Annotated in this window: 36 protein-coding genes and 1 pseudogene; 13 read left to right on the top strand and 24 right to left on the bottom strand. The window is 66.0% G+C overall.

All coding sequences use genetic code 11. The features are described from left to right. Together VAE54_RS08645 and VAE54_RS08640 are read right to left on the bottom strand one after the other, a co-directional pair. On the bottom strand, nucleotides 1–909 hold a 909-nt coding region (locus VAE54_RS08645; RefSeq protein ID WP_322801555.1), incomplete at its 3' end, for an NAD-dependent epimerase/dehydratase family protein. 11 nt (nucleotides 910–920) lie between these two features. After that, nucleotides 921–1970, bottom strand: coding sequence for a PHP domain-containing protein (locus tag VAE54_RS08640; protein ID WP_322801554.1), 1050 nt, complete (start codon nucleotides 1968–1970; stop codon nucleotides 921–923). A gap of 279 nt (nucleotides 1971–2249) precedes the next feature. Here VAE54_RS08640 and VAE54_RS08635 point away from each other — a divergent pair, with 279 nt between their 5' ends. The 11 genes from VAE54_RS08635 (at nucleotide 2250) to VAE54_RS08585 (ending at nucleotide 17401) form a co-directional block, all read left to right on the top strand. Next, nucleotides 2250–3020 carry a slipin family protein gene (locus tag VAE54_RS08635; protein ID WP_322801553.1) on the top strand — a complete coding sequence of 257 codons (771 nt, stop codon included), beginning with the start codon at nucleotides 2250–2252 and terminating at the stop codon, nucleotides 3018–3020. A gap of 166 nt (nucleotides 3021–3186) precedes the next feature. Next, nucleotides 3187–4629 carry a cation diffusion facilitator family transporter gene (locus VAE54_RS08630; protein WP_322801552.1) on the top strand — a complete coding sequence of 481 codons (1443 nt, stop codon included), beginning with the start codon at nucleotides 3187–3189 and terminating at the stop codon, nucleotides 4627–4629. Continuing rightward, nucleotides 4595–5266 carry a cupin domain-containing protein gene (locus tag VAE54_RS08625; protein WP_322801551.1) on the top strand — a complete coding sequence of 224 codons (672 nt, stop codon included), beginning with the start codon at nucleotides 4595–4597 and terminating at the stop codon, nucleotides 5264–5266. Before VAE54_RS08630 ends, VAE54_RS08625 begins: the two co-directional genes overlap by 35 nt. Nucleotides 5267–5423: 157 nt before the next feature. Then, a complete protein-coding gene (locus VAE54_RS08620) occupies nucleotides 5424–7514 on the top strand; it encodes an HDIG domain-containing metalloprotein (RefSeq protein WP_322801550.1) in 2091 nt (696 codons plus the stop codon). 113 nt (nucleotides 7515–7627) lie between these two features. Further along, nucleotides 7628–8152, top strand: a complete 525-nt coding sequence (gene ybeY / locus VAE54_RS08615; RefSeq protein WP_322801549.1) for an rRNA maturation RNase YbeY — start codon at nucleotides 7628–7630, stop codon at nucleotides 8150–8152. Nucleotides 8153–8352: 200 nt separating this feature from the next. After that, nucleotides 8353–9447: a rod shape-determining protein gene (locus tag VAE54_RS08610; RefSeq protein ID WP_322801548.1), complete on the top strand. Its 1095-nt coding sequence runs from the start codon at nucleotides 8353–8355 to the stop codon at nucleotides 9445–9447. Between the two features lie 36 nt (nucleotides 9448–9483). Beyond that, nucleotides 9484–10311: a rod shape-determining protein MreC gene (gene mreC / locus VAE54_RS08605; RefSeq protein WP_322801547.1), complete on the top strand. Its 828-nt coding sequence runs from the start codon at nucleotides 9484–9486 to the stop codon at nucleotides 10309–10311. A 179-nt stretch (nucleotides 10312–10490) separates the two neighbouring features. After that, nucleotides 10491–10997, top strand: coding sequence for a rod shape-determining protein MreD (gene mreD, locus VAE54_RS08600; protein WP_322801546.1), 507 nt, complete (start codon nucleotides 10491–10493; stop codon nucleotides 10995–10997). Nucleotides 10998–11125: 128 nt separating this feature from the next. Further along, nucleotides 11126–13135 carry a penicillin-binding protein 2 gene (gene mrdA / locus VAE54_RS08595; protein WP_322801545.1) on the top strand — a complete coding sequence of 670 codons (2010 nt, stop codon included), beginning with the start codon at nucleotides 11126–11128 and terminating at the stop codon, nucleotides 13133–13135. Between the two features lie 42 nt (nucleotides 13136–13177). Further along, nucleotides 13178–14107, top strand: coding sequence for a proline dehydrogenase family protein (locus VAE54_RS08590; RefSeq protein ID WP_322801544.1), 930 nt, complete (start codon nucleotides 13178–13180; stop codon nucleotides 14105–14107). 129 nt (nucleotides 14108–14236) lie between these two features. Beyond that, nucleotides 14237–17401, top strand: a complete 3165-nt coding sequence (locus VAE54_RS08585; RefSeq protein WP_322801543.1) for an O-antigen ligase family protein — start codon at nucleotides 14237–14239, stop codon at nucleotides 17399–17401. Nucleotides 17402–17436: 35 nt separating this feature from the next. Here VAE54_RS08585 and VAE54_RS08580 read toward each other — a convergent pair whose 3' ends face one another. The 12 genes from VAE54_RS08580 to VAE54_RS08525 form a co-directional block, all read right to left on the bottom strand. Next, nucleotides 17437–19416, bottom strand: coding sequence for a twin-arginine translocation signal domain-containing protein (locus tag VAE54_RS08580; RefSeq protein WP_322801542.1), 1980 nt, complete (start codon nucleotides 19414–19416; stop codon nucleotides 17437–17439). Between the two features lie 153 nt (nucleotides 19417–19569). Then, a complete protein-coding gene (locus tag VAE54_RS08575) occupies nucleotides 19570–22893 on the bottom strand; it encodes a hypothetical protein (RefSeq protein ID WP_322801541.1) in 3324 nt (1107 codons plus the stop codon). Then, entirely contained in the window at nucleotides 22890–24128 is a 1239-nt protein-coding gene (locus VAE54_RS08570; protein ID WP_322801540.1) for an acyltransferase, read from the bottom strand. Before VAE54_RS08570 ends, VAE54_RS08575 begins: the two co-directional genes overlap by 4 nt. A 19-nt stretch (nucleotides 24129–24147) precedes the next feature. Then, nucleotides 24148–25806 (bottom strand): B12-binding domain-containing radical SAM protein, encoded by a 1659-nt coding sequence (locus tag VAE54_RS08565; protein WP_322801539.1) that lies wholly within the window; start codon nucleotides 25804–25806, stop codon nucleotides 24148–24150. A 51-nt stretch (nucleotides 25807–25857) separates the two neighbouring features. Further along, a complete protein-coding gene (locus VAE54_RS08560; RefSeq protein ID WP_322801538.1) occupies nucleotides 25858–26265 on the bottom strand; it encodes a hypothetical protein in 408 nt (135 codons plus the stop codon). A gap of 303 nt (nucleotides 26266–26568) precedes the next feature. Beyond that, nucleotides 26569–27876: an alpha/beta hydrolase gene (locus VAE54_RS08555; RefSeq protein ID WP_322801537.1), complete on the bottom strand. Its 1308-nt coding sequence runs from the start codon at nucleotides 27874–27876 to the stop codon at nucleotides 26569–26571. A 73-nt stretch (nucleotides 27877–27949) separates the two neighbouring features. Then, nucleotides 27950–29155, bottom strand: a complete 1206-nt coding sequence (locus VAE54_RS08550) for a LamG domain-containing protein (RefSeq protein WP_322801536.1) — start codon at nucleotides 29153–29155, stop codon at nucleotides 27950–27952. A gap of 16 nt (nucleotides 29156–29171) precedes the next feature. Further along, complete coding sequence (locus VAE54_RS08545; RefSeq protein WP_322801535.1) at nucleotides 29172–30416, bottom strand: glycosyltransferase family 2 protein; 1245 nt, start codon at nucleotides 30414–30416, stop codon at nucleotides 29172–29174. After that, nucleotides 30413–31210, bottom strand: a complete 798-nt coding sequence (locus VAE54_RS08540; protein ID WP_322801534.1) for an acyltransferase — start codon at nucleotides 31208–31210, stop codon at nucleotides 30413–30415. The genes VAE54_RS08545 and VAE54_RS08540 overlap by 4 nt, the downstream gene beginning before the upstream one ends. Continuing rightward, complete coding sequence (locus tag VAE54_RS08535; RefSeq protein ID WP_322801533.1) at nucleotides 31182–31787, bottom strand: HAD-IIIA family hydrolase; 606 nt, start codon at nucleotides 31785–31787, stop codon at nucleotides 31182–31184. The genes VAE54_RS08540 and VAE54_RS08535 overlap by 29 nt, the downstream gene beginning before the upstream one ends. Further along, on the bottom strand, nucleotides 31762–32394 hold the full coding sequence (locus VAE54_RS08530; protein WP_322801532.1) for an SIS domain-containing protein: 633 nt from the start codon (nucleotides 32392–32394) through the stop codon (nucleotides 31762–31764). Before VAE54_RS08530 ends, VAE54_RS08535 begins: the two co-directional genes overlap by 26 nt. Before the next feature lie 3 nt (nucleotides 32395–32397). Continuing rightward, nucleotides 32398–33402 (bottom strand): hypothetical protein, encoded by a 1005-nt coding sequence (locus tag VAE54_RS08525; RefSeq protein ID WP_322801531.1) that lies wholly within the window; start codon nucleotides 33400–33402, stop codon nucleotides 32398–32400. A gap of 219 nt (nucleotides 33403–33621) precedes the next feature. On the opposite strand from VAE54_RS08525, the gene VAE54_RS14615 reads away from it, so the two are divergent. Together VAE54_RS14615 and VAE54_RS08515 are read left to right on the top strand one after the other, a co-directional pair. Then, a complete protein-coding gene (locus tag VAE54_RS14615; RefSeq protein ID WP_416223790.1) occupies nucleotides 33622–34029 on the top strand; it encodes a HEPN domain-containing protein in 408 nt (135 codons plus the stop codon). After that, nucleotides 33965–34357, top strand: a complete 393-nt coding sequence (locus VAE54_RS08515; RefSeq protein ID WP_322801529.1) for a nucleotidyltransferase domain-containing protein — start codon at nucleotides 33965–33967, stop codon at nucleotides 34355–34357. The genes VAE54_RS14615 and VAE54_RS08515 overlap by 65 nt, the downstream gene beginning before the upstream one ends. Nucleotides 34358–34508: 151 nt before the next feature. On the opposite strand, the gene VAE54_RS08510 is transcribed toward VAE54_RS08515, so the two are convergent. From VAE54_RS08510 to VAE54_RS08470, 10 genes and pseudogenes are all read right to left on the bottom strand, one after another. Next, nucleotides 34509–35954 (bottom strand): DNRLRE domain-containing protein, encoded by a 1446-nt coding sequence (locus VAE54_RS08510; protein ID WP_322801528.1) that lies wholly within the window; start codon nucleotides 35952–35954, stop codon nucleotides 34509–34511. Nucleotides 35955–36342: 388 nt separating this feature from the next. Next, nucleotides 36343–42288: an Ig-like domain-containing protein gene (locus VAE54_RS08505; protein WP_322801527.1), complete on the bottom strand. Its 5946-nt coding sequence runs from the start codon at nucleotides 42286–42288 to the stop codon at nucleotides 36343–36345. 196 nt (nucleotides 42289–42484) lie between these two features. Next, a complete protein-coding gene (locus VAE54_RS08500) occupies nucleotides 42485–43201 on the bottom strand; it encodes a hypothetical protein (RefSeq protein WP_322801526.1) in 717 nt (238 codons plus the stop codon). Nucleotides 43202–43265: 64 nt separating this feature from the next. After that, nucleotides 43266–44054 (bottom strand): mechanosensitive ion channel family protein, encoded by a 789-nt coding sequence (locus VAE54_RS08495; protein WP_322801525.1) that lies wholly within the window; start codon nucleotides 44052–44054, stop codon nucleotides 43266–43268. A 3-nt stretch (nucleotides 44055–44057) separates the two neighbouring features. After that, on the bottom strand, nucleotides 44058–44888 hold the full coding sequence (locus VAE54_RS08490; protein ID WP_322801524.1) for a hypothetical protein: 831 nt from the start codon (nucleotides 44886–44888) through the stop codon (nucleotides 44058–44060). Between the two features lie 149 nt (nucleotides 44889–45037). Then, nucleotides 45038–45295 (bottom strand): annotated as a pseudogene (locus VAE54_RS14610) (HepT-like ribonuclease domain-containing protein); the annotation flags it as partial. Nucleotides 45296–45377: 82 nt separating this feature from the next. Then, nucleotides 45378–45758: a nucleotidyltransferase domain-containing protein gene (locus VAE54_RS08485; protein WP_322801523.1), complete on the bottom strand. Its 381-nt coding sequence runs from the start codon at nucleotides 45756–45758 to the stop codon at nucleotides 45378–45380. 3 nt (nucleotides 45759–45761) lie between these two features. Continuing rightward, the gene (smpB, locus tag VAE54_RS08480) at nucleotides 45762–46232 is read right to left on the bottom strand and encodes an SsrA-binding protein SmpB (protein WP_322801522.1); all 471 of its coding nucleotides are present in this window, start codon (nucleotides 46230–46232) and stop codon (nucleotides 45762–45764) included. 47 nt (nucleotides 46233–46279) lie between these two features. After that, complete coding sequence (locus VAE54_RS08475) at nucleotides 46280–46693, bottom strand: HEPN domain-containing protein (protein WP_322801521.1); 414 nt, start codon at nucleotides 46691–46693, stop codon at nucleotides 46280–46282. Beyond that, a complete protein-coding gene (locus VAE54_RS08470; protein WP_322801520.1) occupies nucleotides 46653–47048 on the bottom strand; it encodes a nucleotidyltransferase domain-containing protein in 396 nt (131 codons plus the stop codon). The genes VAE54_RS08475 and VAE54_RS08470 overlap by 41 nt, the downstream gene beginning before the upstream one ends. Nucleotides 47049–47134 lie beyond the last annotated feature (86 nt).

Here is a 47134-nt window from a genome sequence, read left to right as displayed (position 1 = left end):
ACGGGCCTCAAAACCCAGCAAGGCACGAGCCTTCGAGACATCCGGAACCCGATGGGGAACCTCCTCAAAATCCGGCCCATAGACCTCGGAGAAGGGGAGAAAGCGGATCGGCGCCCGGGAGCCCGAAATCGACCGGATCTTCTCCGCCAGGGCGAGGATGGAGATCTCCTCGGGATGCCCGATGTTGAAAACATGGCCGAAGGCCGCGGGCAACCATCCGGCCCGCAACGTTCCCTCCACCGCATCCTCCACATAAATAAACGAACGGGTCTGCCGCCCATCTCCATAAACGGTCAGCGGCTCCCCCCGAAGGGCCTGATCCATAAATCGGGCGACAACATAGCCGTAGCCATGGGGATCCGCCCGCGGGCCGTAGACGTTAAAATAGCGAACCACGCTGACCTGAAGGCCCCGGCGTGCCCAGGCCACCGCCAGGTGCTCATCCAGCAGCTTACTCACCGCATAGGCCCAGCGCGAAACCGTCGGCGGGCCCAGCCGCAGATCATCCGCCTCCCCCGCCGGCCAGCGCACCCCCTTCCCGTAAACCTCCGAGGAGGAAGCCACGCAAACCGGAATCCCGCGCTCAGCACACGCCTCCAAAACCCGCTCCGTTCCCTCCACATTCACCTGGATCGTCCGCAGGGGATCCGCCAGCACCCGGGGAACTCCCACCACCGCCGCCAGATGAAAAACCATCTCCACCTCTTCCAGAGCCGCCTGAAGCGCGGCTCGATCCCGCACATCCCCGATAATCACCTGGAGCCCCGGATGATCGCGCACACCATCCAGGTTCTCCAATCGACCTCCACTGAGATCATCCAGAACGGTGACGGAATATCCCTCCGCCAGCAAGCGCTCCACCAGATGCGAACCGATGAAACCCGCCCCGCCCGTCACCAGCGCCCGCATGGGCCCTTCCCTCAAATCACCCGAATCGGATTGGTCAGAATCCAGAGGCGACCCCCGCGATACACTTCAATTCGATAAATCCCCGGTTCCGCCGTGAGATAATGCAATCCCCGCCCGCGGGCCCGGGCCACCACTCCCTTCCCAAAACGGATCAGCCGGAACTCCCCGGGAGCCGGGGCAACCGCCTCGATATGAACAGCCCCCGCCCGACGCAGCGTTTCCCCCATGGTCGCCCGCCGGTGCCCACTACGGGCCTCAAATCGAAAACCCCGCGAGGACCCCAGCAGATCGTTGGCCACCCAGACACGGCCTGCCTGCAAGGCATCGCGGATCACCAACCAGTCCGCCTCAGGACGACGCTGGAGGGGACGATCCACCAGGACATGGGTGTTCACCGCACGGAACAACCATTCGTAGGGGAAAAGCACGCGCCGCCACGGCCCCAGCGTGTAGGCATGTCCGTGCGCATCCGCCCCACCGATGGCCACCGCCGGGACCTCGGAGAGCCATAACTGCTCCCACCAGCGGATCGCCTCGGGGAACGGGCCCCTGAGAAAACGCGGAGGGAAGAAGGCGTAATACAACGCGTGGAGGGGAGTCCTCAGCCGGGCCTTGAACTCGCTCATCGTGTTCCAGATCTCCAGGCCCGTAAACCCCACCACCGCTCGATCCACCCAGGGGAGAGCTGGCTCCCCCAGCCAATCCTGCAGCCAGCGCGGCGTATACTCCACCGGATGAGCCAGGAAGACCAGGGCCCCCTGCTCCCGGGCCGCATCGATCAGAGCCTGAGGAGAAGCCGCCCACATGGACAGCTCCCGCCCGGCCCCCAGGATGAGGGCATGATTCGCCTGAGGCTGCCGGCATGGGTCATGGATCTCCTCGCCCACCAGCAGGAGGACCCGATCATAGTAGCCCTGCACTCCTCCAACCCACACGTTATGATCTGTCACCCCCACCACATCCAGGCCGGCCCGGGCCGCGGCCGCTACAACATCCCGATGAAAGCCGACCCCATCCGAGAAGCGCGTATGGCTATGCAGATTACACACCAATTCGATCATGGGCCCCCCGCTATCGAGAACAGAGATTGGACCCTTGGAGCCATAGAGGCCAGGAAACAACCAGGTCTGAAGCGCTCCCAGTTTAATTAATTAAAGGGAAAAAGCAAACAGTTCGGAATTGGCCGGGCGGAGCGAATCCTCCGGTTCATCGGCCATGCCTGTCCCACCCCTATTCGCTCCGGCCAATTGAGTTACAATGAGAGCGGAAACAGATCGATCGGCGGCCGCCGGAACAGGGGATCAAAGCTTCACCTGCTGGGGCGAAAGGAGAATGTTCCAATGGAATGGATCGTGTGGGGCATTCCTGTTGCTGTGGCCATCCTGGTCCTGCTTTCGTCGGCCATCCGGATCCTGCCGGAGTGGGAACGGGGTGTGGTATTACGGCTGGGCCGATATCACGCCACCAAGGGCCCTGGCCTTTTCCTCGTCATCCCGATCATCGATCGGGTGATTCGGGTCAACCTGCGGCTGATGACCTTCGATGTGCCTCCCCAGGAGGCCATCACCCGGGATAACGTCACGGTGAAGGTGAACGCCGTCGTCTTCTATCGCGTGATCGATCCGGCGAAGGCCATCACCCAGGTAGAGGATTTCAAGGCCGCGACCTGGAATCTGGCCCAGACGACCCTCCGCAGCGTTTTGGGCCAGTCGGAACTGGACGAGCTGCTCGCCCATCGGGACAAGGTCAATGCGCACCTGCGGCAGATCCTGGATGAGGCAACGGATTCCTGGGGGATCAAGGTGGTGATGGTGGAGGTGAAGGACGTGGAGCTGCCGCAGGGAATGCAGCGGGCGATGGCCCGGCAGGCGGAGGCAGAGCGGGAGAAGCGGGCCAAAATCATCCATGCAGAGGGCGAATACCAGGCGGCGAAGACCCTAGTGGAGGCTGCCCGGATGATCGCCTCCGAACCCGCCGCCCTTCAGCTGCGCTACCTGCAAACACTGACCGAGATCTCGATGGAAAAGAACTCCACCATCATCTTTCCGGTGCCTGTGGACACGCTTCAGGTCTTCCTGGGCAACATGCATCGACCCAGCACCGGATCCTGATCAGGAGACCCTATGCCAGCCCGGCCCCTAAATCCCCGGGGAGGCGAGAGCGGGGCAGGCCACCTCGCCCGATGCGTCGTCCCGCAAAACCGGCCAGCGGGAATGATCGCCCACGGGGCGGGCACACTGGGGACTCATGGCCCTCTCACCCAAAGGGGAACATGGGATGTATCAGCGCCAGGTGCAGCGAGTGCTGTGGATTGTCCTGGGGACCAATCTCGCAGTGACTCTGATCAAGCTCCTCGTCGGCCTGCAAGCAGGAGCGCTGAGCGCACTGGCCGACGCGTTCCACAGCGGGCTGGACGCCTCGGCCAACGTCATCGGGCTGGTGGGGATCGCCCTCGCCTCCCGGCCGCCGGATCGTAACCATCCCTACGGCCATCGCAAGTATGAGGCCATCGCCACCCTCATCCTGGGGATCTTCCTGCTGATGGCCTCCCTGGAGGTCATCCGGGGGGTGATCGAACGGCTGCTCCTGGGCGGGCAACCGGAGGTGAGCGGGCCGCTGTTCCTGCTGATGCTGCTCACCTTGCCGATGAATTTCGCGATCTCCCATTATGAGGCCCGCCAGGGGGCACGGTTGCGCAGCAGCATCCTGATGGCCGACGCCCTCCACACCCGCACCGACGTCTTCGTCACGCTGTCCGTCCTGGCCAGCCTGGCCGCCGCCCGCCTGGGGCTCCCCTGGCTGGATCCGGTGGTGGCACTGGGCGTGGTGGGCGTGATCCTCTCCGCTGGCCTGCGGATCCTTCGATCCACCGCCATGGTGCTCACCGATAGCGCCGCCGTGGATCCCGCCGAGGTGGAACGAGTGGCCCTGTCGGTGCCCGGGGTGCGCGCCATCCACCGGGTGCGCAGCCGGGGAACGCCCGATGAGACCTACGTGGATCTTCACCTCAAAGTGGATCCAGCCATGAGCACCGAGCAGGCCCATGCCATCGCCACGGAAGTTGAAGAGCGATTGAAAGCGGAGATCCCAGGCGTGGTGGATGCCGTGGTCCATATCGAGCCCGGCCGTCTGCCTCCTTCCTCGGAATGGGAAGCCATGACCATTCGCCTGCGAAACCTGGCCGACCGGCTCGGGCTGGGCGTGCATGAGCTCCACGGGGTCCAGACACCGGAAGGCTATCATATCGGCCTCCATGTGGAGGTCGATGAAGCACTATCCGTGGAGGAGGCCCATGCCCGGGTTACGGAGCTGGAACGAAGGGTCCGGGAACACTTCCCGCAGATCCTCACGGTGACCACCCACATGGAGCCCCGAGCCCATGGGCCACGGGCGGCCGGCATGGAGGCCCCAGAAGACCTGGCGATCGCCGCCCGGGAGGCCGTCGAGCGGATCTTCGGCCCCGGATCATGCCGGGAGGTCCGCCTCTACCCCCACGAAGCGGGCTACGATGCGGCGCTGATCTGCCAGGTGGCCGGTCAGACGCCCCTGGAGGAAGCCCACCGACAAGCGGAGGCTGTGGAGCAGGAACTGCGACAACGCTATCCTCAGCTTCAGCATATCATTGTCCATGTAGAGCCGGCAGAGATGTCCCCCCACACGCTTCTGGTCAGCGGAGCAGACCGGAATGATCTTTCGGGCCTCGATCCCGGAAATCCGTGAGAGCTTGGTGGAGCCGTTTCAGGTTTACCCGATCGCCCGGTTCGGAACGGTTCACGTTTACGCCTATCGCTCCTTTGGCGAGGTCACCCGGCACCGCCACCCGGAGTTCGATGAGGTGTTTCTGGTCTACGAGGGGCTGGTCACCTTCTGGACGGATCGCCAGGAGGTGACCCTGAAGCCCGATGAGCTGATCCGGATCCCTCGGGGGATGGCGCATCGCTCCGGATCCCGGGTGCCCTCCCTGGTATTATTGTTTCGAAAGGATCTGATGCCCGAGCGCCGGAACGGCGATTTTCGGATCAGCGAACCGGCAGCAGGCCCTCTGATCACCATCCGCATTCATGATCACCTTCGAAGCTATCCGGATTTCACGCCCGCCCTGCTGCTGGAAGCCCATGCCGTCCGCTACCAGGGGATTCGAGGGAGCGGATCTTCCCCCGAGTGGGAAACTCAGGGGCCGGCGTTCGTGCTGCTGCTGCGGGGGGAAATCGCCATGGAGGCCCACCGGCCGGAGTGGCCGGAGCCAGTCCGCGGGATCCTGGGCCCCGGAGAGCTGGCGGTCCTCCCCCCTCGCACCCGCTGGCACTGGGAAAGTCGGGAACGATCCGTGCTGCTCTGGGTGGAGGATCGGGAATGAGCGGGACAATCGACTCCCCAACTGGAAACGCCAGGAGGTTAATCCTGCTCCAGGCCGATGGGTACCTTTCCAATGTGCCCACCCATCCCATGCCGTCGGGGCCACGAAGCCAAAGGGCGGAGGGCATGCGGACATGCCGGGTTGGATGAGCCGCGGGATGGGAGGGAAACCGCTGATCCACCTCGTCCGAGCCATCCCATGGCGTCGGGTCCTGTGGACGATCGGCTGGGTCAGCTGGTCGCTGACCCTGGGGTTGCTGATGGTTGCCCTGGTGGCCTGGCCGATCGACGATGGGGCCAGCCAGGCATGGCAGATCGGACAGGCCGCCCCACAGACCATCTTCGCCCCCTATGAACTCCACTATCCCAGCGCCGTCCTGACCGAGCAGGCTCGCGAAGCAGCGGCGGCCCGGGTCGCGCCCATCTACACCGGCCCGGATCCTCGCATCGCCCGGCAGCAGGTGGAGAAGCTCCGCCAGAGCCTGGAGGCAATCGGGCAGCTCCGGGGGGAAACCCTTCCGCTGGAGGAAAAAGCCCGCCGGCTGGAGCAGATGATCCGGGATCCCCGTCTCTCCCCGGAGCAGCGCCTTCGTTTGCTGACCGTGGATTCCTCCCGATGGGAGCTGATCACCAGCGAGGCCCTGAGGCTGCTGGATCAAATCATGCGGGAGCCCATTCGGGAGGATGAAATCTTCGCCGTGCTCCGGGGGCTTCCCCGTCAGGTCACCGCTCGCCTGACCGAGGAGGAGGCCAGCCTGGTGGTCCGCCTGGTGACCCCCCTGATCGTCCCGAACAGCGTGCTGGATGCGGAGGCGACGGAGGCGGCCCGCCGGCGGGCCCGGGAGGCTGTCCCGCCTCAGATCCGGCACATCCGCGCCGGCGAGGCCATCATCCGCCAGGGGGATATCCTGGACGCACTGGCACTGGAGGCCCTTCAACAATACGGTCTGATCGCCCCGGCGACCCCCGGGCATCTCCCCATCGCCCGGGGCACCATCGCGGGGCTCGGGGTGATCGGACTCCTGCTGGTCCTCCAGCGTCTTGTCCCGGAGGTTCAGGAGCGCCCGCGACGCCCGCTGGCCCTGCTGGGGCTCTTTTTGCTCTTCACGCTGAGCGCGCGCCTGATCACCGTTTTCGCGCCTGAATGGATCTGGGCCTTCCCCACCGCCGCGCTGGGCATGCTGATGGCCACCGGCCTGGGCACCGTGCCGGCGCTGCTGCTCAGCGCGATCTGGTCGCTGTGGTTCGGGCTGATCGCCGACCGAACGCCTGCCTTCCTTGCCGCTTCCCTCCTGGCTAACTGGTTAACCATTCTGATGCTCCACCGGCTGGAGCGCTTTCAGACCCTGTTGGTGGCCGGATTGAGCGCAGGCACAGTCACCGGACTGATCGGCATCGCGGCCACCGTAGAGAGCGGATCGTTCTCCCCGCTGAGGATGCTGATCACCGGCGGAATGGGATTGCTGGCGGGCGCCCTTTCGGTTACGATCACCCTGATCGGGTTCATCATGCTGGGCACTCTCTTCGATGTCACCACACCCCTTCACCTGCTGGAACTGGCCCGCCCGACCCACCCCCTCCTGCGGCAGCTGATGGTGCGGGCTCCGGGAACCTATCACCACACCCTGATGGTCGCTAACCTGGCGGAACAGGCAGCCCTGCGGATCGGCGCGGATCCCCTTCTGGCCCGGGTGGGCGCCCTGTATCACGATATCGGGAAAATGGTCCGCCCCTATTTATTCGTGGAGAATCAGACGAACGGGGATAACCCTCATGAGCAGATGGATCCCTATGCCAGCGCGCAGGCGATCCTTCGCCATGTGGAAGACGGCCTGGCGCTGGCCCGACGCTACCACCTGCCCCGCCGGGTCCGGGCTTTCATCCAGGAGCATCATGGGACGCTGTGTGTGACGATCCCTTATCATCGTGCTGTCCAGGAAGCTGGGGATCCGGAGAAAGTCGATCGGGCGGCCTTCTGCTACCGGGGGCCACGGCCCCGGAGCAAGGAAACGGCGATTGTGATGCTCGCCGATGGCTGCGAGGCCGCAGTTCGGGCGGCGCGGCCGAAGGACCCCCAGGAGCTGGCCCAGATCCTGGAGCGAGTGTTCCAGGAGCGCATCCGGTCGGGCCAGCTGGATGAGGCGCCACTGACCATGCAGGATCTCCAGGGAATCCGCGAGGCGTTCCTGCAGGTCTTCCAAGGGATGTTCCATCCTCGCCTGATGTATCCGGAGACCTCCTCTCATTGAAGCGTTGAAGGAGACAGAGGGGCGGGAAGCAGATGGTTGTGCCGTCCGATCCGCACCCCAAACCCAATCGCCCAGGGGCCGGCTGGTGGGCTCCTGGATCCGGGAGGGTTCCAATGGGGGGAAAGCGATCCCCGCGCGTTCGAATTGAAATCCGGGCGCCCCGGGCGTATCATGCGCCCGGGCGCATCGCCGGGCTGCGGCGGGCCGCCCGCGTGGTCCTTCAACGCCACGGCCTGGAAAACCGCGCCACGCTGACGGTGGCGCTGGTGGATGAGGAAACCATCCGCCAGCTGAACCGGACCTATCGGGGGATCGATGCGCCCACGGATGTGCTGTCCTTCCCCACCCAGGTAGAAATCCCCCCCGGCATCCGATATCTGGGCGATGTGGTGATCGCTTTCCCCTATGCGGTTCGTCAGGCCCAGCGGGAAGGCCACCCGCTGGACGGGGAACTGGCATTGCTGACCGTGCATGGGGTTCTGCACCTGTTAGGTTATGATCACGAAGCCGAAGCAGAGCGGCACCGGATGTGGGCCGTCCAGCGGGAGATCCTCTATCAGCTGGGCTTTCCCGAGGTCGCCCCCGCTGACGAAGGAGGAGACGCCGCATCGTTCCGCCCCGAAGAAGAGGTCACCTGACCGCAGAGCGCTCGTCCGCCCTCTCTGGAACCCGGAGAGAGAAGCCCGGGGAGAGCGGTTGCTGAATGGGCAGGCCCCCCGTATAATCCAGCCCGGACTCCGTAGAAACGGTGGCATGGCCCCGGCCATTCCCTGGGATGGCTTTCCCGTGGGGCATCCAATGGCAAAGGGTATCATCCTGGCTCTGGAGCGAAGAACCGGTGTGGAATCCGATCGACGCGTTGTTCGGATGGCTCTCCCTGGATATCGGGATCGACCTGGGAACTGCAACCACGCTGGTGTGCGTTCGGGGAAAAGGGATTGTGATCCATGAGCCCTCCTGGGTAGCGATTGACCGGCGCTCCCGGCAGGTGCTGGCGGTGGGGGAGGCAGCCAAGGAGATGGTCGGCCGGACCCCCGCGCACATTGTGGCCATCCGCCCGTTGCGGGACGGCGTGATCTCGGAGTTCGAAGTGACCCGGGAGATGATCGGCGAGTTCATCCGCAAAGCCCACCAGCAGGTCCCGGTTCCGATCCCCCGCCCGCGGGTGGTGGTGGGGATCCCCAGCGGGGTGACGGAAGTCGAGCGCCGCGCCGTGCATGATGCCTGCCTCGCCGCCGGTGCCCGGGCCGCCTTCTTGATTGAGGAACCCCTGGCGGCAGCGATCGGGATCGGCCTCCCTGTCGCCGAGGCCCGGGGGAGCATGGTGGTGGATATCGGGGGTGGAACCACGGAGGTGGCGGTCTTCGCCCTCGGCGGGATCGTCGTCGGACGCTCCGTCCGGGTGGCTGGGGACGAGATGGACGAGGCGATCATTCACTACATGCGTCAGCGCTACAATCTGCTCATCGGCGAGCGGATGGCCGAGCGGGTGAAGATCGAGATCGGGTCCGCCTATCCCCTGCCCGAGGAGCGAACCATGGTGGTCCGGGGCCGGAACCTGATCACCGGGTTGCCGGATGCCATCGAGGTTTCCAGCATTGAGATCCGCGAAGCGCTACGGGAGGCAGTGGGCATCATCGTGGACACGGTGAAATCGGTCCTGGATGAGACGCCACCGGAGCTGGTCGCCGACATCATGGAGATCGGCATTGCGCTGGTTGGCGGCGGGGCCCAGCTCAAAGGCCTGGCCCAGCGCCTGACCGAGGAGACCCGGATCCGATGCTGGGTGCCCCCGAATCCGGTCACGGCAGTCGCCCTGGGGGCCGCGAAGGTCCTGGAGAACCTGGACACCTGGCACCGGGTGCTGAGCTCGCTGGATCGCGGCCGGCCGCCCCGATCACCGGTGCGCATCGGCCAGCCGATCGCCCGCTAAGGGAACGCAACTCGGAGATAAGGAGGAGAATGGGCCTTGCCTCCAGGAGATCGACGTCCATGGGGGACGGCTGGGTGGTGGGTGGGCCTGGCTATTGTGCTTCTGTTCCTCCACGGCCTGGGATGGCTTCAACCTGTGGAGTCCCTCCTGACGATTCCTCTGACCCCCCTTCAGCGGCTTATCGCGGATCTGGGGCGGAACGCCATGGACGCTGTGGGATTCCTCCGGGAGATCCGCGATCTCCGGGAGGAAGTGACGCGCTTGCGGGTCCAGGTGGAGGATCTGCAGACGGAGAACCTACGCCTGCGGGAGCTGGCCGCTGAGAACGCTGAATTGAAAGCGCTGCTGGGGATCGTTCGGGAGAACCCCCAGACCACCTTCGTGACCGCCACGGTGATCGGTTACGAGACGGATCCCTATCTTCGGTTTCTCATTCTGGATGTGGGGATCCGCCAGGGAGTTCGAGAAGGGATGGCCGTGATCACTCAGGGTTCGGCCCTGGTCGGCCGGGTCGCCTCTGCGAGCCTCAATCGATCCCGGGTGCGCCTGCTGAACGACGGCGGAAGTCAGGTAGGGGCACTCTTGCAGACCACCCGGGCAACCGGAATCGTCATCGGCCAGCCGGACGGAAGCCTGGTGCTGGATTTCGTGCGGCCCGATGAGCAGATCCTTCCGGGGGATGTGGTGCTGACCTCCGGGGTGGGCGGCCAGATCCCCCGGGCGCTGGTCATCGGCCAGGTTGCCGAAGTGCTGCAGGGCCGCGAGCCCTTCCAGCGCGCCCGCATCCAGCCCGCCGTCGATCCCCGGCGTTTAAGCTATGTGCTGGTGATCACCAGCTTCCCCGGGATGGAGGCTCTGCCTTGAGGGAAGGGGCTGACTCCTGCGAAATGATCATCCGCAGGTAGGCGACCGCCCGATTTCCCCTCCCCGAAACGGGGAGGGGGGATTTTTAGGCGCCCCCTTCCCTCATAGGAAAGGGGGCCAGGGGGTTAGGTCCGAGGGCCCCCTCCCCAGAGAAAGAGAACGAGGAAAGGAAACCCAGGATGCGCAGGAAGTGGCTGCGAACGCTCGGCGTTCTGGGGTTGGCGGCTTTGCTTCAGGCCACCTGGATCCCGATGGGGATCCCGCATCCCGGGCGACCGAACCTGGTGTTCCTGGCGGTCGCCACGGTGGCCTTTCTCGCACCCCTGGAGGAAGGATGGGGATGGGCGCTGGCTGGGGGACTGTGGCTGGATCTCTTCTCCGGAGGGCCGTTGGGCCTCAGCGCCCTGGCTCTGATGGCTGTTGTTCCGCTCGCCCATGGGCTCAGCCGACCGGTTTTCCGGGGGCGGTTGATCATGCCGACGCTGGTGGCCACCACGGGCACCTTCCTGATGGAGGGGGTTCGAGGATTCCTCCTGATGGCCTTACAATATCCGATGGACTGGAACGCGGCGTTCCGGCAGATCATGCTGCCGGAGGCGCTCTGGAATACGATCGGGATGCTGCTGCTTTATCCGCTGTTCCGGGCGCTCCGCCCACGCCCGGAACGTCCCGTGTTACATCGATGAGGAAACGGCCGCAAGGCCATCGGGAAGGGGGGGCTATCCCCCTTTCCCTGCGCGCGATGGAGCGACCCATAGAGTAGGTTGAGGCTTTGAGCAGTTTTCCAACCCTGAGGGGTCAACGGGAACCCGCGATGTCGGAACCTTACCCACCTCGTGAGGCGGAGGCCCTGGATAGCGTGGCGGTGTTCCGTTCCCCTCCACCGCCACCTCCTTCTCCGCATCTTCGCTTGATCCTCTGGGCACTGGTCATCGCCCTCGGATTCGCCGGTCTGGGCTATCGCCTCTACCGGCTCCAGATCGTGGAAGGACCCGGGTATCGGGCGCTGGGGGAGCGGAATCGCCTCCGGGTGATCCCACTGGAGGCCCCCCGGGGGATTCTCCTGGACCGCCAGGGTCGCCCGCTGGTTCAGAACGACCCGGCTTTCCGGGTCCTGGTAACCCCGGGAGATCTGCCAGAGGACCCCGCCCAGCGGGAGGCGATCTTCCAGCAGCTCAGCCGATGGCTGGGCATACCGGTGGAAAGCGGCGGGGCCTCGGCGCAGGGGCAAGGCGGCCCGGGGATCCGGGAGCGGATCCAGGCCGCCGCCCGGGAGGCCCCCTTCCGGCCGCTGGTCCTGAAGGAGCCGGTGGATCGGGAGATTGCCTTCCGTCTGATGGAAGAAAGCAGCCGTCTCCCTGGCGTTCAGGTGGAGCTTGTTTTGCAACGGCGATATCCGACTGGCCCGTTGACCGCCCATGTGGTGGGCTTCGTGGGGCGTATCCCCGCGGAGCAGGCCGCTCGTTATCAGGCCCAGGGTTATGATCCGGCGGTGGATCGGGTGGGTCTCAGTGGCCTGGAATATGCTCTGGAGCCATGGCTGCGAGGGACCAAAGGGGCTCGTTATGTGGAGGAGGATGCGCGGGGGCGGCCGGTGCGGGTGCTGGCGGAGATCCCTCCCCAGGCTGGGGCGCGGATCACGCTCACGCTGGATCTGGAGCTGCAGGCGGCTGCGCGGGCGGCCCTGCAGGCCAAGTTGGAAGAGCTGAACCGCATCGCCGGCCGGGAGATCACGCGGCGGGGGGTGGTCCTCGCGATGCGGCCGACGACCGGGGAGATCCTGGCCATGGTCAGCCTCCCGGATTACGATAACAACTGGTTCGTCAGCCCCGATCTCCCTCAGGCATACAGCCGCCTGGTGGAGGATCCCTTTGCGCCGCTGCTCAACCACGCGATCGCCTCTCAATTTGCGCCGGGCTCCTCCTTCAAGCCTATCGTGGCGGCCGCCGCGCTCCAGGAAGGGGTGATCACGCCCCGAACCCGGCTGTTCGATCCGGGAGAGATCGTGATCCCCAACCGGTATTTCCCCAACGATCCGGGGCTGGCCCAGCATTTCTTCTGCTGGTTGCGCTCCGGCCATGGCTGGCAGGATGTGGTGGATGCCCTGGCCAACTCCTGCAATGTGTTCTTCTACAAGGTCGCTGGGGGGTATGATGTGCCGGGGGAGCCCGTGTTCGAGGGGCTGGGGATCGAGCGCCTGGTGCGCTATATGCATGCCTTCGGCCTGGGGCGCCCGACCGGGATCGAGCTGCCCGGGGAGGCGGCCGGGCAGGTGCCAGATCCGGAGTGGAAGCGGAAAACCTTCGGGGAGACCTGGTCCACCGGCGATACCTACAACCTGGGGATCGGGCAGGGGTACCTGCTGGTGACACCCCTGCAACTCCTCAACGCCATCAGCGCCATCGCCAATGGGGGAACCCTTTACCGGCCCACCCTGGTTCGTGAGATCGCGGGCCCGGATGGCAATCTCCTGAAGGCCTTCCAGCCGGAGGTCATGGGGCGGCTCCCGATTGCGCCGGAGCATCTAACGGTGGTTCGTGATGGAATGGTGGCCGCCGTGGAGCGGGGGACCGCTGTCCGGGCCCAGATCCCAGGGATTCGGATCGCCGGCAAGACCGGCACGGCGGAGTTCTGTGACGATCTGGCCCTCCGCATGGGGCTGTGCTCCGGACGGCGGCTGCCCAGCCACGCTTGGTTCGTGGCCTTCGCGCCCGCAGAGGCGCCGGAGATCGCCATCCTGGTTTTCATCTGGAATGGGGGGGAGGGTTCTCAGAACGCAGCGCCAGTGGCCCGGGAGGTTCTGGAAGCCTATTTCCGGCGGTGAGCGGCGTGGCCCAGGCCTCATCCTCGACATCAGGGGGATCCTATGTGGCGCGCGCTCTTCGTCTCGCTTTCCCGGAACCGGACGATGAAGGAGCGGGTGATGCGCTGGGGGTTCGTCTGGCGAGCCGCCTCGCGCTTTGTGGCCGGCGAGAGGCTGGAGGACGGCCTGCGGGCCATCCGGGAGCTGGAGGCCATGGGGATCGGGGGGATCCTGGACCATCTGGGGGAAAACGTGGAATCCGCCGCCGATGCGATGCGGGCCACTGAGGATTACTTGCTCGCCCTGGACCACCTGACCGCGCTGGGGATGCGGCCACATCTCGCGGTGAAGCTGACCCACCTGGGCCTGGATATTGGGGAGGAGATCTGCGAGGGGAACCTGCGGCGGGTGATCGAGCGGGCGGCCCAGGTCGGGACGGTGGTGGAGATCGATATGGAGAGCAGCGTTTACACGGAGCGCACCCTGAGGCTGTATCGGCGGCTCGCCCCGCAGTATCCCAATACCCGGGTTGCGATCCAGGCCTACCTGTATCGAAGCCGGGAGGACGTGGAGCGCCTGATCGAAGAGGGGATCGCCCGGATCCGTTTGTGCAAGGGGGCCTATCAGGAGCCGCCGCACATCGCCTATCCCCGCAAACGGGATGTGGATGCGAGTTATGTGCGGTTGATGGAGCGATTGCTCTCCGCGGAGGCGCGGCAGCGAGGCGCTTACGTGGCGATCGCCACCCATGATGAGCGGATCATCCAGCACGCGCTGCGCCGGATCGCGGAGTGGGAAGTCCCCCGCGACGCCTTCGAGTTCCAGATGCTCTATGGGATCCGCCGGGATCTCCAGATCTCCCTGGCGCGCCAGGGATACACAGTCCGGGTATACGTGCCCTACGGGACGGAGTGGTATCCATATTTTATGCGGCGCCTGGGAGAACGCCCCGCGAACGTCTGGTTCGTGGTGCGGAACCTCCTCCGGGCGTGATCGTTGACGCGGCACGGGATAGCCGGAATGGGATCCATGACGCTCCATGTTTCCACGCCTCCTCGGAACCTCCGGTAGCCGCTTCGGAGGGCCCATTTCGTGAAGTTCCGGCTCAGGGAAGCAAGTCCTATGACGGTGCTCCAGGATCGATGGCAAGGTTCATTTCGGATTGGGCTGGGTCTGTTGCTGATCAGCCTCGGGCTGCTCGGGCTGGGAGCGACCGGGCAGCTGTTGCGCGCCCGCTGGCAGGGGACGATCGCCGGCTTCCCTCCCCCCATCCCGTGGTCCGGCGAGCCGCGGGTGGGCTTGAATGTCCCGCTGTTTGGACGGAGGCCCGAAGAGCGGAGGCGCGATCTGGAGCAGATCCAGGCCCTGGGCATCCCGCGGATCCGCGTTTTCTTCCCCTGGTCGGCGATCCAGCCGGAGAAAGACCGCTGGGACTGGACGGAGGCCGATCAGGTGATGGCCGAGGTCCGGGCGGCTGGCCTGGAGCTGGTAGCCGTTCTGGGGGATAGCCCTGGATGGGCAGCCCGGCGAAGGGGGCCCATGGCCCCGCCGCTGGATCCCGCCGACTTCGCCCGGTTTGCGGGCGCTTTCGCGGCGCGCTATGGGCGATGGGTGCGTTTTTACCAGATCTGGGATGAACCCAACCTCACCCTCGGATGGGGCGGTGGGCTCCCGGATCCCCCGGCTTACGTAGCCATGCTACAACAGGCGGCCGTCGCGATCCGCGCGGCGGATCCGGATGCCGTGATCGTGCTGGCCGGTCTGGCCCCCACCGTGGAGCGCGGCCCGTGGAACCTGGCGGACTGGTTATTCCTGGAGCAGCTCTATCAGCTGGGCGCCCGGGAATTCTTTGATATTGTCGCCGCCAAGCCTTATGGCTTCGACACCGGGCCGGACGATCGGCGGGTGGACCCGGAGGTGTTGAACTTCTCCCGGGCCATCTTGCTGCGCGAGGTGATGGTCCGCTATGGGGATGAGGGGAAACCGATCTGGGCCAGCCACTGGGGATGGAACGCCCTGCCGCCCGGATGGAGCGGCCGCCCCTCGATCTGGGGGCAGGTGGATGAGGCCACGCAGGCCCGCTACATCCAGGAGGCCATCGCGCGGGTCCGCCGGGAATGGCCCTGGATGGGGACGATGTTTCTGGAAACGTGGCGGCCGGAGACGTCGCCGGATGATCCGCGTTGGGGATTTGCGCTGGTGGATCCCTCCGGTCGGCTGCGCCCGGCCGCGGAGGCGTTGCGCGCCGCCGTGTCATCGGCGCCTTTCACCCCGGGTTACTATCCCGCCTCGGTTCCCCAGGAGGGAGCCGAGGGCCGCGCCTACGGCCCGCCGCCGGGAGCGATCTACGAGGGCGCATGGCGTTTCTCGGCGCTGGGCGCAGATATCGGGCGCGAGGAGGGAGACCGCTTGAGCTTTGTTTTCGAGGGCACCGGGCTCGCCCTAAGGGTCCGACGGGGCGGGTATCGCGCCCATCTCTACGTATGGGTGGATGGGCAGCCGGCGAACCGCCTTCCCCGGGATGCGCGCGGCGCCTACCTGATCCTGACCTCCCCGGATTACGCGACCCCGGAAGTGGTCACCGTCCCGGTGGCGGAGGACCTGCCCTATGGGCCGCATACCGTGCGGATGGAAGCCGAGCGGGGCTGGGGGCAATGGGCGCTGGTGGGCTGGAGCGTGGCCGGGGTGCAGCCGGATCTCTTCCGATATCGCCTGGCGCTGGGCTTGTGTTTGCTCGGGATCGGCGTGGGAGGATGGCTGGTGATCGCTGGAACGCTCCAGGCCCGCCGGTCCGCCGCCCGCTCGATCCGGGAGCTCACGGGGTCCATGGCCCATCGGTTGGGGCTGTGGGGCGCCTGGGGGCTCTCCGGGCTGGTCTACGCCGGGATGTGGTGGATCTCCTGGGAGCCATGGGAGCTCCAGCGTGGGGGCGAACTGCGATGGCTGGGCCTGGGCCTGGCCCTGAGCGGGTTCTTCTATCTGGCTCCCCGGGTGGCCCTCACGGCCCTGGCCGCGTTGCTGCTGCTGGCCGTGCTGATCCGGCGGCCCTCCCTCGGCCTGGCCCTCACCGCCTTCTGGGCCCCTTTCTATCTGTATCCGAAGCCTTTCTTCCAGAAGGCCTTCCCGATGAACGAGCTGATGCTCCTGCTCACCGCCGCGGCATGGCTTCTCCATTCGGGGATCCGCTGGGGGAAGGAAAGGAGGAATACCTGGGCCTGGGAGCCGGCGGATCGCTGGATGCTGGTCTTTTTCGGGGCAGCGACTCTCAGCACGGCCCTGGCCGTGTTCCAGCGGGTGGCGTGGCGGGAGTGGCGCATGGTGATCCTGGAGCCTCTTCTGTTCTACGCCCTGGCCCGGGCGATGCGGCCCCCGCGCGCAGAGTGGGAAGGGGTATTGCAGGCCTTCCTGCTGGGCGGGATCGGAGCGGCCGGCGTCGGGCTGATGCAGGGAATCACAGGGGTAGGGCTGATCACCGGGGAGGCCGGCGCGCGCTGTATGCGAGGGCCCTTCGGCTCACCCAACAACCTGGCGCTTTACCTGGGAAGGGTCTTCCCGTTCCTCCTGGCCCTGACGCTGGCCGGGCGCTCCCGGCGAGGGCGGCTTCTCGCCGGGCTGGGCCTCCTGATGGTGGGGATCCCAGGCATGGGAACATGTTCGGAAGGGGCCGCGTTCCTGGGGATCCCGGCGGCGCTGATCACGATGGGCGGGTTGTGGCTGCGCGATCGGTGGGGAAGGCTGCCACGAAGGGTTCGGTGGGGGCTTGGGATCCTCGCCCTCGGCGCAGCGATGGGGCTGGGAGGGCTTCTTGGGCCGCGCGTGGGGGAAGCGCTGGCCCGGCGCGCATCCACCCCGGGCAGCACCGTCTTCTTCCGCCTCCGCCTGTGGGCCAGCACCATGGATCTGATCCGGGAGCATCCCCTCTTTGGAGTCGGCCCGGACAACTTCCTTTACTGGTATCGCAGCCGTTACATCCGGCCGGATGCGTGGCAGGAGCCGAATCTCTCCCACCCGCACAACATCTTCCTGGACTTCTGGGCCCGCACCGGCCTGCTGGGGCTGATCGCCGGGCTGGCCTGGCAGGTCCTGTTCTGGCGGAGAATCCTCCGCTCAGGGGCTTCCCGGGATCCCTGGCGCTGGGGGGCAGCGGGGGCGATGGCGGATACCCTCGCCCACGGGATGGTGGACAACGGGTTCTTCCTGGTGGATCTGGCATTCGCGTTCATGGTCGTCTTCTATACCGGCCTCCGATCCCCGGAGGCGCCGACCGATCTCGAACAAGGGTCGTAGCGGATCGGCAGCATCGGATGACGTGAGTCGCTGTCCTACGCGTAACGAACCGAGATCTGCAAGATGCCGCTGGGAAGAGGGATCCAGGCATAAGGGAACCCCTGCCAGCTCCATTCGGAATGCGGCACGGAGGCTCCGTGGATCTGCACTTCCGAGAGACGGCCGCCGGGGACCTCCAGCGGGAGGGCCATGGTGAGGCGGGAGGGAACGGGCGGAGCCGTCACCCGCAGGTGGAGCGTCCGGCTCTCGGGATCCCAGCGCAGCGCCTCCAGTTCGGTCCGCTCGCGCGCTTCCACGAACTCCAGCCAGCGCTGCGCTGACCAGATGGGGATCCCCCGCCCGGCCGCCTCATCCAGAACCCCCTCCAGCCAGCGCGCCTGGGTCTCCGCGGCCTCTCCGCCGATGGCGAACGGATCCACATGAGCTTGCAACGCCAGGGCTTCGCTCTGCTCTACCGCGTTCCGGATCAGAGCGCGGGAGATGTCCAGCGCGGTGGAAACAGGGAAACGGGGCGCCTGGGGCCACGTCCACCCGATCAGCTGTTCATCCACCAGCGCCGTCAGCTGCTGGTAGATGTCCAGGACGCGGCCTTCCTCATCGACGAAACGCATGGGAAGCCCGCTGCCGGTGAAATAACCGAAGACCCATTCCCCATCCGCCTTCCGGAACATCGGGCCGACGTGGTAGAAGTCCAGGTTCATCCGGATCCCATACGTCGCCTGGACCCGCGCCGTCTCCACCCATCCGCTCCAGAGGACCCGGTGGGTGCGCACGGTCGGGGGAACCGGACCGTAGCCCATCCCGGTGAACACCTCCCAGTAGCGCCGCCATCCGGCTTCCAGCCCCTCCTCGACATACGGATGGATTCCGAACTCATGGCCGCGGGCCCGCCAGCTTCGAACGTGCTCAGGAAGGACGACGTGTCCGGCGGGTCGATCGATCCAGTCCAGCAGGCGATGCCAGGCCCGCTGAAGGCGATCCCGCGACAGGGGCGCATAATACACGCTGAACGTCCCACCGCGTTTCTCCACCCGGCGAAGGACTTCTTCTACGGCTGGCGGAGGGGTGTTATGGGCGTCTCCGGTCGCCACCAGGATCGCCGGCGCCCCCTCAGGGAAATACCAGAGGCGGGGAAGGGGAAGCCGATCCAGGAGCATCCCGGTGATCATCCGGCTCAGCAACCGCATCAGCACGTCGGCCTGAGGGATCCCGAGGCGGTCCAGATCGATCCAGCCGTCGAAGAGCTCATGCGCCCGCAGCCCGTGGAGCCCATCCCGTTCCTGATGGCTCATCGCCGGGTTGCCCTGACGGGTTCGGACGATGCTCCCGACGAGATCGAACGCCCACAGCCCGGCTTTCCCTTCGCCGAACCGGTGCAGCGTCACCGCCGGGAAGGGCAGATCCCCGGTTTTCCCAGCCAGAGAGGCGATGGCCTCCGCCCCTGATAGCCGGTAATGATCGGCCACGCCGTGGAACTGCAAGGTCTCCCGTGGAAAGCCCCGGCCCAGTGGATGATCCTCCCGGATCCGCACATATCCCTCTGCGGTCTCGCCTGCCACCGGCTCCAGCCCGAAGAGATCCGCCAGATGTCGGGGCGGCCGTATGGCCACCAGACAGCCGCCCTGAGCGACGTAGCGGCGCAGGACCTCTCCTTCCACGGTATCCAGTGCCCCAGTGCTGAGCACCACCATGGGGAAGCGCTCCAGGATCTCCGGGCGCATGGCGGCCCGGGAGGCCGACTGGAAGGCGTTGAGGCCCTCCGTTCTCAGGATCTCTGCGAGGAAAGCTCCGCCGGGGGGCGAGCCCCGCTCGTTCAGGATCAGGAGGATCGGTGCCTCCCCATCCGAGAGAGGCCAGCGCCGATCAGGCGGCTCCGCGAAAGGAGAACGGAGAGGTGGCGGCCTCCCACCCGTATCCTCCCACAGGCGGTAGCCGCCGAAGGCTCCCGCCATCGCCACCGTGAGCCCTGCCGCGCCGCTCATTTTCAGAAATTGCCGCCGTGTGAAGGAACCCATCCCTTGCCTTAACTGGAGCTCGAAGTGGGAGGGAGGAGGGACAGCGTTTCTCCCTCCTCCCCACGGTCCCGAAATCCCCCAGCACCTCTTGACTTGAAAAGACAGACCTCCCCGGAGGCTTCGGGGCAGGCTGGATCACGGCAAGCCGCTGTCCTACGATCCGCCCCGCATGATCAGCGGCAGGAACAGCCGGAAGCGAACCTGAGTGCGGATCTCCGCGGAGGCCGGCGTGGGATCGACTGCCCGCGAGGTCGCCTCGGCCCGCACGCGGATCTCCGGGCCTATCCACTGCCCGATCCGCACGCGCAGATCGACACGGGCGCTCTCCCCCACCAGGAGATCCCCAAGGTTGCAAGTGGCCGCCGCGCAAGAACCCCGGGAAGGCGCGGCCTCCAGGACCTGCACACCCGCGGGCAGGGTGAACGTGACCTGGACTCCCGGCGCCAGGGAGGGACCGGTGTTGGTCAGGATGAGGGTGTAGGTGACCACATCGCCGACGAAGACGAGATCCGGTTCCCCACGGAAGAGGAGCTGCAGGTCCGCTTCCCCGCGCACTTCGGTGGAGGCGGTCGCCTGATTGTTTGCGCCATTCGGATCTGGAGTCTCCATACGGGCTTCGGCCCGGGCAATCAGTATGGCGCCCTCAGGGACGTCGGGGTTTACAGTTCCCGTGACGAGGAGCGTCTGAATGGTTCCGGCAGGCATCATCCCCCGATTGCAAACGATACGGCTCCCGTCCACTGTGCATCCATCCGTGGGCATGAAACTGATCTGCCGCAATTCCGCCGGGAGGGTCAGGGTGAAGATCACCCCCCGGGCATCCGAGGGACCCGCGTTCGTCAAGGTCAGGGTGTAGGTGAGGGGAGTCCCTGCCACCACCGGGTCGGGAGCATCATTCATTGTCAGAACCAGATCCGCCTGGGTCTGGACCGTGGTGGTCTCGCTGGTGGTGTTGTTCCCCGGGTTGGGGTCAGGGGTGCTGGCCGCCGCCTGGGCGGAGAGGACCAGGCTCCCCGCCGGGGTGCTGGTGTTCACCCGGGCTCGCAGAACCAGGGTGACCACCCCGCCGGCCGCCACATCCCCCGGGTTGCAGCTTGAGGCCCCACACGATCCCTGGGAGGCCGAAAGGCCCAGGATCGTCAGCCCGCCGGGCACGGTGAGGGTCACCCCCACCCCCCGAGCATCCGAGGGACCCGCGTTCGTCAGGGTCAGGGTGTAGGTAAGGGGAGTCCCTGCCACCACCGGGTCAGGCTCATCCCGAATGGACAGCCCCAGATCCGCCTGGGTCTGCACCGTGGTGGAAGTCGTGGCCGTGTTGTTCGCGGGCACCGGATCCGTGGTGGGGGAACTCGCCTGGGCCAGCGCCGAGAGAACTGTATTCGTCGGGATGGCGCTGTTCACCCGGGTGGTCGCTGTGATGCGAGCCGTAGCCCCGGCTGGGAGAACACCCAGGTTGCATGTGGTGCCGCCGCAGGTTCCCTGGGAAGGAGTGAGGGTGATGGGTGTCACGCCGTCCGGCAGTGTAAGCGCAACCGCAACATCCTGCGCATCTGAAGGCCCCATATTAGCCAGGGTCAGGGTGTAGGTGAGGGGAGCTCCCGCCACCACCGGATCAGGCACATCATTCAGCGTCAGAACCAGATCCGCCCGGGTCTGAACAGCCGTGGTTTCACTCCTGGTGTTGTCGCCCGGATTGGGATCCGGAGTGCTGGCCGCCGCCTGAGCCGAGAGGATCAGGCTCCCCGCCGGAACACTGGCATCCACCCGGGTCCGCAGGATCACCGTCACCACCCCGCCCGACGGAACATCCCCCAGATTGCAGGTCGCCCCTCCACACGATCCCTGGGAGGCGGAGAAGCCGAGAACCGTCAGCCCGCTGGGGAGCGTCAGGGTCACCCCCACCCCCCGGGCATCCGAGGGACCCGCGTTCGTCAGGGTCAGGGTGTAAGTCAGCAGTGCCCCCGCCACCACCGGATCGGGATCATCCCGAACCGCCAGGCTCAGATTCGCCATGGTCTGCACCACGGTGGAGACGGCCGCCGTGTTATTGACGGGATCATCCGGGGTGTCGGTGCCAGCCACGACCTGGTTCACCAGCGTCCCGGCCGGCGTGCTGCTGTTCACCCGGACGCGGAAGGCGACCATGGCAACACCACCCGGGTTCATGGTTCCCAAGGTGCAGATCGATCCGGAGCATCCGCCCTGGGAAGGTGTGGCCGCTATCAGCGTCACCCCGCCGGGCAGCGTATCCGTCACGCGGACGGCTTGAGCGGGAAGTGGGCCGTTGTTCGTGATCCAGATGGTGTAAGTGAGTTCGTTCCCGGCGAGGACCGTGCCGGAGGATGCCTCCTTGCGCGCAGCCAGATCGGCGAGCTCCGAATACGAGAGCACCACCTCCCGCACCTCCGGGGACCACATGGGATTGGTGGTGCTCATCTCCACCCGGTATTGCAAATAGCGGGCGAAGGCCAGCGCAGGAGGAATGTTATTCGGGCCTGGCGGGAGGGGATCGGACCAGGCCGACCAGTTTGCGCCGTCCATTGAGGTGCGAACGCGGAAGGCGAGGGTAGTGGTGGTCGGCACGGTGGCATCCCATGCAAGGGTGTCCCAGCGGACCCTCTGGCCGGCGTCCTGGGGGCACGATGTATAGGTCCCGGTTCCGGCATACTGGCCCGCGCGCACCCAGTCGATGTCCATGGGCGTCGAGCCATAAAAGGAGGGGGTTTGGTGATATAGAAACACCCAGGAGGTGATCACCAGGGTCGGGGAAGGGATGGTCGTCTGCAGCACCCCGTCGATGAAATAACGGGTGGCGTTGGGCTCCCACTCGATGCGGAAGATATGGAACTGGGTTTTGTCGGGATCCGGGATGTCCACATCCACGAGCGGTCCAGCCCCATCCCGCGCCCGCACGATCAGGTTGTTGGCATCGCCGTTTCCCAGGATGAACAATCGGATGGAGCTGGCGGGGGTAAATGGGTTGTATGCGGGGCCGACCTCCCGGTAGAAGCCCAGATCCGGCTCGCCAGAGGTGTTGGGCGCTTGCATCAGCCGGGCTCGGGCCTCGAAGAAACGAGGGAGCTGGGTCATGGTGAGGACTGAGCGCAGGTAGACCCCATTCAGCGTGATGAGCCCATTGCCCATAATCAGGCTTTGATAGGACCCTGCATTAGGGTTGGAAATGTTGGTGATCCATCGGGTGAGATCGACGGTAGCTCCGTCGAAGTCATCCTCCACGCTGGCCCTCAGATGCAGCTCGCCGCCCCCCGTGTTCCCCACCGAGATGCCGGAGGAGATGGCGCATCCGGCGGCGAAATCCACCACCCGGGTATGGGTGATCACGCCGCTCCCCTGGGCCCAGGCCACCGGCACGGAGGCACCGCTCAGGATCCCCATGGCCACGATCAGGAGAGCCAGGAGAATCCCGGCCAGGGTCAGGGCCAGCCCACCTCGATGCAGCCGTTGTGTTGTTCTCATAGCGCTTCCTCCATGGATCGAGGAATAGAGAGGGAGGGGTTTTGGACCGGAACGCGGACGTAGGGCCCGAGGGGTGGGAAGATCCGATTGAAAGGCCAGTGGCGCAGCAACCGGTTTGTTCCGGTTTCCGCCGCCGCTGAGAAAAGAAGGATGAGGACGGTGGCGGCCCCGATGAGGCTCATGCGGAGCGCCAGTGGCATGGGGAACGGCCACAGCCAGATGATCAGCGCCCAGAGGAGGGGCTGGTGGAAGACCATCACCCCGTAAGAGAATTCGCCGACCTGCGAGAGAACCCGATTCACGCGCGGCCAGCGAGGCAGGAGATCCCGGGCCAGCAGCATCAGGAAACCCGTGGCGGCCGGAGTGATGAAGAGGGGCGCGATCACCGCTCCGGGCCGCGTGAAAGAGAGCCCCATCCCCCATCCATACAGGATCGCCAGGGCCAGCCATGCGCGCGGCGACCGCAACCACCCCTGAACCCGCCCCGGATCCCCAGCCGCCTGCCAGGCCAGGACCATCCCCAGGGCGAACTCCCCCAGCCGGGAGGTGAACAGCAGCCCCCGGGACCACATCTCCGGATCCACTGGCAGGAGGAAGAAACCGATCGCCCGGGTGAGCGCCGTGAGGAGCACGGCCGCGATCCCGAACCGGACCGCCCCGAGGCGTTTCAGCGCTTCCCAGAGAAGCGGGAAAACGGCATAGAGCTGCATGATCAGCACGATAAACCACCATGCAGGGGAGATGAAATGAAAGACCCCGGGCAGGAACCGGAGCCCGACCAAGCTGAGCATGAAACGGGGGTCCAGTGGGGAGAACGGCCGCCAGCCCACCAGGTTGTTGAAGGCCAGAAAGAACAGATGCCCGACCCAGTAGAGGGGGAACAGGCGCAGGAAACGCCGCATGTAGAACGCCCGGCGATCCAGGAGGGCCTCCCGGGAGCGGCTGACCAGCGCCCAGGTGAGACCGAACCCGCTGATCACCAGAAACACCCCCGTGCCCTGATACCCCAGCCAGCCTCCATAGCGGAACAGGTTGGCCAGAAGGAAAGCCACCAGGTTCTCCTGAGGGAGGGGCTGGAGCTGCGCGATGCGAACGATTAGCTCTGGCCAGTCGCTCCGGGGGTGGGCAAACCATGGCACCCCATAGATGGCGATGGTGATGTGATAGAAGACAATCATAAGGATAGCCAGGCCTCGCATCGCGGAGAGCCAGGCCAGTCGGGGGGCTCCCATCATGGGAGCCGCCTCCAGTGATCTACTCCATCCCCAGGAGCCATCGCGCATGGCGGATGGCCACCTCCATCGCGGACCCCACCACCGCCGGGTCCAGGGCGCCCTTCAGGAAGGTGAGGATCGGCCCAGGGCGCATGGCCCATTCCCGGAACGCCCGCTTCTGCCAGTATTCCAGCCGCTCCGCGGGCAACCCCGGATAATCCAGAACGGTGGAACGGTCCATGTCCACTTCCTCCCAGGCCGTGCCCGGGCGGAACCAGTTGTTCTCCACCACCTGGAAGAAGAAGGGAGTGCCCGGATAAGGGGCCGCGATGTGGAAGAGGGCGAGGTCCAGCGGGAGGGACTTGGCGAACTCAATGGTCTGCCGGATGGTCTCTTCTGTCTCCCCGGGCAGGCCGATGATGAAGTAGCCCCAGTTCTTGATCCCCGCCTCCTTCGCCCAGCGAAGGGCCTGGGGCGCCTGCTCCAGGCGGTACCCCTTGCGCACGCCCTTCAGGATCTGTTCGTTGGCCGATTCGATGCCCCAGGAGATCAGCCAGCAGCCCGCCTGGGCCATCCGGTGCAGCATCTCCCGATCCACATAATCCACCCGACTGTTGCAGGTCCAGCGGATCCGGATTCCTTCGCGGATCAGCAGGTCGCACATCCCCATCACCTGATCCCGGCTGATGGTGAAGAGATCGGCATACATGTGGATGTTCCGGATCCCCAGGTCCACGAGGTGGCGGACCTCCTCCACGATGCTCTCGGGGGAGCGGAGGCGGATGGAGTATTGATAGCTCACGTGCTTGATGCAGTAGGTGCACCCGGCGGTGCAGCCCCGGCTGGTCACGATGAAGGTGTAGGGGCCCCGGATCATCGGCGCCCGGTAGTGATAGAGGGGCAGCAGATGATGCAGAGGAAGCGGCATGTCATCCAGGTTGCGGATGAAGGGGCGGTCGACGTTCACCCGGATCTCGCCGTTCCGGCGCCAGACCAGCCCCTTGATGCGAGCCAGCTTCTCCTCCGGAGGCCACTCCCTCGCCTCCCCCTCGTTCAGGGGGAACCATTCGGGGTCGCTGTCTTCGAACAGCCGCCGGAGGCGGCCCTCGGGAACCCGGCCTTCGAGGGTGTCGATCAGCTCCCGCAGGGTGAGCTCCGGCTCCCCGCGCAGCACGAAATCCAGCGCGGGGTAGGCCTCCATCGTCGGGATCGGCATGGGGGTCACGTGGGTCCCGAAGGCGATGGTCTTCGCGCCCAGGCTGCGGGCCAGGAAGGCGCCATACATGTCGTTGGTCAGAGTGGGGGCGGTGACCTGAGTGATGTAATACTTCGGCTGCTTGCGGCGGAGCAGATCTTCGAACTCCTTCCAGTCCATCCGCAGCGCGATGGCATCCACGATCTCCACGCTGTAATCGGGGTGGAGCATGGCGGCCATCTGGGCCAGGCTTACCTGGGGCCAGATCATGTTCTCCCGGGAGCGGCGGCCTACCCGGTGCTGGCTGCGGATCCAGACCGCCCCGTCCGGGGAAGGCGGGTTCACCAAGAGCACATCCACGGCCTCGGGCGAACGGGGCGGCCGCAGCCGCCGGATCACCGGGCTGGCGTCCGGGAATTTGGGGGCCGGCAGCGGAGGGATCCGCCGCGTCCCCAAGTTGCGCCGTAGCTCCTCCTCTCCCACCACGGGTATCTGTGTCGCCATCCTTCGCTCCTTTCCATAAGAACCGTCCTTCATCCCGCATGCCCAGCCCGCTTACGGAGATCCAGCACGCAGGATCACGGGCATGAACACACGGTAGCGGAAACGGGTTAGGACCTGGAGGGCAAATTGTTGGGAATTCGTATGGGGGTCGATCTCCACCGGGGCGGAGCGTGCCTGGACCTTCACCGAAGCGATCCCGGTGAAATCCGGATCCACGCGGAGCCGGATCTGGAACCACGCCGGCTCACGCAGGGAAAGGAGGTCCAGATCCCAGCGAGCCCATGGCGTGTTCGTGCATGGGGGAATGCAGGCTTCCAGGGTGAGGCTGGGCGGCCACGAAGCCTCGAGCTGCACCGCTCGCGCCGCGCTGGGCCCTGCGTTCATCAGGACCATGGTGAGGGTTACCGGCTGACCAGCGATTTTCGACGTAGTCCCGCAGGATCCCGGCCTGCGTCCCATTCAGGGGGACTTCCGCCAGCAAGACGACCGGATAGGGCTGAAGGAGCGAGGGCGAGATGGAGGAGAGAGAGATCACATCGTGGGCGGCCCAGCCCTCCGCTCGCAGGATTTCCCCCAGGTAAAGCCCGAACGGGTTCGGCGCGCCGGGATCCACAACCAGGGCGATGGGGGCGGACGCCACCGCCTGAGCGCGGCGCCCCCCCCGAGAGGAACAGCCGGCCCAGAAGCGGACCAGCCAGCAGAAAAAGGGCCAGGGCGAAACGAGCGATTCGGCCTCTGATCATCGGGGAATCCTCTCCAGGATCAGCGGAGCATGTAGCAGATGACGTCTTCCTCCAGGCATCCCGGTTTACGGACGAAGATCCCGTCCATCCCTGCCATCGGAGCCATGCGCTTCGGTGTGGAGGGCGGGAGGCGAAGCGGCTGAAGCCGGATCAACCAGTGCCCGGCCGGGAGCTCCAGCCGCACGCGGCCGTTCAGGGCCGGACGTTCCTGTTGCTGCGCCAGAGCGCCCGTCTCGCGATTCCACACCTGAATTCGCACCCGGGCGCCCCGGGCATACACCGGCGGGGTGATGAGAAGGAGCGGATCGTCGGTCTGGATTTCCAGTTCTTCCGCGGAGATCATTTGCACCTCCGACCATGCGGCCGGATCGCTCTTGATCATGGTCATCCGGTAAACGGTTCGCACCGTCGCGACCGCGAAGCGATAGCGCCAGGAGGAAGGAACGGCGCGCGGGCGTTCGAAGGCCTCGCGCAATACCGCGAAGGCCCGCTCGATCGCATAAGGGCTGAGCTCATGGCCCATGCCCGGGATCTCCTCCCAGACATGGGGGTAGCCCAGGGCCTGAAGGATCTCATGCATCCGCCGGCTGTGAACTGGGCTGACCTCCGGATCGGCCGCGCCGTGGAGGATCAGCAGCGATAATCCCTTTAAATTCGGAGCCAGTTCCACCGGGTTGTCCGCCGCATAGCGGAACGGGTTCGCGCCCGGGGGCCCGTAGACCGCCCGAAGGGCCTCGGAATGGTGAAGGGTGAGATCCAGCACCCCACCGATGGATACGGCCGCGGCAAACTGATCCGGCCGGTGGGCGGCCAGGGAGAACGCCCCCTTTCCGCCCATAGAGAAGCCCACCAGCGCCCGCCCGCCCGCATCCCGTCGCACCGGATAGCGGCGTTCCACCCAGGGAAGGACCCCCTGGAAGAACCAGTCATAGAACGATGCCTGCCAGGCGGATCCTCCGGGCCATGGGAGGCCTGAATAGATCGAGTAATACGAAGGAACCCCATCCTCCTCCCCCTGCAGCGCCACCAGCAGGACATGGGCGGCATCGGCGGCCTGCTGGAGATCTGGTCGTTCCCACATGCCTAACCCCATCGCCCAGCCGGAGAGCAGATAAACCACCGGGTAGGGTCGATGGGCCGGGAAACCGACCGGGCGGTAGACCCGCACCTCATGGGCCTCCCCCCGCCACTCGACGGTCCAGCTCTCCCAGCTCCCCGCCGACAGCCCCTGGGCCTCCACCATCGTCAGGGGCCTTCCCAGAAGCCCGCCGATCCCCACCATCAGTCCCAGCCCGATCAGGCCAGCCCGAACCCCACGCTTTCCCATGCCATCCGCTCCGCTTGCCGGTAATGGGAATGCGGTGCCTAAGCACCGTATTCCCATCCCACTCCCTCCACGCTCACTTCTGGATCAGCGGGAGGTAGATCCGAAACTCCACGGCGCGGGTGGTGAAGGACAGACCCCCCGCCGGCGTCCACGGTGTGCTGCCCCCCGCGTTGGCGGATCGAACCTGAACGCAATAGCTGGCGCTGGGGCTCAGCCCGTCGAGGACGATGGCATGCAAGCGGGCAGGCGTGGGATCCTGACGTTCCTGGCTCCATGCTCCGCAGGAAGCCCCCCATCGCACCTCGCTGCTGGCCTGCACGTCGGTGGTCCAGGTCACCCCAGCCTTCGTGGCGAGCGCGGTGACCATCGGCCCGGAGAGGATCACAGGCGGGGCGATCGTCCCAAAAGGCGTGTCGGCGCTGTAAACCGGGCCGGCCGGCCGATCCACGGATCCATACCGGCATCCCCCCGGATTGGCGCCGGTGGCATCCACGATCCCCCCCGTGCAGGGCCCCGCAGGCCCTTCGTCGAAGGGATACAGCGCGACCGTATCCGCATCCGGCGTGAAAGGTGTCGTGGGGGGTGAGAACGGCCCGTTGTAACGCACGATCCGGGAGATCCGCACCTCGTCGATCCATCCGCTATAGGAGGGGTAGGTGTTGCGATCGATGTCGTGCTTCTCCGCACCGATTACCAGGTAGGGGTCGTTGGGATAGGAAGTGCTCCGGCCATCCCGATACCGGATGTCTCCCGGCGGCCCAAAGCCGCTGGCATCCAGCTGCCCGTCCACGAAGATCTGCATCCGCCCATCGCTCTGACGACGGGTGACCGCGATGTGATGCCAGTTCCCATCGGCTACCGGGATGGATCCGCACAGGGTGAACCCGCTTCCCTCCCGGTTGACCCCGAAGGCGATCCGCCCGCCGGCCAGAGAGATCCCGTAATCCCCGTAGTCGCCCGACCCGTAGACGTCCCGATCGAAGAGGATGTTGCCGAAGATCCAGAGATCTCCAGGTGCGGACATGCATGTCGAGCTGGGGTTTTCCGACAGCTGGGCCTTCATCCACCACTCGATGGTGAAATCCCCGCCGACGTTGATGGATCGCCCCTCCACGAGGATCTTGACCCGGTCGATATCCCCTCCTCCGTTCCCGTAAAAGCGCAGGGAGAAGTCTCCCGCCGCCCTCACCCGCAAGGCCGGCGAGGCCGCGGAGAGGAAGAACAAAAGGAGAAGCAAACCGCCAGCCGCCCGAAAGGCCGGAAGGACCGGATGGCTCATCGGCGATCGCGACGGACTACGCTGGATGGGAGATCGATGCCGGTTGAGGGATGGGCTCCGTCGGCGCAACCCGGGCGAGCCCGCCTTCCAGATCCTGACGGGCCCGGAGCTCCCGCTGGTGGAGCTCCGCCAGGGCGCGGACCAGGATCCCGGCGGTGAGGAGGTCCACCCCCATGATCACCGCGAGGGCGCTGACCGCGGGGACAAACCATGGGGCGGGGAAGGGGGGCGCGGTCAGCCGCGCGATCACCGCCCACCCGTATAGGCCTATGCCGAGAAGGATGCTGAGGAGGCCCATCGGCAGGAAGCGCTGCTCCAGAGGGCGGCGGAACAGGGGCCAGCCGAATACCCCCTGACGGATCGGGCGCTTGTGGAACAGCGAGACGATGTAATTGAACAGCGTCCCCACGGCGAAGAGATGCAGCCCGAGGGCGGCCAGCACCACCGCGGCAAACAGGCGCGGGAAGGGCCATCCGCCTGGGCCCGGCCACAGGATGGCGCTCCCTCCCAGGGCCAGGCCGATCAGCCCGAGCCCGAACCCCGCTATCCCAAACACCCGCACCGGATTGTAGGTGAACACGGTCCAGACGATCGCATGGAGGAACCGCACGCCATCCCGCAGCGGATGCAGTTTCGACTGGCCCAGGCGCTCGCGATAGGGGATCGGCACCTCCACCATCCGGATGTTCTCATAGATCGCGCGGGCGCTCATCGCTGGGGTGAAATTCAGGCCATCCGGCAGCGGATACAGGCGCTCCAGGATTTCCCGCCGCAGCAGCCGCATGCCGCTGGCGCTGTCGCGGACCGCTGTCCCCCCCAGCAGCCGGAGCAGGAAGGCGAACCCCCAGTTGCCGATCCGACGGACCCGTGGCATCTCCGAATCCGGGCGATCCATGCGGGATCCCACGACCAGATCGGCTCCACTCGCCCGGGCGACGCGGTAGAGCTCTGGAAGCGCTTCAGGTGGATACGTAGCATCCGCATCCAGGAAGGCCAGCCACTCCCCCCGGGCGTGGGCGAAACCGGTTTTGAGCGCCGCTCCATATCCCCGGTTGACCGGGTGACGGATCAGTCGGACCTCTGGATAGGCGGCCACGATCTCGGCCGTGCGATCCCGGGATCCATCATCCACCACCAGGATCTCCCATTCGCTCAAGCCGGCCTCTCGAAGCGCCGGCCCGATCCTCCGGATCCGATCCAGCACCGCCTGGATGGCACCCTCCTCGTTGTAAGCGGGGATCACGATGGACAGCGTGCTCATACGGATTCCTCCTGAGCAAGAACCGTCGTTTGAACCGCCGGGAGGCCGCCGTGGAAGACAGGGCCCTCGATCGAGCGGGGGCGATCCAGCCGGCTGCCCACCACCCGTGCCGGGACGCCGACGGCGATCGCGTAGGGGGGCAGATCCTCCGTCACCACCGCCCCCGCGCCCACCACCGCGCCCCGCCCAATGCGCACCCCATCGAGGATCACCGCCCCGCCCCCCAACCAGACATCGTCTTCAATGACGATCCCCCGGGCCGTGATCCCCTGTTCCGCGATCAGTCGATGGGGGTCCTGGAAGACATGGTTGACGGCCAGGATCTGAACCAGCGGGCCGGTGTAGACGAAATCCCCGATGGTCACGCCGCCCTGGCCCCGGATGACGTTGTATTCCCCGATGAAGCACCGCCGCCCGATGGTAATGCCCGCGTGCGGCAGGCCCCGGAAGTTGTAGACATGCAGCACCGACCCGTGCATGATCACCGTCCCATCGCCGATGATGATGCCGTTCGGGCAGGCATGGAGGTAAACGCCCTCATCCAGGTAGACCCCCCGCCCCAGGGTGATCCGCCGGGGCTGAGCGAGGCGCACCCCCCGGGCGATGTAGGGGAAGCCCCGGGCGTTCAGAAGCAAGCGATAGGCCAGCCCTCGCAGCCCGATCCCCGCCAGTCCAGGGAGATCCCGGAGCAGCCCCATCACCAGCTGTTCCAGGAAATAGGACGCCCAACCGGTGGATTGGGTCTGGATATAGAGGTCCAGCCCTTCAACCCAGCGGCGCGGCCAGCGGGACATCCCTCATCCTCGGTGGGCGATGGATCGGGATCAACGCTTCGCAGCGCAGGATCCACAGCGCCGCTTCCAGGAGATCCCGTAAGATCGGAACCCCGGGATAGCGCTGGAGCACGAGTTCCGCATGGAGCGCGCCCCGGCCGGTTCGAACCAGCAACGGCTGGCACCCGGCGGCCAGGGCGGCCTCCACGTCCGTGAGGGCATCCCCGATCAGATACGAGCCCTCCAGCTGGATCCCCAGGTCCCGGGCGGCCTGGAGCAGAAGCCCGGGCTTCGGCTTGCGGCAGAAGCAGCCTTCCTCCGGCCGGTGCGGACAGTAGTAAACCGCGTCCAACCGGCCCCCGAACCGATGGACGTGCTGGATCATCCGGGTGTGGATCTCATCCACCACGTCCGCCGGAACCATCCCTCGATGGACGATCGCCTGATTGGTCACCACGATGATGGGGAACGGCATATCCGCCAGGCGGCGCAGGGCGGAGAGCGCGCTGGGCAGGAAACGGAACTCCGCCCAGGACTTCACATGGTCCGGGCGGTTCTCACAGATCACGCCATCACGGTCCAGGAACACGGCTCGCATCGAGCAGGGGCTCCTCCCGCAGGATCGGCGCCGCGGCGAAAGCGCCCTCCCATGTCCGCCGCAGCACGGTGGTGATGGTGTGGTGCAGGATCAGATGGACATCCTCGATCTGCTCCATGCAGTCGCTGGGGACGATCAGGCACAGATCCGCCAGATCGCGCAGCTTCCCTCCCTGAAAGCCGGTGAGGCCGATGGTGAACGCGCCGGCCTCCCGGGCGACCCGCACGGCCTCCAGGACGTTGGGGGAGTTCCCGCTGCCGCTGATGGCGATCAGCAGATCCCCCGGTCGGATCAGGGGGCGCAGCTGCTCGGCGAACACCCGGCGATATTCGGTGTCGTTGGCCCACGCGGTAAGCAGGGGGACGTTGTCGGTGAGGGCCATCGCGCGGACCATCGGCCCGTTGGACTGGCGGGTGCCTTTGGCGAGGTCGCAGGCGAAATGAGAGGCGGTAGCCGCGCTTCCCCCGTTCCCACAGAGGAAGATCATGCGCCCGTCCCGGGCGGCCGCCTCGATCTGCGCGATGATCTGCAGCAGGATCTCGCGGGGCAGCGCCTCGAGCGCCCGATGAATCCCATTGAAATACTCTTCGATCCACTGGACCCACATCGCTCACTCCACCCGGAAGACCTGCACGCCCTGATCGTCGAAGGCCACATCCATCGGCTTCAATCCCATATCGGTCATCACCTTCGTCACCGGTTCAATGGCGGGCTCGGGGCAGTAAAGCAGGAGGAACCCCCCTCCACCGGCCCCGGTGATCTTTCCGCCCAGCGCGCCTGCCTCGCGGGCGGCAGCGTAGCAGCGATCGATGAAGTCATTGGATATCGAAGAGGCCAGCCCCCGCTTGAGTGTCCAGGCCTCATGGAGCAGGCGGCCGAAGCCATCCAGATCGCCCATTGTCAGACGCTCTTCCATTTCCTCCGCCAGAGCCTTCAGAAGGTGGAGCCGCCGCAGCACCTGAGGATCTTCCTCCGCGGTGGCCTGCTGTTGCCTTTTCAGGATCGTCGAGGAGGGGCGGGCCTGGCCGGTATAGAACAGCCGCAGCCGCCGCTCCAGGGCTTGCCGGACCTCCGGGGCCAGGGGGACGCGCTCCACCGTGACCCCATGGGCGTCAAAGCGGATCCGGTTCAGGCCGCCGAAGGCCGCCGCGTATTGATCCTGCTTGCCCACCGGCATTCCCAACCGTTCGATCTCGATCTGACAGGCTAGCTCCGCTATCTCCGCTCGAGAAAGAGGCCAGCCGCTCCATGCCGCCAGGGCGGCGATCATCGAGACCGCCAGGCTCCCGGAAGAACCCAGCCCGGTGCCCGGCGGGACCTGGGCGGCGATAAAGAGGTCAATCCCGCCCGGGCTTCCGAAGGCCTCCAGGATGGCGCGGGGGAGGGAGAGGTTCCCATCCCACATGGCATCCCGGTCCGGCGCATACTGATGAAACAGGCTGTAGTTCGCCGAGATCAGATGGGCCGCCCGGGGCGCCGGGGAGAGGATCGTGTAGACATAGCGATTCAGGGTGACGCTCAGGACCTGGCCGCCATATCGGGTGAAATAAGCGGGAAGATCCGTTCCCCCGCCAGCGAAACTGATCCGGACCGGCGCGCGGGCGATAAGCAGCATGGATCAGGGGTCTCCGGAAAGCGATCTCTTACGGCTTTCACGATAAGGGGTAGGGGTTAGGTGGGGATAAACAGAAGGTTAGGAAAACGTTCCTCCGGGGAGGAAAGCAGGCTGGGAAACAAGTATCTGTTGCGCTAACATGGAAACGAAATAAGGAGAAGCGGACAATCTTTCAGGGCTGGCCCCAGAGTTGTGGGAAGGGGGGATAGGGGGATCGAAATGGCAAACCGTGCTCTCGACCGGCTGGCGCAGGCCTTTCATGATCTGAACCATGCCCGACACGCCCTGGAAGACGGGGATTATGACTGGGCTTGCTTTGCAGCCCATCAGGCGGCCGAAAAGGCGATCAAAGGATTGCTTCTCGCCATGGGAGGAGAGGGGTGGGGACATTCCATCACCCATTTGTTGAAGGATGCCGGGCATCGGATCCCGGTTCCAGAGGATCTGATCCAAATGGCTCAGCGTCTGGATAAGCATTACATTCCCTCCCGCTATCCGAATGGATTCGACATAGGGGCGCCGCGGGACTATTACACAGCGTCGGAGGCTCAGGAGGCCATTCATGACGCGCAGCGTATTTGTGAATTTTGCCAGCAGCATGTTCATCGATCGGGAGGCCGTTCTTGAAGCCTTGCGCCACTGTGCTCAACAGCTGAAAGATCAGTGTGATGAAGTGGTAGCCGTGTATTTATTCGGATCCTTCGCAACGGGTCAGGCCACCCCGCGGAGCGATGCGGATATTGTGATAGAGATCGCTTCCGATGACCCAGAGCTTCGGGAGGAAGTTCGGCATCAGGCGCTGGGAGCCTTCCTGGAGGCACCGGTTCCGGTGGAGATCTTCGTGCAATCCACCCGGCCGCTGGAGGAGGGCAGGCGAAGCGGGCGCGGTGTTGCCGGCGCCGTTGCTCGGGAAGGCATCCGCTGGCGGATGCGCCGATGGAAATCGGCCTGGTGAGGCGCTCCGCGCCGGGCGTCGGCCTGCGCCGACGCAAAAGCCTTTTTCGGCCGGCCGGTGGCCGGAGGCCTTTTGAGGTCGAATTCATTCGACGCCCTCATGCGGGCCGAAGGCCGAATCCATCCGATATGCCCTGCAGCCGGGTGTCCCTTTATGGATCGCCCCACACGATGGTAAGGGTCGGGCGGCCCTCGGCGTTCCAGTCCTCCGTATCCGAGGAGACGAAGTATTTCCCGCTGTGGTAGGCGGCATCGGCGGAGTAAAGGGCCAGGCGGAGAGGCTGGCCAGCCGCATACGCCTCCGCCACCGCCCGGGTGACGTCCCACGTATAGGGGATCCCCGGCCAGTTCGGTAGACTCCGCACCGGATCCACCCACGCTCCCCCGATGTTCTCCCAGGCCAGCGGCGCACGGTTCCAGGTCAGGGACCGCTCCTCCCAGTCCTCCCGCACGGTCAGGACCTGGATCCAGGAGGGGAGGGGGGCGGGTCCGGCGTTCCCCATCTGGTGCAGCGTGAGGGTGGCCGAGAGGATCACCTTGCCCGGCGGGATGGCGTTCAGGGGGAAGATGACGTAATACTTTGAGAAACAGGGCCAGTCTGCGATATCGATCTGATTCTGGATGTTGAAGTCCGGACGACCGGGATCGGACGCTTCGCCCCACTGGGTCCAGTAGTCCAGTCCATCCCCGCAGTTCGTGTATCCCCCGACGCCGGCATCCGGGACTACGGCGCCGTTCAGGCCGTGGCGGATGATCACAGTGCCCCCGGGCCGGGCCGGAGGCGGCGCGTAGGCCGGCATCCCGAAGCGGAGCCATCCCCACGTGGCCGGCACGTCCGGGCGCATCGACTCCGGCCAGACAGTTACGGGAATTGGGGTGCCGGCGGCGTCGTCCCGGTCGTGCACCATCACCCCCAGGCCCCAGATGGTTCCCTCGGGCGGCGGGCCGGAGCGGCCCAGGCTGGCGAAAGGGATCCGGAAAGTCATCGCCCATCCCCGATCGTCCCCATCGTCGTTCAGACGTTCCCCTCGCCAGCCGGCGAGGGCGGTAAATGGAAGTGATACCGGTGTCCAGCCGGAGCTGGTGCCCCGATAGGCTGCCTGATAGCGGCCGGAGGCATCACCATTGCTCAACCCACCGATGAAGCGATAGGCAGAAGGGGAAGGCGCATCCCCGACGTTGCCGTCCACATGGAGGAGGAGCGTGACCGCATCCCATGCCGTGAGGTTCTCCGGGGAAGGGGACGGGGTGAACCACAGGCGACGATCGATGATCGCCACGTAGACCACCAGCTCGGCGTCCGTATATGCGACGCGGACATCCGCATAATTCGCCGTGGGCGTGATCTTCCCGAACCAGAAAATGGCCATGCGAGGGAAGTCCGCCCCCAGAGGGTCTGCGAGGCGCGGCGCGTTGACCTGCCGGCTCGTCCAAAGCCCCCTGCTCCGGAGGACCAGGGGGAGATAAACCCGGAAGGAGCCCCCCGAGGTGGAAGAAGCCGTCGGGGGAGCTTCGGAAGCGGCCGGGGCCGGCATGCCACCCCCGGAAACGCTCAGGATCCAGCCCAGCAGAAACAGACCGGTTAGGGATCTCCGCATGGGGGCCTCTTTCAAACCGTAATCAAACTAACTGTATTCTAACTATGGAGGGAAAATCGCGCAAGCAAGGTGGGGAACCAGGGGACATCGGGGAACCGCTTCGAGGCACCGGACATCCTGCGGATGCGCCGATTGGAAATCGGCCTTCTGAGGCGCTTCGCGCCGGGCGTCGGCCGGCGCCGACGCAAAAGCCTTTCGGCCGGCGGAGGCCGGCCACTGGCCGAAGGCCTTTTGAGGTCGAATGCATTCGACGCCCTAAGGCCGGCCATCGGCTGAAGGCCTCACATGCCGAATACATCCGACACGTCCATCGTATAATGACAGCGGCGCGGATTCCCGGAGGAATCCACGCCGCTCGAAGGGGAGTTCCTTCGTTTACCCAACTCGCTCACCGGGTGATCTCGAACCGCATGCCTTCGCTCTGCCCGTAGATCTCCGGGAAGTAGAAGGCATAGGCCCGCGCGGGGCGCGTCTGGAACTGCCCGGCCCAGCCCGCCCGGATCATATAGGTGTATTCATAGGTGCCCGGTGGGAGGTATTCGGCGAACAGGGCGGCTCGATCGTCATAGAGCGCCGTGTGCCCGAACCACCACCAGCCCCACCATCCATATCCTCCAAAGGGATCCCGCGGATCGACCCGCTGCAGCTCCGGCGGCCGCCCTGCCATCGGCGAGGTCTTCAGCGAGGGATCGATGGCCTCCATCCCCGCCGGGTACGGATCCTCCAGCACCAGATGGTGCACCGTCCGCGGAACCACCAGGGTCAGGCGCACCATCAGGAGGTCCCCCACCCGGGCCGAGGTCACCGGGGCGCATGGCTGCCGCCGATCCTTCAGGCACGGATCGTCCGGCCGCAGATACTGACGGCTCAGGGTCAGACCCCGGGAGCGCGGGGCGATCCGCTCCACCGGCTCCTCCATAGCGAGATGGACGGTGTAATACAGCACGCCAGGCCCGGCGCTCCGGGAAAGCTCCAGGGCGTTCCCGGCCTCCCGCAGCAGCCCGGCGATGTCCTGCTGCAGGGTCACGGTCTCCTGGAGGTGCGCCGGATCCACGGAACCCGACCCCATGACCTGATCGTTCAGGCGAACGGTCCACGTGTAGTTCCCCTCCAGCTCCCCGCTCTGCGCCATCCACTCCGTGAGGGCCATGAGCGCCCATGCGGTCTCCTGGGTGGTCTCCCAGCGATCGGCGCGTCGTGCGGCCATCAAGCCCCGCACCGCCTGGAAGGCCAGCGGGTTCTTCGGATCCAGGCGCAGGAGGCTGAGCAGGGCGATGGCCGAGGTGCGCGTGTCCGTGTTCCAGTTGAAATCGTCCAGGCCTTTCTCCTCCCAGAACGCGCCGGTTGCGGTGGTGTGAGCCTGCTCCACGACGCTGTTCAGGAGCGTGGGGATCAGCGGATGATCCGCCTGGGTGCGGCCGAGGGCCATCGCCAGGAAGGCGCGGGCATACAGCGCGAGATGCTCCTTCTGGGCCTCCCACAGCGCGACGATCCGGCCGGCATCCCCGGCGCCGGCCTCGGCCATGGCGAAGAGCATGAACGCCTGCCGGTTGGCCTTCCAGGGGGAGAGATCCGCCGGCGCTTCCAGGGATCGGCGCAGGAATGCCAGCCCGCGCTCGATCACGCCGTCGGCCACCGCGAATCCGCTGGCCCGCGCCTGGGCCAGGGCGAAGACCGCATAGGCGGTGGTCAGGGGATCGCTTTCCATGGACGGGAACCATCCCCATCCACCGTCGGCATGCTGGCCCGCATACAGCTTCTGCAGACCGACGGCGACCTGCTGCCGGAGACGCTCCTCCAGATCCGGGCGGGCCAGGTTCAGACGAAGGAGGGTTTGATAGGTGACGATGTTCGGCAGGAAGCGGCTGATGGTCTGCTCCGTGCACTCATATTCGAAGTGCTGAAGCCATGTCAGGCTATCCAGGGCCGTCGCGGCCAGGGACGGAGAGAGCCGGAGGGTGAGGGTCCCTCCAGTGACTTCCGGCTCCGGCGGGATGGCCACGATCTCCTGCCGGGGCTCCGGGGTTTCCAGCATCCCGGCGGTCGCCACGGTCTCCAGGCTCACATAGCGCAGCACCGGAATGGTGCCATCCGGCCGGGCCAGGGTCGGTTTCGTGGCATCCCGAAAGCCGCCGCCCTCGGCATAGAACGTGAGATCCACTGCCTTCCCGCGCTCCACCACCCCGGTCCACTCGAAGCGGGCCACGCCGCCTGGCGGGATCGTCCCCTCCTGAGCGGCCGGGCTTTCCAGCGTGAAGCCCTTCGCTTCCAGGCGCACCGTAACGGTGAGGGGTCGGGAAATGTGATTATGGACCGCCGCGCCCAGGGTCGCGCGATCGCCGGCCACGAAGAACCGCGGGACGCTGGGACGGATCAGGAGATCTTTGGTGCTGAGGACGTCCAGCGTGGCCTCGCCAACCCGGGTGTCCAGGGTTACCCCCTTCGCGGTGATGCGCCAGGTGGTGAGGTTATCCGGGAGGCGCACCGAGAAGGTGGCGGTTCCGCTGGCGTCGGTCCGCAGGACCGCGTTCCAGTAGGCGGTGTCCGGGAATTCCCGCCGGATCTCCCCGAAGGCCTCGGCGACGCCCCCGCCGCCGCCTTTGCGTTCCCGGGCGATGCGCGCCGTCACCCGGTTCAGGTTGTAGATCAGGGAGACCCCGGTGAGGACGGAGAGGTTGCGCCGGCCGTAGAATCCCTCCACGATAGGTGGGGCGTTCGGATCCACCAGGGCCAGCACGGAGGCGTCCACCACGGCCACAGCCACCTCCGCCGGGACCGGCCGACCATCCGCGTCGGTGGTGCGAACCGTGACGGTCATGATCTCCCGGGGTCCGTAATGGGCCCCGGCGGTCACAGCCCGATCGGGGATCAGCTCCATGCGGAGGGTCTGCCGCGTTGGCTTCACCGGGAGGTTCACCATCCCCATCTTGAAGCCCGGCGCCGGGTTCTCCCGGCTCACCCCCTGGATCAGGATGACCGAGACGAAGATGTTGGGCGCGTCCTCCTCCGAGAGCGGGATGGATAACGTGGGCGCGTTGCCCTGTAAGGTGCGCACCTCCGCCCGTCGGATCCGCCCGCGCTCCACGGTGATCAGGGCGGTCACCGTCCCGGTGAAGGGGGAAGGAACCAGGATCGTCGCCGTATCGCCCGGCGCGTATTCCCGGCGATCGGCGACCAGCTCGATCCGATCGTTGTTCTCCTGGCGCCATGCCACCGCTCCCCGTCCGGACACCCAGATGAATTCCGCGCTCCGGACCCGGTGACCTTCGACATCCGTTCCTTCCGCTTTCACAACATAGGTCCCCGGATCCGGCGGGATGAACGCAAAGCGCCCCATGCCTTCCGCATCGGTCTGGAGCGTGCCGCTCACCACCGCGGTATCGCTGTAGGCCCATGTCCACATCGGCCCGCGGTCCGTCTCCCGCATCACGCTGAACCACTCGCGGCGATATGCGGTCCAGGCCAGGGCGACGCTGCCCACCGGCCGGCTCTCCCAATCCACCGTTTTCGCCGTCATCGTGAGCGGGCGGCCGGCCTCCCCAACATAACGCTCCGCCTGCAGCCCGATGTAAAAGCGCCCGGCGTGGACCACCACCTCCGTTCGCCCGGCCACCAGGTTATCGTTGGGATCGGTCACGCTGGCTTCCAGGATCACCCGCTGGCTCCCATGGGGCATCCCCAGCCCGGTGGGCAACTCGATCCAGAACCGTCCCTGCGCATCGGTGGTCCCGCTCCCGCTGGCGATCTCCTTCTCGGCTTCCCCTTCGTAGGCGCTGTAAGGATCGAAGTCGGACCAGGAGTAATACCCCGGCCCGGCGGATTCGAAGAAATACGGCTGGGCGCGGGCGGTCCATTCCACCTTCGCCCCCGCCACCGGCCCTCCGAAATAGTAGGTGGCCTGGAGCGCCGCCCGGATGCGCTCGCCGGCCACATACGCCGGGCGCTCCGGCGTGAGGGTCACCTGGAACTCCGGGCGGCGGTAGGCGGCCACCAGGAAGGAAATCGAATGGTAGTGGGGGCCGGGCGGGAGATCGGCCATCAAGGTGTAGCGGCCGAGCATGGCATCCTCCGCCAGCGGGAACGCCCCCTCCGCTGTCCCGAACTCGTTCAACGTCAGAGTGGTGGAGTAAACCTCCCGGCCCTCCGGATCTTCGATCCGAACCGGGAAGGTCCGATTGGCTGGCGGGGCATAGCGGGCGTCGTCATCGGAGCGCACAATGGCCTTGAAATGCACCGTCTGACCCGGGCGGTAGATGGGCTTGTCGGTCTGCCAGTAAACCCGGAAGCGAGGGGGCTCATAGTCCGCTGGAAGATGGAAAGCCCAGGGTTCGATCCCATCGGACCAGGCGCTGGCACCGACCCCGAAGCGGCCGCCGGGGGTCCCGGCCACCGCCACCCGCATCCGCCACAGGGGGACAGGGTCCGACCACTCAAAGCGAGCGATCCCGTTTGCATCCGTGGCGCGGACGCCCGAGATCTCCACGTGTTCCTCGGTGGCTTCGAACAGCTGAACGGGAATCCCCGGAGCCGGGCGGCCGGTGGCCATATCGGTGACCCAGACCAGGGCCTCCTGGGGGGCCACTTTCACCACCACATTGAGATCCACCGCCGCCACCAGATAGCGGCCCGGCCGATGCTCCAGGGAGACCGGGGCGTCCACCCGAAGGTGATAGAGCCCGGTGGGAAGCGTGCGGCGACCCAACCCGGCCAGCGGGATACGATTCAGCATAATGACGTCGGTGATCACCTCGGGCACGGTGAATGTCCACCGGGCGACCAGATCGGCATTCGGTGCGCTATAACGGAACGTCGCCTCCGGGTCCTGGCTCAGGGCGATGAAGCGCTCCAGCTCCAGACGCGACAGGGTGAAGGTCACCCGATCGAGGTTGCGCGTGGAGAGGAAAGCGCTCGTCTCCGTATACGTCCCCACCACGACCAGCGGCGAGTAGGGGTTGCCGATGTTCAGATAGGCGAGGGGGTCCAGATGGTTGACGGTGAAGGTGAACGTATGCTGGCGGTCCAGCCGGTTGCCGTAGCGATCCGCGATCTCCGGCCCGACGGTCAGCGTGTAAACCGTTCCCGGCGTCCATGGCCCGGAGAGGGAGAAGGTGCCGTTCTCCGGATTCCAGTCTGTAAACACCCGGGTGGCGGAGATCGGCGGTTCCAGGCGGAGGTTCGGCCAGACGGTCTCGGGGCGGATGGCGCCGGAGCTGAAGCGAAGCTCGATGGAATCCCCGGGATCCAGGCGGTTTGGGCCTTGCGGGCTGAGGCTGGCGCTCTGCAGGCGGGGATAGGCCGGGGTGGTGAAGGCCCAGGCCACCGCCCCTTCCAGGGTGGCCCCGGAGGGAGCCGCGGCGCGCTGTTCCAGACGGACGAAGTAGCGGGTTTCCAGTTTCAGGGGCTGGGCCGGCCGGAAGAGCACCGTCTGGCTGATCCATTCGAACCGTCCGGGAACCGCTGGGCCATCCTCAGCGCCTTCCCGTAGCGAGAAGGCGGATTCCACGGAGGTTCGATCCATTTCCATGTTGAACGTGATGGAAATCGGCGCGCTCAGATCCATATCCATCTGCCGGCCGGGTCGGGGGGCGTAGGCGATCGCCGCCGGGCGGCGGATGGTGAAGGTCCATGTGTAATCCTTCTCAAGTGCCATCCCGGTGAGATCCCGAAGGCCGGCGACCACGCGGGCTGTGTAGGTACGCCCGGCTGCCCAGGAGCCCTCCGGCTGGAACGAATAGATGCTGGTGTTGATCCAGCGGCCGGTCCCCCGGATCGGCGGATCGAAGGCCAGGGGCTGCGGGAGATCCCCAGGGGCGAGATCGCTGCGCAGGGGGACCACCGGTCGGTTGAAGATCACCGTGACGGCGGCCTGGGGATCCACATCCCGGGCGTCCGGGGCCGGGATGACCTCGGCCACGGCGAGCGGGGAGGCGGTGCGGAAGCGGAAAGCCACCGGGCGCGCCAGGGCCTGGCCGTTGCGCGCCCGCGCGTTCTCCAGGCGGACCTCGTATTCCGTGTCGGGCTTCCAGGGCGCCTGGGGGAGGAGGCGGAGGATGCGGTCCCCAGCCTCCCAGGCGAAACGCCCGGCGACCGCCGGGATCACCCGCAGGTTGGCCTCCACGGAAGCCCGATCCATCGGCTCGCTGAACACCAGGCGCAGGGGCATCTCCGGCGTGACTTCCTGTCCGGGTTCCGGGGTGCGGGCCACCAGGATGGGGGGCAGTTTGGAGATCACCGGCGTGGGCGTGGGGGTGGGGGTGGGGCGGCAGGCGTCGAGGAGCAGCAGGAAGATCAGGACTCCCCAGAGCCTTCGAAGGCGCTGCGCGTTCGCATACATAGAACAGCTCCTTTCCCTGAGGCACCGGAATGAGCGATACGCCGTGAACTCCTGGACATCCCCCGCAGAGCGCGGGGTCATCGAGTTGAGATCAGGAAAGCAGGCGGATTGGGAGGCCAGGCCGTCCTGGGCGAACAGCCCGACCTCCCAAATCCTATGGAAGAGGACGAACCGCGTAGGCCACGCTCAATTACGATCAATATCGACGCTTCCAATCGAAGACGTATTGGCCCTTGTCGTTGCAATCCCGGTGATCGATGACCACCGGCGGCGAAAGCGGCCGGGGGTTGCTCGGGCTCTCCACGATTTCGATGATGAAGCGGAACGGCTTATGATAGTTTGCCGGATCCAGCGGCGCGAACCCCCATAAGCCCGGAGCCCGACCTCCGCTCTGCTTGTAATCCTCACAGTTCCCATCCCCGGGCGACAGACACACCTGCTCATATCCACTGCCCGAAGGGAAGAACATCCGCAGGCGATACCATACCCCGTTGAGCGGGTTCCCTGCCGCGTCCCGGATGTAGCCCTCCATGTAGACGGCTCCGCAATTGGGCGCAGCGGACATCGGCTGCGGGTAGAAATCGAAGGCCGGCGTGGGGGTGGGGACCGGCGTCGCCGTCGGGCGCGGGGTAGGGGTGAAGGGCGGACGGGTCCGCGTGGGCGTCCGGGTCGGCGTGGGGGTGTCGGTCGGCGTCGGCGTGAAGGTAGCCGTCGGCGAGGGGGTGAGGGTCGGGGTGGAGGTGGCCGTCGCCGTCGGGCGCGGCGTGCGGGTGGGCGGGAAGGTCGCCGTGGGCGGCACCGGTGCCCCAAAGGGGGCGCCTCCGCACGCTGCGAAAAGCAGGCTCAGCAGAACGATGGCCATGCGCCCGAGGCCTCGGGCGCTGACCGAACGCGCCGTTGTTCTGATCCGCATCCTCGCCTCCATCGTTTGCGCAGGGCTTTTGGGGAACCGGCGGGATCCCCAACCGATCGCTGGCTCAATGATCGGGGGAAGGGGCCAGGGTGGTTTGCAAGGCCTGTAGCAGATGATACCGCAACTGGCGGGCGGCTGTCCAGCGATCCGCTGGCCGGGTCTTTGCCTCTACCCGCACAACGAAGGTGCTTTCGCCAATCGCCTCGATGCCGGCCACCGCGGGAGGCTCCAGCCACCCCCTTCCCAGCTCCGGATCCTCCCGCAGCGCCCGCGCCGCCTGCTCCAACGCCTCGTGGAGCTCCTCCAGCCGGGTCCCCCGGGGCACCGGCAGGTCCACGATCACCCGGGCCCAGTCCCGACTCAGGTTGCTGATCACGCCCAGCATGCTGTTCGGGACCACATGCAGTGTGCCGTCGACGTCCCGCACGTAGGTGGCCCGCAGGGTGATGCGCTCCACCTTCCCGCTGACCCCGGCTGTGCGGATCAGATCCCCGATGCCGAAAGGGCCCTCCAGCACGATGATCAGCCCCGCCAGGAGATCCCGGATCAGGCTCTGAGCGCCCAGCCCCACCACGATCCCCAGAATGCCAGCGCCGGTGAGCAGCGGTCCCAGGTTCAGCCCCAGAAGGTCCAGGATCATCAGCAGGGCGACCGTGAGGACCACCGCCCGCAGCAAGCTGCGCCCCAGGGAGAAGGCCGCCTGGATCCGCCGGGCGCGCTCGGGATCGGGGACCGGCAGGCGGAACCGGACCACGTGCCCGATCCCCCACCAGAGAGCGCCAGCCAGGATCGCGATGAGGAGGACCTTTAGGGCCAGCGCGAGCATAGAAGCTTCCATCCGAAGCTGTCCCATCCCTCACCAGATCGCATCCGGGAAGGTGCATACTCCGGCGTGGTGGCCCACCCGTTTATACATCCGGACGCCATCGAAAGGCTCTCCCAGGATCCCATCGTAGATGGCCCAGGAACGGCCTCGGACGGTTTTCTCCATCCCAGGCTGTCGGAACGGCGTGGAGCCGTCCAGGCGCCGATACAGTTCTCCGCCCGGCTGGAACTCCCGATGGATCCATTCCATTTTGGTGCGTCCCTCGATATATCCGCAACCGTAGCGCTCAAAGAGGATCGCCGCGTGGTAGGCCAGGGGCTCCATCAGGAACATGTCGTGGCCCAGGCGGGCGATGAAGCGCTCAAAGAGCGGGAGCATATGCTTGGTGAGGCGCAGCCCCTTCCGCACCTGACCGGGCGCCAGCCCGAACTGCATCGCCGCGATCTCCGCCTCGATGTTCCGCCCCATGGTCCCGTATTTCGTCGGCCGTCCCTGCCAGTCCCGGTCCACATCGAAGCGCGGGGACTCTGGATCGCTGGTCATAAAGAGCAGCACGATGATCCGGTTGTGCATGGTCTCCGCGAAGTGCAGGTAAACCAGCGGATCCCGATCATCGCGGCGCCGCCAGATGCGGATCTGGACATCCGGGCTCCCGGGCGGGGCATCGATGTCAACCAGGGGGCGACCCTCTGGGTCGCGGAGGGTCATCGGATCGATCCCATAGCGCTCCAGCAGGAAATCCGGGATCAGGGTGCGGTAGATCGCCTGCTTGATCGGATCCGGCAGGCGGTTGATCTCCCGCACCGAAGCCAGCGTTCGCCCGTGGAAGACAAACCGTTCGTTGATGATCTCCAGCGCCATGGTTCCCGCGCCACGGCATGATCAATCATCTTCCGGCAGCCGGGCCAGCCACTCCCGGATCTCAACGGCGAAGCGCCGAAAAGCCTCAGGGGCCTTCCCCAGGAACTCCACCACCCGTGCCGGATCGATCCGAATATATCGTGGACCAGGATGTTCCGAAATCCCCCCGCTCCCCGCAGCGCATTGTAAAGGGATCCGGTGATCACCCCCCTTTGCCAGAGCGTCCGAAGCAGATCCTCGTAAGTTTCCGCCTCATCGTGGAAGCGCGCGACCAGTATATGATCCGCAATCTGAAAAATTCGCGTTAGACCCGCCAGCAACCCCCGCTCCGCCGCCCACCGCCGGTGGATGTCGGTTTCCAGATCCTGGACGGTGAGAGAGCGGTAAGGCTCCAGGGCGTTCGCCACACGATCGAACTCCAGCAGCGCCGACCCACAGGAAATCCTGTCGCAACGCCATGGGCGGAGACCCCCACTGGAATTCCCGAGCCTAGGCCAGAATCCGGGCCCGCGCGTCGCGGGCGGTATCCCGAACTCGCTGCTCAAACGTCTGTCGCTCGACCTCCGAGCGCGCAAAAAGGCAGCGCCTGGGCTGGAGTCCCGGGGGGGCGGATCGGAGAGCCACCAGATCCAGGCGATCGGTCCCCAGGGCGAGGGAGAGGTCCGCATAGAGCTGGGGAAGCGACAGGTCCTCCTCCGGGAGCACCGCCAGATCCACATCGGCCGCGCAAGGGTCGCCGCGGGCGATCGATCCGAACAGGTAGGCCAGGCGAACCGGATGCCGCCGGAAGAGGGCCTCCAGGCCTGCCAGCCGCTGGATCACGTCGGGAGGCATGGGCGGCCGGCGCGCGTAACGCTCGCGCACGCCCATGGCTCACTCCCCTCCCTTCAGGGCCCGCTCGATCTCGCGGCGGGCCTCCCGCTCGGCGATCGCCCGGCGCTTCTCATACTGCTTCTTCCCCTTCGCCAGCGCGATTTCCACCTTCGCGAACCCCCGGGGGTTCAGATACACCTTCAACGGGACGATGGTATACCCCTTCTCCTGGGCCTTGCCGATCAGCCGGTTGATCTCGTGTCGGTGGAGCAGCAGCTTGCGCGGCCGCCGGGGATCCGGGTTGTCCCGCGCGGCCGGCTCGTAAGGGGCGATGTGGACGTTCATCAGCCACAGCTCGCCATCCCGGGGGAGCACATAGCCCTCCCGCAGGCTGATCCGGCCTGCCCGCACGGACTTGATCTCGCTGCCCGTGAGAACGATGCCGGCCTCATAGGTCTCCTCGATGTGATAATCGTGATAGGCCTTCGGGTTGGTTGCCACCACCCGGCTGGATTCTGTTTTCTTCGCCATCTCGGGCTTCCTTATCCCCACCGAACCTGGGAGAATCGCCATATGGTTTAGAGGTCTTCGCGCAGTTTGCGACGCACCAGCTCGAGGACCCGATCGGCCATTTGCAGCGCTTCCACTGCAATCGCGCGATTATAAATACGGGCAGGGATGCTATCGGGCACGCTGTTGGGATAACGAGCAGGGAGATAATGGCTATCCAGAGGGGCCACCTCCGGACGCAAAGCTTCGAACTCTGGATCATACTCAGCGGCCCAACGACACAGCGCTTCCACGGAATGACCCGTGACGATCTCCTCGCCCTGGGCATAGAGGAAGGCCTTGAGAGCTTTCTCCGCGACCTCCTGGGCGATAAAGCTGGCCAGGTGATAGCTCCCGCCTTCCAGCAGGAGCTGTCCTCCCTTTCGGTCGGCCTCCGCCTGCTCAAGCCAGCGGAGGCCCTCCGCCTTTGGATCCCGCCGCATAGACTGTCTCTCCCTCCGCCAGCGCCTGACGGATAAAAGGGTGATCCGCCAGCCGCTGGATTTCCTCCGGCGTGTAAACGAACAGGTCCACGGGGACTCGCGGGTTTAACCGGCGATAGAGGAAAGCAGTTCGTTCCAGGAACCCCATGGGCGTATCCCATATGACCAGAAGATCCAGGTCGCTGGTTAAACCGATCTTCCGGCGGACGACGGATCCAAACAGGATCACCCGCTCGACCCCGATGGCTTTTAATTCCTCCACCAGACGGGGGAGCTCCTCCTCCAGCTCCCTCTGGTGGACCCGCCGGCGTTCCTGCAGCCTGCGGCGAAGCCGCTCCTCATGGGTGGCGCTCATGGCTTTGCAGAGTCTCCGGATGGGAGGCCGTCAGAAGATATTATGGGGGCAATTCGATCCCGGGGGAAACCCGGTAGGGGCGACCC

The organism is Thermoflexus sp. (genome assembly GCF_034432235.1).
Classification (GTDB): Bacteria; Chloroflexota; Anaerolineae; order Thermoflexales; family Thermoflexaceae; genus Thermoflexus.
Note: the sequence above shows the minus strand (reverse complement) of the source record. Positions and strands in the feature narration are given on the sequence as shown.

Coding starts and splice junctions, on each gene's coding strand:
- VAE54_RS08515 (WP_322801529.1), top strand. CDS start 33,965: ATGACGCGCAGCGTATTTGTGAATTTTGCCAGCAGCATGTTCATCGAT.
- VAE54_RS08575 (WP_322801541.1), bottom strand. CDS start 22,893: ATGAGAACAACACAACGGCTGCATCGAGGTGGGCTGGCCCTGACCCTG.
- VAE54_RS08505 (WP_322801527.1), bottom strand. CDS start 42,288: ATGTATGCGAACGCGCAGCGCCTTCGAAGGCTCTGGGGAGTCCTGATC.
- VAE54_RS08495 (WP_322801525.1), bottom strand. CDS start 44,054: ATGGGACAGCTTCGGATGGAAGCTTCTATGCTCGCGCTGGCCCTAAAG.
- VAE54_RS08620 (WP_322801550.1), top strand. CDS start 5,424: ATGGGAGGGAAACCGCTGATCCACCTCGTCCGAGCCATCCCATGGCGT.
- VAE54_RS08540 (WP_322801534.1), bottom strand. CDS start 31,210: ATGTCCCGCTGGCCGCGCCGCTGGGTTGAAGGGCTGGACCTCTATATC.
- VAE54_RS08470 (WP_322801520.1), bottom strand. CDS start 47,048: ATGAGCGCCACCCATGAGGAGCGGCTTCGCCGCAGGCTGCAGGAACGC.
- VAE54_RS08490 (WP_322801524.1), bottom strand. CDS start 44,888: ATGGCGCTGGAGATCATCAACGAACGGTTTGTCTTCCACGGGCGAACG.
- VAE54_RS08530 (WP_322801532.1), bottom strand. CDS start 32,394: ATGTGGGTCCAGTGGATCGAAGAGTATTTCAATGGGATTCATCGGGCG.
- VAE54_RS08580 (WP_322801542.1), bottom strand. CDS start 19,416: ATGGGTTCCTTCACACGGCGGCAATTTCTGAAAATGAGCGGCGCGGCA.
- VAE54_RS08585 (WP_322801543.1), top strand. CDS start 14,237: ATGACGGTGCTCCAGGATCGATGGCAAGGTTCATTTCGGATTGGGCTG.
- VAE54_RS08500 (WP_322801526.1), bottom strand. CDS start 43,201: ATGCGGATCAGAACAACGGCGCGTTCGGTCAGCGCCCGAGGCCTCGGG.
- VAE54_RS08560 (WP_322801538.1), bottom strand. CDS start 26,265: ATGGGACGCAGGCCGGGATCCTGCGGGACTACGTCGAAAATCGCTGGT.
- VAE54_RS08635 (WP_322801553.1), top strand. CDS start 2,250: ATGGAATGGATCGTGTGGGGCATTCCTGTTGCTGTGGCCATCCTGGTC.
- VAE54_RS08630 (WP_322801552.1), top strand. CDS start 3,187: ATGTATCAGCGCCAGGTGCAGCGAGTGCTGTGGATTGTCCTGGGGACC.
- VAE54_RS08545 (WP_322801535.1), bottom strand. CDS start 30,416: ATGAGCACGCTGTCCATCGTGATCCCCGCTTACAACGAGGAGGGTGCC.
- VAE54_RS08590 (WP_322801544.1), top strand. CDS start 13,178: ATGTGGCGCGCGCTCTTCGTCTCGCTTTCCCGGAACCGGACGATGAAG.
- VAE54_RS08565 (WP_322801539.1), bottom strand. CDS start 25,806: ATGGCGACACAGATACCCGTGGTGGGAGAGGAGGAGCTACGGCGCAAC.
- VAE54_RS08570 (WP_322801540.1), bottom strand. CDS start 24,128: ATGATGGGAGCCCCCCGACTGGCCTGGCTCTCCGCGATGCGAGGCCTG.
- VAE54_RS08555 (WP_322801537.1), bottom strand. CDS start 27,876: ATGGGAAAGCGTGGGGTTCGGGCTGGCCTGATCGGGCTGGGACTGATG.
- mreD (WP_322801546.1), top strand. CDS start 10,491: ATGCGCAGGAAGTGGCTGCGAACGCTCGGCGTTCTGGGGTTGGCGGCT.
- VAE54_RS08525 (WP_322801531.1), bottom strand. CDS start 33,402: ATGCTGCTTATCGCCCGCGCGCCGGTCCGGATCAGTTTCGCTGGCGGG.
- VAE54_RS08475 (WP_322801521.1), bottom strand. CDS start 46,693: ATGCGGCGGGATCCAAAGGCGGAGGGCCTCCGCTGGCTTGAGCAGGCG.
- ybeY (WP_322801549.1), top strand. CDS start 7,628: ATGGGGGGAAAGCGATCCCCGCGCGTTCGAATTGAAATCCGGGCGCCC.
- VAE54_RS08535 (WP_322801533.1), bottom strand. CDS start 31,787: ATGCGAGCCGTGTTCCTGGACCGTGATGGCGTGATCTGTGAGAACCGC.
- VAE54_RS08550 (WP_322801536.1), bottom strand. CDS start 29,155: ATGAGCCATCCGGTCCTTCCGGCCTTTCGGGCGGCTGGCGGTTTGCTT.
- VAE54_RS08625 (WP_322801551.1), top strand. CDS start 4,595: ATGATCTTTCGGGCCTCGATCCCGGAAATCCGTGAGAGCTTGGTGGAG.
- smpB (WP_322801522.1), bottom strand. CDS start 46,232: ATGGCGAAGAAAACAGAATCCAGCCGGGTGGTGGCAACCAACCCGAAG.
- VAE54_RS14615 (WP_416223790.1), top strand. CDS start 33,622: ATGGCAAACCGTGCTCTCGACCGGCTGGCGCAGGCCTTTCATGATCTG.
- VAE54_RS08485 (WP_322801523.1), bottom strand. CDS start 45,758: ATGGGCGTGCGCGAGCGTTACGCGCGCCGGCCGCCCATGCCTCCCGAC.
- mrdA (WP_322801545.1), top strand. CDS start 11,126: ATGTCGGAACCTTACCCACCTCGTGAGGCGGAGGCCCTGGATAGCGTG.
- VAE54_RS08510 (WP_322801528.1), bottom strand. CDS start 35,954: ATGCGGAGATCCCTAACCGGTCTGTTTCTGCTGGGCTGGATCCTGAGC.
- VAE54_RS08640 (WP_322801554.1), bottom strand. CDS start 1,970: ATGATCGAATTGGTGTGTAATCTGCATAGCCATACGCGCTTCTCGGAT.